Below are 57,671 nucleotides of genomic sequence, written 5' to 3' on the forward strand. Positions count from 1 at the left end.
CTGTATCCGCGGCGAGACACGAGGTTGGGCACACCTCGCTTTGCCCACCCTGCGAACCACGACGCGAGGCCTAAAGCATGATCCGGAAAAGTGTGAAGCGGTTTTCCGGGAAGATCATGCTCAAACAACAACCTAAAGCGCGATGATGATTCATTCTGATCTCATCGCGCTTTAGAGCCTAGTTTGGCACCGCTGCCTTCGGCGTCGGTCGCGCTGCCGTGGCAGCGTTCGCGGTCACGCCGTGCAGGAAGTCGAAAGCTGCGTGCAGCGCCTTGTCGTCCTTCTCTTCCGGCGGCACGTAGGATTGCGATCCGGTCTGCTCGCTGCCGTCGGCTGCGGAGAGATGGCCGCGCATCTGGGATTCGGCCATCGTGTCGACACGGCCCTTCAGCTCCGGCGGGACGTCCTGGAGGATCTCGATGTCGGGCGCGATGCCTTGCGCCTGGATCGAGCGGCCCGACGGCGTGTAGTAGCGCGCGGTGGTCAGCGCGAGCGCGCCGCTGCCGGTGCCGAGCGGGATGATCGTCTGCACCGAGCCCTTGCCGAACGAGCGCGTGCCGATCAGAGTGGCGCGCTTGTGGTCATGCAGCGCGCCGGCCACGATCTCGGACGCGGAAGCCGAGCCGCCGTTGATCAGCACCACCAGCGGCTTGCCCTTGGTGAGGTCGCCGCCATGCGCTGAGAAGCGCTGAGTCTCTTCCGGGTTCCGTCCGCGGGTCGACACCACCTCGCCGCGGGCGAGGAAGGTGCTCGACACCGAAACCGCCTGGTCGAGCAGCCCGCCCGGATTGTTGCGGAGATCGACGACGTAGCCTGCGAGCTTTTCCTGCGGGATCTCCTTGGAGATCGACGCAATCGCCTTGCGCAGGCCGTCGGTGGTCTGCTCATTGAACGAGGTGACGCGGATATAGCCGATATCGCCGCTCTCGGTGTGGAACCTGACCGGGCGCACATGGATGATCTCGCGCGTGATCGCGACGTCGAGCGGCGCGTCGGCGCCCTTGCGCACGATGGTGAGCTTGGTCTTGGTGTCGACCGGGCCCTTCATCTTGTTGACGGCCTGCTCGAGCGTCATGCCCATCACGGCCTCGCCATCGATCTTGCTGATGAGGTCGCCGGACAGGAGGCCGGCCTTGGAGGCCGGCGTGTCGTCGATGGGCGCCACGACCTTGACGAGGCCCTCCTCCATCGTGACCTCGATGCCGAGCCCGCCGAACTCGCCGGAGGTGGTCTCCTGCATCTCGGTCCAGGCCTTGTCGTTCATGTAGCGCGAATGCGGATCGAGCGAGGTGACCATGCCGTTGATGGCACCCTCGATCAGCTTGGCGTTGTCGGGCTTCTCGACGTAGCTCGCCTTGACCCGCTCGAAGACCTCACCGAACAGGTTCAGTTGCGAATAGGCATCGTCCGCGCCCGCCGCCGCTCTCGCCACCCAATGTCCGCCTTGCGGAGAGGTCGCCAGCAGAGTCAAACACGCGCCGGTGAGCGCGCCGAGGGGGAACAGCAGGGTTTTCCGCATGGATTGATTGGCCTTTTCGCTGGCGGTTGGGAGCCGCCATGCAAATGGCGATCCAACCCGTGTCTCACAATACCATTCTGGTTTCTTCAAGGCCGGTCCGCGACGTCGGCTTGCATCCGGCAAGAATCCCTTCGTCCCAGCCTAAACTTTTGGCAACGTTCATCGGCCGGTTCGCGCCGGGGGCGGGGAATCGACCCGCCCGGCTCTGCGTTCAAGCTATGCGATTTTGGGATGGTTTTGGCGCGCCGAACCGGTTAGGCGATGGAATAAGGCTTCAAATTCTCGGGAGGATAACAATGAACGAAGCGCCCCGCGTCCGGTCCCAACGAAACATCGAACTGGGCGCCAGCGACGAGCCGTTCCAGAACCTGCACGAATTCATCCGCAAGGCGCGTTCCAACCTCAACCAGAACGCCTGGGACTATATCGTCGGCGCCGCCGAGACCGAGACCACGATGCGCCGCAACCGCATGGCCCTGGACGAGATCGCCTTCCGCCCGCGCGTGCTGCGCGACATGCGCAACGTCGATGGTTCCGTCGCGCAGTTCGGCCGCAAGATGCGCCTGCCGGTGGTGCTGGCGCCGGTCGGCGCGCTCGAAATCTTCGATCCGCATGGCGCAGCGTCCGTTGCGCGTGGCGCCGGCGCATTCGGCGCGGCGCACATGCTGAGTTCGGTGTCGGACCCGGGCCTCGAGAAGACCGCGGAAGCGGCTCCCGATGCGCTACGCTTCTACCAGCTCTATGTCCGCGGCGATGACGCCTTCGTCGAGGATGTCGTCGCCCGCGCGGTGAAAAGCACCTATGCCGCGTTCTGCCTGACGGTCGACACAGCCCATTACAGCCGTCGCGAACGCGACATCGCCAAGCGCTATGTTCGCGAGAGCCGGCTGCGCGCCACCGGCGGCGATTACCAGAAGGGCCTGGAGTGGCGGACCGTGAAGCTGATCAAGGACAAGTTCGAGATCCCGCTCATCATCAAGGGCATCGCGACGGCCGAGGACGCGCAAATCGCCGTCGATCACGGCGTCGAGTGGATCTACGTCTCCAACCATGGCGGCCGCCAGCTCGATCATGGCCGCGGCGCCATGCATGTGCTGCCGGAGATCGTCGATGCCGTGAAGGGGCGCGCGAAGATCATGGTCGACGGCGGCTTCTGCCGCGGCACCGATATCGTCAAGGCGATCGCCATGGGCGCCGACCTCGTCGGCATCGGGCGCCTGCAGTGCTGGGCGCTGGCTGCAGCCGGCGAAGCCGGCATCACGCGGATGCTGGAGCTGCTGGAAGACGAAGTACTGCGCTGTCTCGGGCTGCTGGGCGCCACTTCGTTTGCCGAAGTGAACGCATCCTGCCTGCATCCGGCGACCGCCACCAACGCACCAAGCGTGTTCAGCGCGTTTCCGCTTCTGGATATCGAGCCTTATCGTTACTGAAAGGATGCAATGACCTCCCTCCTCTGTCCCGGCAGCGCTGATGCGCTTCTGTTCGATCTCGGTCGCGTCGTGCTCGACATCGATTTCTCCAAGGCGATCGCCTGCTGGGCGGGACATGCCGGCTGCGAGCCACAAGCCATCGTCGCGCGCTATGTGCGGGACAGCGAATCCTATCGGCTGCACGAGATGGGCAAGATCAGCGACGAGGTCTATTTCGACTCGCTGCGGCGCTCGCTCGGGATCGAGATTTCCGACGCGCAGTTCCTGGAGGGGTGGAATGCGATCTTCGCGGGCGAGATGCCCGACATCTCAAACCTGTTGCCGCGCGCCGCACAGCACGTGCCGCTCTACGCCTTCTCCAACACCAACCGGCCGCATGTGGAATATTTCTCGAAGGAGTATGCTGACGTGCTCGGCCATTTCCGCGAGATGTACCTGTCCTCCAGCATCGGCCTGCGCAAACCCGATGCGGAAGCCTTCGACCATGTCGTCGCCGCGATCGGCGTGCCGGCGCAGCGAATCGTGTTCTTCGACGATCTCGCGGAAAACGTCGAAGGCGCGCGGGCACGCGGTCTGACGGCGGTTCACGTGACGTCGCCTCGCGATGTCGGCGAGACGCTGAAGGCCCTCGGTATCTGAGAGCGCGGCCGCATTGTTGCGGTAGCTCAGTCTTTGGTTCCAGCTTCTTCCGGGAACTTTTTTGGCAAAATGTGGAACCAACTTATTCTGTGTATTTTTGCACAGAGTTCCCGGAACGGATCACCGCGTCGGGAGTCATATGCCCGTTGGGATTTTCTACAACGGACGCGTGATCGTGTTGGGCAAGGCATATTTCAACAAGCAAGCCTCGATTCTTCTCAAGTTCGCCAAATCAACGTCGAATTCGCAGCTGTCCGCAAAGCTGGTCAGCAAGGCGGCGGATCTGAAATCGCAGGGCGACCCCCTGCCCGAAATGGATCACAGCCTGAAGGCGCCCGACGTCGATCCGGACAATGAAACGGGAGCCACCTGATGCTAGCCGTGAGCCTGGTCGTCGCCGTGGTATGTTTGGCCACCATTATCCCGGTCTTCCTCGTCATTGAGACGATCGCGCGGCGGCCAAGGTAAGCGCACTCAGCTGCGCTTGGACTTGGGCCGATCGAGACGCTGCCGTTGCGCGCGCATGCGGCTGGTCTTCTCCTTGAGCGCTTCGATCTCCTCATCGAGCTTTGCGCTCCGCGACTTCGGCGGCTCATCGCCGCGCAGCTTCTCGAGCGCTTTCTCAACCGACAGCTTTGAAGTCTCTGCCATCAGGGTTCTCCCGGACGTCTCCCGACGCGCCTTGCGTGCGGGCGCGCAGCAATTCTGAGCCGGAAGCGGAACGAGGCGATATTGTCCCAAAGGGCATCCTGCCGTCCTGCTGCTGGAAAGACAATTTCATCTCCACCTTCGCGTTCGCGCCTTTTGCCTCGACGCCCGCACTCGGCTAGAACGCAACGCGACCTGTCCTTACGATTTGCCCAGCAGGAGTTCAGCCCGTGGCCCTGATGCCGGTTTCCGACGCGCTCGATGCGGTGCTCGCGGGCGTCGAGCCTGTCGCGGACGAGATGGTTGCGCTCGATGCGGCCTACCATCGCGTGCTGGCGCGCGACGTCGCGGCGCGGCGCACGCAGCCGCCGCAGGCGATGTCGGCGATGGATGGCTATGCGGTGCGCGCTGCCGATGCGGCAGAGGTGGGCACAGAGCTCACCGTGATCGGCGAGGTCGCAGCAGGACGACCGTTTGCGGGAACGGTCGGTGCGGGTCAGGCAGTACGGATCTTCACGGGCGGCGTAGTGCCCGATGGCGCGGACGCGGTGGTAATCCAGGAGGACACAGTCGCTGACGGCAGGCGCGTCACGGTCAAGGAGGCCGCGATCGTTGGAAGGCACATCCGTCCCGCCGGCGTCGATTTCCGCGAAGGCGACGTGCTCCTGCGAGAAGGAGCAAGGCTCACCGAACGCGACCTATCACTCGCCGCCGGCATGAACCATCCGCAGCTAGCCGTCCGTCGCCGGCCCAGGATCGCGATTCTCGCGACCGGCGACGAACTCGTGATGCCGGGCTCAACGCCGGGCGCGGGCCAGATCGTCTTTTCCAACGGCTATGCCCTGCACGCGCTGGCGCGGGCCGAGGGCGCCGAAACGGTCGATCTCGGCATTGCCGCCGATACCGTTGCGGCGACCAGCGCCGGCATCCGCCGCGCCCGCGAGAGCGGCGCCGACATCCTGATCACGACCGGCGGGGCCTCGGTCGGCGACCACGACCTGGTGAGGCCGGCGCTTCAGGCCGAAGGTTTCGAGATGGCGTTCTGGAAGATCGCGATGCGGCCGGGCAAGCCGATGATGCACGGCCGTCTCGGCGCGATGCGGGTGATCGGCCTGCCCGGCAATCCGGTCTCGTCCTATGTCTGCGGCTTCCTGTTCATGGTGCCGTTGATTCGCGCGCTTGCTGGCCGCTCTCGCGTTCATCACCGCCGCGAGCGCGCCGTGCTCGGGCGCGACGTCGGGCCCAACGACGTCCGTGAGGATTATCTGCGCGCCCGGCTCGAGGAGCGCGAGGACGGCACGCTCGTGGCCGTTCCCGTCAACCACCAGGACTCCTCACTGCTTGCGAATCTCGCTATGGCACAGGCACTTCTCGTGCGCGCGCCGTTCGCACCGAAGGCTGAAGCAGGCACGCCTTGCGAGGTGTTGCGGCTGCCCTTGTGAGGGCGATCTGATTCACGTGTAGCGCGAACTTCGCTGCGTTCACCCAAAATTAAGTGGTTGCGGAACACATATCGAACATATAGTGTCCGTTCATGATTTGTTTCGAGCATCTAGCGGCTTCTGCTGAATCTGGCGTCTCGGAATCGAACGACATCAACCGGGGGATTTGGTCGAGATGTTAACGCGCAAACAATACGAGCTTCTGCGGTTCATCAGTGAGCGCCTCAAGGAAAGCGGCGTGCCGCCCTCCTTCGATGAGATGAAGGACGCGCTCGATCTTCGCTCGAAGTCGGGCATCCACCGGCTGATCACTGCGCTGGAAGAGCGCGGCTTCATCCGTCGCCTGCCCAACCGCGCGCGCGCCATTGAGGTCATCAAGCTGCCCGAGCTTCAGGCCGCGGGCGCCGGCCGCCGCGGCTTCACGCCGAGCGTCATCGAAGGCAATCTCGGCAAGGTGCGGGGCGTAAGCGCTCCCGTCGACGACGGCGATCGCCCCGTCGCCGTGCCCGTGATGGGACGGATCGCAGCCGGCACGCCGATCGAGGCATTGCAGACCCGCAGCCACACCATCAGCGTGCCTCCGGACATGCTCGGCTCGGGCGAGCACTACGCGCTCGAAGTGCGCGGCGATTCGATGGTCGACGCCGGCATCCTGGATGGCGACATGGCGCTGATCCAGCGCAACGAGACCGCCGACACCGGCGACATCGTGGTGGCGCTGATCGACGATGAGGAAGCGACGCTCAAGCGCTTCCGCCGTCGCGGCGCGTCAATCGCGTTGGAGCCCGCCAACACCGCCTATGAGGTGCGCATCCTGCCGCCGAACCGGGTGAAGATTCAGGGCAAGCTGATCGGGCTGTACCGGAAGTACTGATTGCCCGCCAGATTGCCGGTTATTGCGCAACGATGCGGGCGGACGGATTGTCCGCTCCGGCAAAATGGTGTTTTCGCTTCCATTGTGATTATCCCCACACCTGCGCGAAGCTAATCCTCGAGCATGGCAGGCGCGAATGCGCTGTGCACGATGCAGAGGACAAAACCCATGCGGCAGATGATTTTGAGCGCGATCTCGGCAGCCTTGATCGCGGAATCGGCATCCGCGAGCGATGCAGCGCAACACCAGCATGGCGCCCGCAAGGCAGAGCACGCGGCAACCAGCGCGCCATTCCGCAAGTCCAACAATGCGATCGCACCTGCGGCGCAGGTGAGATGGCCCTATTCGGGGTACTCCGCTCCTGCCGGCCGCTGATGGAAGCTCGCGTAAGTGAATGGCGTGAACCAAGATAGACTGGCGGCGCGAGGCTTTGTTCCTGGTGTGCCGGGAAAGATAATGTGATCGGGCGACGCGCAGACGGGCCGCAGATTTGCCCACAAAAGCGATACACTCCAAGGCTTCCAACTCTGATAGAGGCCTGCGCCTCCGGGGGGGCGCGGACCTGCTATCTCGCATGAGGAGCACTCCGATGTGTGACTACAGCCTACATGCCGTTGCGACCCGCCCCGCTCAAGTCGGCGAGACGATCGTCACGACAACCTTCCGCGGCACCTCGACGCGTGGATTTGCGTCGGAGCGTGATCTCTCGGTTGCCGTCTGCCTCCTGCCCGGCACCGAGCTCGCCTTCGCCGACAACGTCCGCTACGACAATCGCTGGATCTGGACGCGCACCGTCAATTCCCGCGTCGGCAAGTTCGGTAAGGTCGATCCGCACATTCCCGATCGTCATCATGATGCGATCGAATTCCCCGACGGCAACTACGTACTGGTGACGCAACTCGTCGAGGGACAGCGTGCCACGGTTCTGCAATTGCCGGTAACGCAGCCGCTCGGCGAGAAGACTGAGCAGCCCGCCGTCGAGCAGCACACCACCACGACGCCTACGACACGCCTGCCGATCGGCTGACGCGTCTTTCAATCCTCGGCCTGCAGGTCGGCCTCCGACGGCGTAGCATCCTTGCTGCGTGGAGTAGCCGGCCGCGGTGCGAGGCTGAGCTCGAAATCACTATCGCCGGCCCCGGCCGGCGACCAGGGGCGGTTTGCGCCCCTTATTTTTACCGTTCGCAGCGTGAAACCGTCGCCCTCGCGCGATAGCGCGAGCGCTCCTTGCGTCTTCAGACGCTCGCGATCCACGACCATCGCCGTGCAATCGGTTGCTGCCGGCTTCGCCGTCACCACCAGCGCGGCGCGGCTGCAATCATCCGCCAGCGCATCGACACGCAGCGAGAGCGCGACCAGGCGACCATCGGCGAGCGGTGTCACGCAGCCGGCCTCGTCGCATGAGACTCCGTCGGCGAGCGACGCATCCGTCGCACTGCGCGGATCGGCATCGGCCGCAAGCCACTCCTTGAGGAGAAAATTGTCCTTGCCGGTTCGGATCAGGTGCAGTTGGCCGTCCCTGCCGCGCACCGCGACGCTGTGGCCGTCGCCTGCGATCAGGATGTCGGGCTGGCGCATATGCAGCGCCCAGCCGATCGCGAGCGCCAACACGACGACACCCGTCCAGCGCAGCGGCGTCCGCAACAGGCCCATCACGACGAGGCCGATGCTGGCGGCAATCAGCGGACCGGCGCCGAAGGCGGTGATGCGTCCGACCGCGCCCGGCAACGCCGCGACCCAGCGCGTCACGACGACCATCCAGTCGATGCCGATCCCCATCAACCACCAGAACACGCCGTCGAGCCCGAACGGCGCTGCGATCAGCCCCAAAAGTCCGGCGGGCATCACCAGCGCCGAGACCACCGGCATCGCCGCGAGATTGGCGAGCACGCCGTAGGGCGTGACGCGGTGGAAATGGAAGGCGGCATAGGGCGTCGTTGCGAGCCCCGCGATCAGCGAGGCCATCAGCAGCATGACGAGTTCGCGGCCCCCCCAGAGCGCGATGCGCGCGGTGGCGGAGTCGTCGGGCGAGGCCAACAGCTTCGGCATGCCGATCTGCACCAGCGCGACAAGACCAAGCGTTGCCGCGAACGACATCTGGAAGCTCGGGTGCACCAGGGCCTCCGGCGCAACAGCGAGCACGATCATCGCGGCAACCGCCAGCGTGCGGAAGGTGATGGCGCGGCGATCGACCATCACCGCGATCAGCACTACCGCTGTCATGAAGAAAGAGCGCTGTGTTGCGACCTCGGCGCCGGACAGCAGCAGGTAAAACGCAGCGGCCACAAGTGCTGCCGCCGCGGACCATTTCTTGATCGGATGGCCCGCCGCAAATCCCGGGATCAACGCCAGCAGCGCGCGTACCGCAAAAAACACCACGCCGGCGACGACCGCCATGTGGTAGCCGGAGATCGACAGCACGTGCCCGAGGCCGGAGATGAACATCGCGTCGTTGACGGGCTCGGTGATCGCATCGCGCCGCCCGGTAAGGAGCGCGGTGGCGATCGCACGATTGTCGCCGTCGAGCGTGGCGCGGATACGCGCGTCGATTGCATCGCGCAGGCCCTGCATGATCGCGGCATAGCGCAGTCGCAAGCCTCCGGTCTCCGGTGCCGCGGCAACCGTGATCGCCCCCATCGCAAAGCCGGACGCGCCGATGCCCTGAAAAAACATGTCGCGAGCGAAATCATAGCTGCCGGGACGCAGCGGCGCGAGCGGCGGCATCAGCCGCGCCTTGAGTTGCACGAAGCTGCCGACCTCCGGCGCTGTGCCCTTGCGCACAGACAGCCGCACGCGCTCGAGCTGGATGTCGCCGCGCGGCGCCTCCATCGTAGTCACCCGCAGCACGAAGCGGTCGGTCCGCTCGCGAATATCGCGCGTCTCGACGAAGCCGGACAGCGCCACCGAATAGAGCGGCTTGGCCAGCACTGTGTGCGCGATGCGCGCCGTCTTCCAGGTCGCCGTCGCAAAGCCTGCGGCGATCGCGGCGATCATGATGGCGGGCGCGAACAACCGGCTCCGCCGCAACAGCAGGCTACCTGCCATGAGCACCAGCGCCGTGATCGCGGCGACCAAGAGCACAGGTTCGTGGTCGGCAGCAAAATAGAGTGCAATCCCGCTCCCGAAGGCCACGGGCACCCACGGCAGCAGCCGACCGGCGCCAGCTTCCGCGCTCGCCCATCCGCGTAACGTCTCGGCCAGTGACGACCACGCGCCAAAGCCTGCTGGCACAAGTCCGCCGGCCGGAAAGGCACGGCCCGTTGGCCATGTCCCGGCGATCCCTTGCGAGCGGTGTGGCCGGGGAGGCTCCGCCATTCCTGCACCTTACAATACGCGACGGGTGCGGAGGCTACCGGAAGGTGTGGGGATGCGAATAGCGGAACAGAAAGGGAACCGGCCGAGGGGCCGCTACTTTTCCTCTTCCATCGTCACCGCCACCGCCGCCTTGGCCGAGAGCCGGACCTTGTTGCCCTCGATATCGGCAACGAGGCCCTTGTCGATGAAATGATGATGGCCCTTGTGGCTGCCCTCTCCGCTGTCCTTCCTGGTCAGCTTGATGCGGTTGCCCTCGACGCGGTCGACGGTACCGATATGAACGCCGTCGGCGCCGATCACTTCCATGTGCTCTGCGATCTCTTGCATGGTGGGATCCTCGTTGGACCCACACAACGCCGGAAGAGGCAGGTTCGTTTCTCTCGTCGAAATGACGATGCCGTGCACGGCACGCTTGTCAGATCAGCGGCGCGCGCGACGAGGCGTGGTGATTGACGATTTTCCAGTCACCGTCCTCACGAATGATGACCCAGCTCATCTTGACCGAAAGCTCCGGGCGTTCCCCGGCAAGGTCAAAGGAGACAATCGCGGCCATGTTGATCAGGTCCGGCCCGACCTGCGCCGCCCGCACTTCGGAAAAGGTCGCATTTGGCGAATGCCAGCGCGGCAAGCCGTTGAAATAATCGGCAACACCATCCCTGCCCCGATAGAACTTTGGGTTGGAGCCAAAGAAGAACGCGTTCCTCGAATACAGCGACGACAGTGCCGGCGCATCCAGCCTTGCGAAGCCGGCGGACCATTTCGCGATGATGGCGGAAACGATGGCGTCGGCGTCATCTGGCATGCGGCAGCTCAGCCCTTTTCAGCCTTTGGCGACTTCCTTCGCAAACGTGTCGCGCAATCCGATCGTCCGCGAAAACACCGGCTTGCCCGGCGTCGAATCCTTGTCGCGCACGAAGTAGCCCTGCCGCTCGAACTGCATCGGCTCGGTCGCATTGCTCTCGGCAACCGACACCTCGATCCGCGCGTCGGGAAGGATCTCCAGCGACTGCGGGTTTAGATCGGCGGCAAAATTGGCCGCGTTCGGGCTCGGGTTCGAGAACAGCTGGTTATAGACGCGGATCTCGGCGGGTACGGACTGCGCCGCTGGCAGCCAGTGCATGGTCGCCTTGACCTTGCGGCCATCGGGCGCGTTGCCGCCCTTGGTCAGGGGATCATAGGTGCAGCGGAGCTCGACCACTTCGCCGGCGTCGTTCTTGATCACGTCAGTGCACTTGATGAAATAGGCGTAGCGCAGCCGCACCTCGTTGCCCGGCGACAGGCGGAAAAACTTCTTCGGCGGATTTTCCATGAAGTCGTCGCGCTCGATATAGATCTCGCGGGAGAACGCGATCTTGCGCGTGCCGGCCGACTGATCGTCCGGATGGTTGATCGCCTCGAGCTCCTCGACCTGCCCTTCCGGGTAGTTCTCGATCACGACCTTGAGCGGCCGCAGCACCGCCATGCGCCGCTGCGACGTGCGGTTCAATTCCTCGCGGATGCAGAATTCGAGCATGCCGACGTCGACCACGCTGTTGGCTTTCGCCACACCGATGCGCTTGACGAATTCGCGAAGTGCGGCCGGCGGCACGCCGCGGCGGCGCAGGCCCGCCATGGTCGGCATGCGCGGATCGTCCCAGCCCGCGACGTGGCCGTCGCGCACGAGCTGGGTGAGCACGCGCTTCGATAACACCGTGTAGGTCAGGTTCAGCCGCGCGAATTCGTACTGATGCGGCTCCGAGGGCACCGGCAGCTTTTCGATGAACCAGTCGTAAAGCGGACGGTGGTCCTCGAATTCCAGCGTGCAGATCGAGTGGGTGATGCTTTCGATCGCATCCGACTGGCCGTGCGCGTAGTCGTAGCTCGGATAGATGCACCACTTGTCGCCGGTCCGCGGGTGATGCGCATGCAGGATGCGGTACATCACGGGATCGCGCAGGTTGATGTTCGGCGAAGCCATGTCGATCTTCGCCCGCAGCACGCGCGCGCCATTCGGGAATTCGCCGGCCTTCATGCGGCGGAACAGGTCGAGGTTCTCCTCGACCGTGCGGTCGCGGAATGGCGAGTTCTTTCCCGGATCGGTTAGCGTGCCGCGCGTAAGCCGGATCTCGTCCTGGGTCTGGTCGTCGACATAAGCGAGCCCGTCGCGGATCAGCTTCTCCGCCCATTCGTAGAGGCGGTCAAAGTAATCCGAGGCGTAGAACAGGTTCTTGCCCCAGTCGAAGCCGAGCCAGTGCACGTCGGCCTGGATGGAATCGATATACTCCTGCTCCTCCTTGACCGGATTGGTGTCGTCGAAGCGTAAGTGGCAGCGGCCGCGAAATTCCTCGGCGATGCCGAAATTGAGCGCAATCGACTTGGCATGGCCGATGTGCAGGTACCCATTCGGCTCCGGCGGGAACCGGGTCACGACCTCCTTGTACCTGCCCGCATCGAGATCGGCCTGGACGATGTCACGAATGAAATCGCGCCCCGCCTCAGTTGCCACCGGTTCTGTCGTCATTCCGAAAATCCTGTAGGGAAATCAGCGGTCCTTCTGCCAGTTTCGGGAGGCTGAGCCAAGCCCTCAGCCCGGTCCGAAGCGGTCCGCCGGCAGGCTTTAGTTATGCACCGTTCCTGCTATACACCACCGCCTCCAATGCATAGGCCGTTCCACTCATGACCGATACCGTCGTCACGCGCTTCGCCCCCTCGCCGACCGGCTTCCTCCATATCGGGGGCGCCCGCACGGCGCTGTTCAACTGGCTCTACGCAAAGAAGCACGGCGGCAAGATGCTGCTCCGGATCGAGGATACCGACCGCGAGCGCTCCACCGAGGCGGCGATCGGCGCCATCCTCGACGGACTGAAGTGGCTTGAGCTCGGCTGGGACGGCGAGGTGATCTACCAGTTCAGCCGCGCCGCTCGCCACCGCGAGGTGGCCGAGCAGCTGCTCGCCGACGGCAAGGCCTATCACTGCTACGCAACGGCCGAGGAGCTCGCCGCAATGCGCGAGAAGGCGCGCGCCGAGGGCCGCACCCGCCTCTATGACGGCATGTGGCGCGACCGCGATCCGGCAACCGCGCCAACCAACGTCAAGCCGACGATCCGGCTGCGCGCGCCGCAGACCGGCGAGACCGTGATCGAGGACCAGGTGCAGGGCCGCGTGGTCTGGCAGAACGAGAACCTCGACGACCTCGTTCTGCTCCGCGGCGATGGTACGCCGACCTACATGCTCGCGGTGGTAGTCGACGACCACGACATGGGCGTCACCCATGTGATCCGCGGCGACGATCATCTCATCAATGCCGCGCGCCAGAAGCAGATCTACGATGCGATGGGCTGGACGCTGCCGAGCATGTCGCACATCCCGCTGATCCACGGCCCGGACGGCTCGAAGCTGTCCAAGCGGCACGGCGCGCTCGGCGTCGACGCCTACCGCGCCATGGGCTATCTGCCTGCCGCGCTACGCAATTACCTCGTCCGGCTCGGCTGGAGTCATGGCGACCAGGAGATCTTCTCGACCGAGGAGATGATCGCGGCGTTCGACCTCGCCAGCGTCGGCCGCGCCGCCGCACGTTTCGACTTTGCCAAGCTCGAGAACCTCAACGGCCACTACATCCGTAACGCGGACGATCAATCACTCGTGAAGATGTTCGAGGACGTGCTCGACCACATTCCGGGACGAGCCGAGCTCAAGGCCAAGCTGAACGATGCCACGCGCGCGCAGCTTCTGAAGGCCATGCCGAGCCTGAAAGAGCGCGCCAAGACGCTGATCGAGCTGATCGACGGCGCCTATTTCATCTTCGCCGACCGGCCGCTGGAGCTCGATCCCAAGGCAGCAGCGCTGCTGACGGCAGAGAACCGGGCGCTGATCGGCCAGCTTCATTCCGCGCTGGAGAATGTCGAGAGCTGGAGCGCGGCCACCGCGGAGGCCGCGCTGCGCGCCTTTGCCGAGGAAAACAATCTCAAGCTCGGTGCGGTCGCCCAGCCATTGCGAGCGGCGCTGACGGGACGGTCCACCTCGCCCGGTATTTTCGAGGTTTTGGACGTCCTGGGACGCCAGGAAAGCCTGGGCCGGCTGAAGGATCAATCTACGACGTAAGTCCTGTGCGGTGCCCATCTTGCAGCGCACACAGCAATAATATACCCATCTCACCCGTAGCTTCTGGAATATCCGGCTTGCCCCGCCATCTGATGGGGGACGATCAGGTCCGGCCCGTTTCACAATTCATCGGGGACTTACGATGGACGCAAAATCCACAAAAACAGCAACGCTGACGGTCGGAAACAAGAATTACGATCTCCCGATCCTGAGCGGCAGCGTCGGGCCTGACGTCGTCGACATCGGCAAGCTCTACGGCCAATCCGGCCTCTTCACCTACGATCCGGGCTTCACCTCGACCGCGAGCTGCCAGTCCAAGATCACCTATATCGACGGCGACGCCGGCGTGCTCGAATACCGCGGCTATCCGATCGAGCAGCTCGCCGAGCACGGCGACTTCCTGGAGACCTGCTACCTTCTGCTTTACGGGGAGCTGCCGACGGCGGCCCAGAAGAAGGATTTCGACTACCGCGTCACGCACCACACGATGGTGCACGAGCAGATGGCCCGCTTCTTCCAGGGCTTCCGCCGCGACGCTCATCCGATGGCGGTGATGGTGGCCTCCGTCGGCGCGCTCGCCGCGTTCTATCACGACTCCACGGACATCACCGATCCGAAGCAGCGCATGATCGCCTCCATGCGCATGATCGCGAAGATCCCGACGCTCGCCGCCATGGCCTACAAATATTCGGTCGGCCAGCCGTTCGTGTATCCGAAGAACTCGCTGAAGTTCGCCGAGAACTTCCTGAACATGTGCTTCGCCGTGCCGTGCGAGGAGTACAAGGTCAATCCGGTGCTCGCGGATGCACTGGAGAAGATCTTCATCCTGCACGCGGACCATGAGCAGAACGCGTCGACCTCGACGGTGCGCATCGCCGGCTCCTCCGGCGCCAATCCGTTCGCCTGCATCGCAGCGGGCATCGCCTGTCTCTGGGGTCCGGCCCATGGCGGCGCCAACGAAGCCGCGCTTGCGATGCTCGCCGAGATCGGCACGGTCGACAAGATTCCCGAGTTCATCGCCAAGGTGAAGGACAAGAACAGCGAAGTCCGCCTGATGGGCTTCGGCCACCGCGTCTACAAGAACTACGATCCGCGCGCCAAGATCATGCAGAAGATGTGTCACGCCGTGCTCAAGGAGACCGGCCATGGCGACGATCCGATGCTGAAGGTGGCGCTGGAGCTGGAGAAGATCGCCCTCAGCGACCAGTACTTCATCGACCGCAAGCTCTACCCGAACGTCGACTTCTATTCGGGCATCACGCTGAAGGCGATGGGTTTCCCGGTCTCGATGTTCACCGTGCTGTTCGCGGTCGCGCGCACCGTCGGCTGGATCAGCCAGTGGAGCGAGATGATCGAGGATCCGCAGCAGAAGATCGGCCGCCCGCGCCAGCTCTACACCGGGCTCACCAGACGCGACTACCAGCCGATCGACCAGCGGAAGTAAGGTCGGCTTCAAGGCCAAACGAAACGGCGCCATCATGGATGGCGCCGTTTTTGTTTGTGATTGCCGCTAGACTAGTTTCCCCGAACGCCCTTCCGCATCGTCGCGAGCACGATGTCGGCGGCAAGCACGCTCGGCGACTTGTTGCCGGTCGACATGATCGTGTCGAGCCGGGCAAAGGCCTCGACCTGTTGCTGCCGCGATGGCGTATCCGTCAGCACCTCGGTCAAGGCGTCTGCGAGCTTTTCCGGCGTGCAGTCCTCCTGCAAGAACTCGGGGATCACCTCCCTGCCGATCACGAGATTGGCGAGGATCACGGAAGGGACGCGGATGGCGCGGCGCAGGATAAAGGCCTCGATCGCGCCGACGCGATAGGCCGTCACCATGGGAATGCCCGACAGCGCAAGCTCCAGCGTCACCGTGCCGGATTTCGCCAGCGCGGCCCGCCCGATCCGGAATGCGGCACGCCGCTCGGCTTCGCCGACCACGATCTGCGGCTTGACCGGCCAGCTTGCGATGCCCTCACGCACCGTTGGTTCGAGATGCGACATGGTCGGCAGCACCAATTCGAAACGCTGGCCCAAAGCCTGCAACCGGCCGAGCGTGGCGCCGAACACCTCGAGATGGTGCCTGATCTCGCTGCGGCGGCTGCCGGGCAAGACCAGCAGCACCGGCGGCTCGCCATCGCGGCGCTCCTGCTCCTCCGCATTCGGCCGCAGCGACGACAATTGCTCGATCAGGGGATGGCCGACATAGCTGCACGGCGGCCCGCGCAGCTTGCGATATTCCTCGGGCTCGAACGGCAGCAGGCCCAGCACGTGATCGACATACGACAGCATGGCCCGCGCCCTGCCCGGTCGCCAGGCCCAGACCGAGGGCGAGACGTAGTCGACGATCGGAATCGCCGGATTGCGCGCCCGGACACGGCGGGCAACACGGTGGGTGAAGTCGGGACTGTCGATGATGACGAGCGCGTCGGGCGCGGCATCCGTCACGGCATCCGTGGTCTTGCGGATCAGCCGCAGGATTTTTGGCAGTTGCTGCACGACGGCGGCAAAGCCGACGATCGAGAGCTCCTCGATCGGAAAGAGTGAGACCAGCCCCTCGCGCGCCATCGTGCGGCCGCCAACGCCTTCGAACTGAACGCCATCGCCGAGCCGCTGGCGCAGCACCTTCATCAGCGCAGCTCCCAAACGGTCGCCGGATTCCTCCGTGGCGATCAGAAAGATTTTCCGCTTTGGATCGCGCCCCGGCATCACGCTTGCAAGCCGATGACGAAGAGATAGTTGGCGTCGGCGCGCTCGATCATCGCCTGCGGCTCGGCCGCGATGGTGTTGCCCGCGATTACGGCGATGCCCGAAAGGCCAGCGCTGGCGACACCTTCAACGGTACGCGGGCCGATGGTCGGCAGGTCGAAGCGCAAATCCTGTCCGCTCTTCGGTGCCTTGACCAGTACGCCGCGCCCGCGCGCCGCGCGGATGCGGCCCTCGCTGCGCAGCCGCGCCACGCGCTGGAGCAGCCCGTCAGTGCCCTCGATGTCCTCGACCGCGACCACATGCCCGTCGATCACGACGACGGCCTGGCCGATATCGAACGGGCTCAGCGCGGCCAGCACCGCGCGGCCGCGCTCGATGTCGCCCCTGGCGTTGTCGGCCGGCCAAGCGCGGGTGATGCAGCCCTCGGGCATCAACAGATCTGGTGCGACGTCCTTGATCCCGACCATGCGAAAGCCGTCCTGCTCGAGCATGCGGCCGACGCCGGAGAGCAGATGGTCGTCGCCGCCGCGAAACGCGCGGACGACGTGGCCGAGAAGCCGGAGCGTCTTGAGATCGAAGCGCACTTCCGACAGCGAGGGCCGCATCAAGGTGCCGATGAAGATCAGGTCGCGGCAGCCCTCTTCGCGAAACAGCCGCATGGCGCGGCCGAGCTGGCCGACCGAGATCCAGCGATGGCGGAATTTTTCCACTTGGACCGGATCGCAGGCGCCGCGCAGCGGAAACAGCACCGGCGCGAGACCACGCGCGGCGAGCGACTCTGCAACTGCAAACGGCATGGCGCCGCCGCCAGCGATGACGCCGACCGGTGACGAAATCTCTGGAGCCGCCGATGTCATGCTCGCGGCCATCCCCGTGCTTACTGCCCGATCGCGGGAAGGCAGAGCGGGCGATGCTTGCCCTTGCCGATGAAGTCGAGGATTTCGGCGATGGCGGGATCCTCGGCCGCAAGCGGCTGCACCGAAGCGAGCCGTTCGGCGAAAATGCCAGGGCCGTGGAACAGCTTTTGGTAGAATGCGCGCACGCTCGCGAGCCGCTGCTTGGTAAACTTGCGCCGCTTCATGCCGATGATGTTGAGGCCTTCGAGCACCGCATACTGGCCGTTGACGAGCCCGAACGGGATGATGTCGTCGCGCACGCCACAAACGCCACCGACCATCACCTGCGACCCGATGCGCGTGAATTGGTGCACCGCGGATAACCCGCCGATGAAGACGAAGTCGCCGATCTCACAGTGCCCCCCGAGCGTCGCCGAGGTCGCGAAGATCACGTCGTTGCCGACATGGCAGTCGTGCCCGACATGGCTGCAGTTCATGAAATAGCCGCGGTCGCCGACCTCTGTGACGCCGCCGCCGGCGACAGTGCCGGCATTCATGGTCACGGATTCGCGGATGGTGCAGCCCGAGCCGATCTGTAGCTTCGTCAGCTCACCGCGATAGCTGAGTGATTGCGGCGGTGTGCCGAGCGATGCGAACGGGTAGATCGTGCAATCGTCGCCGATGGTGGTCCGCGCCGTGATGTGCACATGCCCGATCAGCTTGCAATTTCTGCCGATCGCGACGTTCGGACCGATGATGCAGTAGGGTCCGATCTCTGTGCCCTCGCCGATCACGGCGCCGTCTTCCACGCGCGCGGTGGGATCAATCTTGCTCATTAAGAAGGTCTGACTATCCGTTGAAGTCGCTCGGTTTTCCGGTGGTTAGCGCGACTTTGCGTGATCTGTCCAGTGACGTATCATCTCGGCGTATTTCCACCTGATCGCCATTCCGGGATGCGTGCAAAGCACGCAGGCCCGGAATCCATCTCACCGCTCGCACCGCGACCCAATGGATTCCGGGCTCGCGACGGAGCCTGTCATCGGGCCGCGCTTCGCGCGGACCCGTTGGTTGCGCCCCGGAATGACGAAAAAAACAGGATAGTTCGAACGTAATCCGGCAAAGCGCAGCTTTGCTCAGTCCGTCAGCATCGCACCGACGTCGGCTTCGGCAACGACCTGGCCGTTGACCTTGGCGTCGCCGTGAAACCACCACATCGCCTTGCGGCGGCCAATCGAGCGCATGTGGTATTCGATCGTGTCGCCGGGCAGCACGGGCTTGCGGAATTTGCACTTGTCGATGGTGAGGAAATACACCGCCCGCGGCTTCTCGGTGCCATCGACCGACGTGATGCCGATCACGCCCGCGGTCTGCGCCATCGCCTCGATCATCATCACGCCGGGATAGACCGGCCGCTCGGGGAAATGGCCCTGGAACGCCGGCTCGTTGAAGGTGACGTTCTTGATGCCGATGCCGCTATAGTCCGTGCGGATGTTGATCACCCGATCGATCAACAGCATCGGGAAGCGGTGCGGAAGCGTGCGGAGAATCGCGTTGATGTCCACGAGCTCGAACCTGACCGGTGCTTCCTCCATTACTCCTGTCCCTCGTCCTTCGCATCGGCCTTGCTGTCGCGTACCAGACGCTCCACCGCGATGATTTCCTTGAACCACTGCTTGGTCGGCTTGGCAAAGAAGCCGCCCCAACGTCCGCCTGCCGGGATGTCGTCCTTGACGCCGCTCATCGCGGTGACCTGAGCCCCATCGCCGATCTTGAGGTGATTGTTGATGCCAACCTTCGCTCCCAGCGCAACGTTGTCGCCGATCGTCAGGCTACCGGCGAGGCCGATCTGAGCGGCCAGCAGGCAGTTCCGGCCGATGGTCACATTGTGGCCGATCTGGACCTGGTTGTCGATTTTGGTGCCCTCCCCGATCACGGTGTCACGCAACGACCCACGATCGATGGTGGTGCCGGCGCCGACCTCGACGTCGTTCTGGATCAGCACCCGTCCGGTCTGCGGGACCTTGAGGTGCCCCTCGGGACCGAAAAAGACGAAGCCGTAGCCGTCCTGACCGATCGAGCAGCCGGGGTGGATCAGCACGTTGTTGCCGATCAGGGCGCACTGGATGGCCGTACGGGCACCGACGTCGCAGTCCCGGCCGATCTTGACGCCGGGGCCGATCACCGCGCCGACGCCAATCACCGTGCCACTGCCGATTTCGACCTCCGGGCCGATGACGGCCAGCGGATCGACCACGACGCCGTCCTCCAGACGCGCCGTCGGATCGATGATCGCCGACGGCGCGATGCCGTTATTGCCGACCGAGGATTGCGGCCTCAGCGCGTCGCCATGCCATTCCCGGGCGATCCTGACGAAGGCGCGAAACGGCTGCGCCACGCGCAGCGCGGCGACGTGGGCCGGCACCTGCGCCTCGAAGCGCGGGCTGACGAGGCACGCGCCGGCCTTGGTCGCCTTGAGCTGGTCGACATATTTGAGGTTGTCGAAGAACGTCAGGTGCATCGGACCGGCTTCGTCGAGCGAAGCCAGGCCCGTGATGATGTGGCCGGCCCGGGCCGGGTCGACCAGCTGAGCCTTCGTCAGCGTGGCGATATCAGCCAGCGCCGACGCAGGCGGCTTCTTGAAGAAGGACGGCTGTGCCATTCCACCCCGTCGAGGTCCGGCCGGAGATCGGCTTAGAACGACGTACCGCCGCCGAACCGGAACTGCTGCACGCGGTCATACGCGCCCTTGGTGAGCGGCACTGCGTAGTCGAAGCGCAGCGGTCCGAACGGAGACTGCCAGATCAGACCGACACCCACCGACGAGCGGACGACGTTACCATTGTCATACACCAATCCGGTACAAGTTCCAGCCGTGGCCGGGTTGACGGTCGACGGAGTACAGTTCGAGTTCTTCGTCGTCGTCGTTTCGCCGGTGAGCGCCCAGGTCGTCGGGCCCTGGTAGTCGTAGAGACCGCCGGCGTCGGCATAGACCGCACCCTTCAGGCCCACTTCCTTGGGCAGGAACCAGAACGGCATCTGCAATTCGAGCGAAGCGCCCCAATACTTCGTGCCGCCAAGCGCGTCCTGCGTGCCAAAGGGATTGAGGTCGCGGGGACCGATGCCGTTCGGCGCAAAGCCGCGGACGAGGTTCGGACCCATCTGGAAGTGATCGAGCATGCGCAGCTCGGTGCTGCCCCACTTGTTCAGGATACCGCCCTGCAAGTGGACCAGGCCGACGAGATCGGACACCAGCGACTGGTAGTACTTCGCATCGACCGCCGTCTTCAGGTAGGAGACGTCGCCGCCGACGCCGGCGAAGTCCTGCCGGAAGTCGACCAGGAGGCCGTCAGTCGGGTTCTTGTTGTTGTCGAGCGTGTTGTAGGTCAGCGTGTAGCCAAGCGCCGAAGTCAGCGTCGCGCCGTTCGCCAGCTCTTTGCGCACCGGCAGCGAGGCTTCGCCGTTCTGGTAGCACCCGAGGCCGTTCGTGGAGCTGAGATCCGGGACACCGCCGTTTGCGGCGGAGAAAGCCGGGCTTGTATTGGCCGCAGTGCCCAACGTGTTGTTACAGTCCTGCAAATAGGACGGCAGCGTGATTTCCTGACGGTAGACCGAGTAGCGCAGCTGCAAGGCCAGATCTTCGCGCAGGCTGAAGCCGAGCCGCGGGCTGAAACCCAGCGTCTTGGTGCCGTAGGAGATGTAGCTGTTGGACAGCTGCGTGCGCTGATAGAGGTCGAGGCCGAGCGCGACGCGGTAGTCGAGCAGGTACGGCTCGACGAACGACAGCGAATAGCCGCGTGCATACTGGCCGTAGGTGACCGCGGCCTTAGCGAACAAGCCGCGGCCGAGAAGGTTGCGCTCGGAGATCGAGACTTCGGCCAGCGCACCGTCGGTCGTGGAGTAGCCGCCCGACACCGAGAAGTCGCCGGTGGACTTTTCCTCGAGATCGACGATCAGGACCACGCGGTCGCTGGACGAGCCCGGCTCTGTAGTGATCTTGACGCTCTTGAAGAAGTCGAGGTTCTTCAGGCGGCGCTCGGCACGATCGACCAGCGCACGGTTGTAGGCATCGCCCTCGGAGAGGTCGAATTCGCGCCGGATCACGTAGTCGCGCGTGCGGACGTTGCCGCGAATGTTGATGCGCTCGATATAGGTGCGCGGACCTTCGTCGATGTTGAACACGACAGAGACTGTGTGCGCATCGAAATTACGGTCGCCGCCGGGCCGAACCACGGCGAAGGCATAGCCGCGACGCGAGGCCTCGATCTGCATCTCCTCGACCGACTTCTCGACCGCTTCGACGTTGTAGAGCGAGCCGACGTTGACGCGCGAAAAGCTGCGCAGCACGTTGGGATCGAAGTTCGGGATGCTCGTGCGGAAGTCAACCGATCCGACGCGGTACTGCTGGCCTTCCTCGATCTTGAAGGTGACGAGGAAGCCCTTTCTCTCCGGATCGTATTCGGTGATCGCGGCGACCACCTGCACGTCGGCGAAGCCGTGCTTGAGGTAGAAGCGGCGAATCAGGTCGCGGTCGGCCTCGACCCGGTCCGGATCGTAGACGTCGGCACTGCCGAGGAAGCTCAGGAGATTCGTCTCACGGGTCTTGATGACGTCCCTCAGGCGATAGCTCGAATAGGCAACGTTGCCGACGAAGTCGATCGACTTGATGCCGGTCTTGGCGCCCTCATCGATCGTGAAGACCAGATCGACGCGGTTGTTCGGCTGCTCGATGATCTCGGGCGTCACGTGCACGTCGTAGCGGCCGGAGCGACGATAGATTTCGGCGATGCGCAGCGTGTCCGACTGCACCACGGCACGCGAGAACGTGCCGCGCGGTTTGGACTGGACTTCGGCGGTGAGCTGCTCGTCCTTGATCTTCTTGTTGCCCTCGAAGGCGACGCGGCCGATGACGGCGTTTTCGACCACCGAAACCACGATCCGGCCACCGACGCGGTTGATCTTCACGTCCTGGAACAGGCCGGTCTCGATCAGCGCCTTGAGGCCGTCGTCGATGGCCGCCTGGTCAAGGCGTCCGCCAGGACCCGGCTTGAAATAGGAACGGATGGTCTCGACCTCGACACGGCGGTTCCCCTCCACCGAGATCGAATCCACGGTCTGGGCCGCAGCCGGCGACGACACGAAAGCGGCCCCGACCGGGGCCAGCACCGGCACGCCGAACATGATCAGGGTGGCGAGCAGGCCCCCCCGGACCTTCATACCAAAAATCATGCGCAACGACGCCCTTATCATTCCAGTGCCAGACCCAACCCCAACGCCGGTCTGGGAGATTCCCCAAGTTTCATGCCGCTTGTAGCTAATTTCACCGACGCCGCAAACGGCCGAGCGCGCCGTAATTTCATTTCAGTCCAAGACGTTGCCTAAGAGCAACGTCACAAAAAAGCCCGCTTCACGATGCCGCCAGATGGAGAATGTCGTTGTAGGTCGCAAACACCATCAACATCAGTACCAAGCCGAGCCCGATTCGAAACCCCATCTCCTGCGCGCGTTCCGACAAAGGCCGGCCCCGGACCGCCTCCACCGCGTAGAACAAAAGGTGCCCACCATCGAGCAGCGGAACCGGAAACAGGTTCAACAGCCCGATCGAGATCGACAGCACCGCAGCCAGGTGCACCAGCGCCGCAAGACCGATGGTCGCGACCTGCCCGGAGATCTGGGCGATTCGCAAGGGACCGCCGACCTGATCGGCCGCCTCGCGGCCCGTAAAGACCCCACCGATATAAGCGAGCGTGCGGTCGATCACGAACCAGGTTTCCTTCACGCCCAGCCACAGCGCCGTAGCCGGATCGACCCGTTCGGTGACCGTGTCACCGGCCGCTGTCTGCCGGGTGATTCCGAGCACGCCGAGCCGATGCACGTTGCCGAATGGGTCCTTCACCTCGCGCAGTTCCGGGGTCCCGGTCAGATCGACCTGCGAATCGCCTCGCTTCACGCTGAAGGTCAGCTTCTCGCCGGCATGCGTGCCGACGATCCGCTGCATGTCGGAGAAGCTTCCGATCTTGGTTCCGTCGATCGTGGTCACGACGTCGCCGACCTGGAAGCCGGCCGCAGCCGCGGCGCTGCCGGCCTCGACCTTGTCGACTCGCGCCGTCGTCGATGGCTTGCCGAAAAAGGTGAAAAGACAGGTGAAGATCACGATCGCGAGCAGGAAGTTCGCGATCGGTCCGGCCGCGACGATCGCAGCCCTCGGGCCCACCTTCTTGTGATGGAAGCTGCCGGCGCGTTCCTCTGCCGACATCGCAGCCAGCGTCTCGGCCGACGGCGTCGAGGCCTCGGTGTCGTCGCCGAAGAATTTGACGTAGCCGCCGAGCGGGATCGCCGAAATCTTCCAGCGCGTGCCATGGCGGTCGTTGAAGCCGACGAGCTCAGGGCCAAAGCCGAGCGAAAAGGTCAACACCTTCACACCGGCCCAGCGCGCAACCAGAAAATGGCCGAGCTCATGGAAGAAAACAACGATAGTCAGGACGAATAAAAAGGGGATCGCGTAGCCGATCAGCCCATGGCTCAACGTATTGAAGCTATGGAGGAAAAACTCAGTCATCGATTCCTCTTAACCCGGCGCCTCGCGGCCCCGGTTCCGAACCTACTAGGATGCCTTTGAGGCAATTTGAGGCAATAGGGTGGCCGCCCTATTTCGCGCAACATGGTCAACGGTGATCGCATCATCCGCGGAGGACAAGGGCGCCAGATTGCCACCCCTGATCCAGTCTTCGAGCGTCGCTTCGACCAGCCGCGCTATGGCGCCGAATCTGATCTTGCCGGCGATGAAGGCCGCCACCGCGACCTCGTTCGCCGCATTATATACCGTAGTGGCGCCGCGTCCCGTCCTTAAAGAATCGTAAGCGAGGCGCAGGCCCGGGAAGCGCTCAAAGTCAGGCGCCTCGAAGGTCAATTGCCCGATCTTGGCGAGGTCGAGCTTGGCGGCGGGTCCCTTGATGCGGTCGGGCCAGCCGAGGCAGTGCGCGATCGGCGTGCGCATGTCGGGGGCGCCGAGCTGCGCAACGACCGAGCAGTCGGAGAATTCGACCATGCCGTGGATGATCGACTGCGGATGGACCAGCACGTCGATCTCGTCCGGCTTCAAGGCGAACAGATAGGACGCCTCGATCACCTCGAGGCCCTTGTTCATCATCGAGGCGGAATCGATGGTGATCTTCTGGCCCATGCTCCAATTCGGATGCTTCAGCGCCTGGGCCAGCGTTGCCTGCTCGATGTCGGTGCTCCTCCAGGTGCGGAACGGGCCGCCCGAGGCGGTGATGATGACGCGCACGAGCTCGTCGCGATTGCCCGAGCTCAGCGCCTGGAACAGCGCGTTGTGCTCGGAATCCGCGGGCAGAATGCAGGCACCCGCCTTGGTGGCGCGCTGCATGAAGAAATCGCCGGCGCAGACGAGACATTCCTTGTTGGCGAGCGCGACATGGGCGCCGCGATCGACCGCGGCGAGCGCGGGCTTCAGTCCCGCCGCACCGCTCACCGCCGCCATGACCCAGTCGGCCGGCCGCGCACCAGCCTCGATGACGGCGCTTTCGCCGGCACCGCATTCGGTCTTGGTACCGGCGAGCGCATCCTTGAGCTCGGCAAGTTTGGAGGTGTCGGCGATGGCGACGAAGCGCGCGGAAAACTCCTTCGCAAGCTTTGCCAGCGCCTCGACGTTGCCGTTGGCGGTCAGCGCCTCGACGCGATAGCGCTCGGGCGAAGCGCGCAACAGATCCATCGTGCTGTCGCCGATCGAGCCGGTGGCACCGAGGACGCTGACGCTGCGCACCGCAGATGCCGCGGGCTTGTTGTTACGCAAAGGGACTGGGCTCATTGTTTCACCAAACCATAAGACCGCTTCCCGCGCTATGCACACCATGGCGCAGGTAGCCGAAAATCCAGGCCACCAGAATGGCGGCGATGAAGCCGTCCAGGCGGTCCATCAGCCCGCCATGTCCGGGGATTAAGTGACTGGAATCCTTGACGCCGAACCGGCGCTTGACGGCGGATTCGAAGAGGTCGCCGGCTTGCGAGACCACCGACAAGATGGCGCTGAGGGCTAGCAATGGAACCGCCTTGCCGAACCCGGAGGCGGCAAAACCGCCTGCGACCGCCAGACTCGCGACGAAGCCGCCAATCGCGCCGGCCCAAGTCTTCTTGGGGCTCACGCTAGGCCACAATTTTGGACCGCCGATGCCCCGGCCCGCAAAATAACCACCGATGTCGGTCGCCCACACCACGAGCAGCACGAACATCAGTGCAACGAATCCGTTCACCGGATCCTGCCGCACCAGGATCGAGGCGAGCAGCGCAGCCACCGCATAGGCGAAGCCGGCCCCCGCCCAGGTAAACCTGTCTTTCGCCAGCAGCATGATCACGACGCCGCCGATGGCGCCAATCGCGACCGCAGCCTTGAGCGCCCCGAAGGCGACACAGAATCCCATGATGGCGAGGACGATCGTCCCACACGCTGTCAGGACAACCCGCCCTGCCCCGACCACCGTCAGCCATTCCACAAACAACCCGATCGAGGCGAGCGTAACCAGGAACGCCCAGAGCCAACCGCCGGCATAGGCGAGCGCGATCGCCAGCGGCGCCAGCACGAGGGCCGCGAGGACACGCATCATCAGGTTGCTTGAAGCCGGCTTTGAGCCCGCCGGCGCGGCATCGTTTTCGGTCACGAGGCGGTTTTCGCGACCAGGCCGCCGAAACGGCGTTCGCGTCTGGCAAATTCGGCGATCGCGCCTTCGAGCGCAGCCTTGTCGAAATCAGGCCAATGGATCGGCACGAACACGAGCTCGCTATAGGCGGCCTGCCACATCAGGAAATTGGATAGGCGCTGCTCGCCGGAGGTGCGGATGATGAGATCGGGATCGGGAATCTCGGGTGCGTCGAGATAATGCCCGAGCGCTTCGGCATCGATCGAGGCCGGATCACGCTTGCCCTCGGCGACTTCGCGCGCGAGCTTTTGCGCGGCTTTCGCGATCTCCTGCCGCGAGCCGTAGTTGAACGCGACGATGAGGGTGAGACGCGTGTTGTTGCGCGTCAGCTCCTCGGCCTCGTTCAAGAGGGCGCAGATGTCACCTTCGAGTCCCTCGCGCTCGCCGATGATGCGCACCTTGACGCCATCACGGTGCAGGCTCGCGAGGTCGTTGCGGATGAAGCGTCGCAACAGGCCGAAGAGATCGCCGATCTCGCTCGCCGGACGCGACCAGTTCTCGGAGCTGAAGGAGAAGATAGTGAGATAGCGGATGCCGAGTTCATGCGAGGCACGGACGACGCGGCGCAACGCTTCCACGCCGCGGCGGTGGCCCTCGGCGCGCGGCAGGCCACGTGCAGCCGCCCAGCGCCCATTGCCATCCATGATGATGGCGACATGCGCAGGCGCCTCGGACCTTTCCGGTCCTTCCGTGACGGGCGCGGCGGCGTTGGACATGAAGGCGATGCCTTAGACGGTGAGAATTTCTTTTTCCTTGGCCGCCAGCAACTGGTCGATCTCGGTGATCGTGCCATCGGTCGCTTTCTGCACCTCGTCGGCGTGACGCTTCTGGTCGTCCTCCGACATCTCGTGATTCTTCTCGAGCTTCTTGAGCACGTCGAGACCGTCGCGACGGACATGGCGCGCGGCGACTTTGGCAGCTTCAGCGTATTTGTGCGCGACCTTGACCAGTTCCTTGCGCCGCTCCTCGTTGAGCTCGGGGATGCGCAGGCGCAGCACCTGGCCTTCGGTGGCGGGGGACAGGCCGAGATTGGAATCGACGATTGCCTTCTCCACCGGCTTGACCATCGACTTGTCCCAGACCTGCACCGAGATCAGCCGCGGTTCCGGCACGCTGACGGTGGCGAGCTGGTTGAGGGGCATGTGGCTGCCGTAGGCTTCGACCTGAACCGGATCGAGCATCGAGGCGGAGGCGCGCCCGGTGCGCAGGCCCCCGAGCTCGTGCTTGAGGGACTGGACGGCGCCCTGCATGCGGCGCTTCAATTCGTTGAGGTCGAAATTACCCGTGGCCATCACGCTCTCCCTTCAGATACTCGGCCGAACCGCGCGAGCTGCGCCCGGCGGCCGTCAGCCGGCGACGATCGTCCCGTGGCCGATGCCGCGCAAAATCGCCCCGATCGAGCCCGGCTCGGCGATCGAGAATACGATGATAGGCAGTGACGTCTCGCGGGCAAGCGCGAAGGCGGTCGCATCCATCACCTTGTAGCCGCCCTCGATCGCCTGCGAATGCGTCAGCCGGTCGAAGCGCTTGGCGGCAGGATCCTTCTTGGGATCGGCCGAGTAGACGCCGTCGACATTGGTTGCCTTGAGGACGGCCTCGGCGCCGATCTCGGCGGCGCGCAGCACCGCGGTCGTGTCGGTCGTGAAGAACGGATTGCCGGTTCCACCGCCGAGCAGCACGATTCGGCCCTCGGCCAGGTATTTGTGCGCCGCAGCGCGGGTGAACAGCTCGGAAATCTCGGGCATGACGAAGGCCGACAGGGTACGCGCCGGCGTGCCCTTACGCTCGATCGCCGCTTCCACCGCGAGGCAGTTCATCACGGTGGCGAGCATGCCCATGGTGTCACCGGTCGGGCGCGACACGCCACGGGAGGACACCTCCACGCCACGAACGATATTGCCGCCGCCGATCACCACTGCGACCTCGGCACCGAGATTGCGTGCGGCGATCAGATCGTCGGCAACCCGGTCAACCGTCGGCTGGTCGATCCCAAAACCCTGCTGTCCCGCGAGATATTCGCCGGACAGCTTGATCACCACGCGACGGTAAACCGGATCAGTCATGAGCACTTTCCCTCTCCGGGCGCCGCTTCCGGCGGCAGGCCGGAAGGAACCGTCCCGGCGCTTACTTCTTGCCGCTGGCGGCCGCGACTTCTGCCGCGAAGTCGCTTTCCTGCTTCTCGATTCCCTCACCGAGAGCATAGCGCACAAAGCCGGCGATCTTCACGGGCCCCCCGACCTTGCCCTCAGCTTCCTTCACCGCCTGCGCCACCGACTTGCCGGTGTCGTGAATGAAGGCCTGCTCGAGCAGGCAGACTTCCTTGTAGTAGGTCTTCAGGCCGGACTCGACGATCTTCTCGATCACATTCTCCGGCTTGCCCTGCTGGCGGTACTTGTCGGCGAGCACGTCCTTCTCGCGCTTGACGATCGCCGGATCGAGACCGGCAGGCTCGAGCGCGAGCGGGTTGGCGGCCGCGACATGCATGGCGAGTTGGCGGCCGAGCGCTGCGAGCTCATCGGCCTTGCCGGACGATTCGAGCGCGACGAGGACGCCCATCTTGCCGGCACCATCGATGACGGCACCGTGGACGTAGCTCGACACCACGCCCTGGCTCACTTCGAGCGAAGCCGCGCGGCGCAGCGTCATGTTCTCGCCGATGGTGGCGATCGCGTCATTGATCGCAGCTTCGACCGTGACGTCGCCGACCTTGCTGGCCTTGATCTTCTCGACATCGGCGCCGGCATCGAATGCGACCTGGGCAATCATCTTGACGAGGCCCTGGAACTGGCCGTTGCGCGCGACGAAATCGGTCTCGGAGTTGACCTCGACAACGACGCCCTTGGTGCCCTTGGTGAGCGCACCGATCAAACCCTCGGCCGCGACGCGGCCGGACTTCTTGGCAGCCTTCGACAGACCCTTCTTGCGGAGCCAATCCTGAGCCGCTTCCATGTTGCCGTCGTTCTCGGTGAGTGCGGCCTTGCAGTCCATCATGCCCGCGCCGGTCGACTCGCGCAGGTCCTTGACCATTGCAGCTGTGATCGTAGCCATCGTTGAAAATCCTTCTTGCCTGCCGGTTAACCCGCGGCGCGGCGCTGTCTCGCCCCACCGCGGTCCATCACAGGACGTCGCGTCAACTGAAATGGTGGCCGGAATGATCCGACCACCCCTCGACTGTTATTCCGCTTCCGCGGTGAGCGCCTTGGCCTTGGCCACCCAGGCATCCGCACGGCTGGGCAGACCAACCTCTTCGCCGATCTTGTGCGCGGTGGCGTGATCGAGCTCGGCGAGCTGCCAGTAGTGGAAGATGCCGAGGTCGTTGAACTTCTTCTCGATCGCACCCGACACGCCCGGGAGCTTCTTGAGGTCGTCGGCGGTGCCGCGCGGACCTGCAAGGCCCTGGAAACCGCTGGTCGACGGAAGCTCTTCAGCAGCCGGCTTGACCGAAGCGCCGATATCGATGCCCGCATCGCCCTGGGCGCGCGAGATGCCGTCGATCGCCGCACGCGCGATCAGATCGCAGTAGAGCGAGATCGCGCGGCCCGCGTCGTCATTGCCCGGGACCACATAGGTGATGCCCTTGGGGTCGGAATTGGTGTCGACGATCGCCGCGACCGGGATGTTGAGCCGCTGGGCTTCCTGGATCGCGATGTCTTCCTTGTTGGTGTCGATCACGAAGATCATGTCGGGCAGACCGCCCATGTCCTTGATGCCACCGAGCGAGCGGTCGAGCTTGTCGCGCTCGCGCTGGAGCGTCAGGCGCTCCTTCTTGGTGTAGGAGTTGGCTTCGCCACCAGACAGCACCTCGTCGAGATGACGCAGGCGCTTGATCGACGCCGAAATCGTCTTCCAGTTGGTCAGCGTGCCGCCGAGCCAGCGCGAATTGACGAAGTACTGCGCGCAGCGCTTGGCCGCATCGGCAACGCCGTCCTGCGCCTGGCGCTTGGTGCCCACGAACAGGATGCGGCCACCCTTCGCGACGGTGTCGCTGACGGCCTGGAGGGCATGGTGCAGCATCGGCACGGTCTGCGCGAGGTCGACGATGTGGATGTTGTTGCGGGTCCCGAAAATGAACGGTGCCATTTTCGGATTCCAGCGGTGGGATTGGTGACCAAAGTGCACGCCAGCTTCGAGCAGCTGACGCATGGTGAAGTCGGGTAGCGCCATAGTGATAATTCTCCGGTTGGTTCCTCCGGAAACGTGTGAGCAAGACGGAGCGTTCTCGCCCCGGCTGCCACCGGACGGCCTTTTGAGCCATGTTTCCGTGTGAGATGGCGCGCTATATAGCGCGATTTCGGCCAGAAGCAAGGAAATAAGGGCTTTTGGAGGGCGTTTTGGCGCCCTGCCTCGAGCCCTTTTTCCCGCAGTTCCACGCCTTCCCTAGCACTTTGGGTGGTTCGGGGGACATTTCTTCGGGGCTGCCGCCGCAGGATGCGGCGGAGCAGCCGGACGGGGCGGCGGAGCCGCGGCCACCCGCGGTGGGGGTGGCGGCGCCGGGCGGGCTGCTGGCGGCGGAGCCGGCCGCGCCGCAGCGACAGGCGGAGCCGCGGCGTGGGAGGGCGGCGGTGAGGCCGCTCGCGGCGACGGTGCCGAGGGCACGGGTTTCGCGACGGCTTGGGGATGGGCCGGCTTGGCCGCCTGCGGCGGCGGGGTGATCGCACGCTGATTCTGCGGCTTGACCTGCTCGCGCGCCGTGGGCTGCACCGCGCCGACCACGGGCTTGCCGGCTGCTGCGCCTGCGGGCGGCGGCGTGGTCCCCTGCTCGCGGATTGCCGACTTCGTACGGCTGTTCGGAGCGGTCCCCGCCGCCGTCCCGGCGACCGGCGGCTTGGGCGCCTGACCCGGCGCCGTGGCGGCGTTTGCGGTGGGCGCCGTCGTGGACGGCGCCGTTGCGGTGGCCGCGTTCGGATGCGTGCCGTTGACGGGCGCGGTCGCAGTCGGCGCAAGCCTGCCATTCGGCGTCTGGGCCGCGGTCGGCGCCGCCCCTGTCCCGGTGGGCGCGGGCGGCGTCCCACGGGTGCCGGGGACCGGCAGCGTGTTGGCCTCGGGCAGCCTGCTCGGCGGCGCGGCTGCGGTCGGCGCGACATTCGCTGGTGTCACAGCCGGTGTCCCCGGCCTCGCCGTCGGCGTGATCGTGGCGCTCTGCGGCATCGGCAGCTTGCCCTGCTGGATCAGGGCGGCGCGCTGTGCGACGGCCTGCGGCACAGCCGGTCCCGCCGCCGTGGCACGGCCGGCGACGGCCGGCGCGAGGCTGCCGGGCGCGAGACCCGCCGCGGTCGCCGGCGGCCGGTTGATGACGTTGTTGATCACCGTGGTGTTGTGAATGTTCTGGTAGATGATGTTGTTCGGCGGCGGCGCGACATAGATCGGCGGCCTGACGAACACCGGGATCGGCACGAAAACCGGCTGGGGCAGCACGAACAGTCCAACCACGGGCAGCGGCGGCGGCAGCACGATGAAGTCCGGCGGCGGCGGCGGGCAGAAATAGATCGGGGGCGGCGGCGGCGGCACGAAGCCGAACACGGGATCGCTGAACAGGAGCACCGGACGATCGACATAAACGATCTCTTCCGGCGGCGGCGGCGGCACGTCGTAATCCATCATGGCGAAGCTCGGCGGCGGCTCGAGCGGCGCGGTCAGGATCGCAAGCCTGCGCCGTGCATCGCCAGCATGCGGCCCGCGCGGATAGCGGCGCAGATAGGACCAGTAAGCGTCCGGCGTGTCGGCGCGATAGCTCCGCCGCCATGTGATCGCCTCGCGGCGCGCCGCGACGATCGCCATCACGCGCTTGGCCATCGGATCGCCGGGATAGGCGGCGAGGAAATCCTCATAGGCCGGCAGCGTGTCGCGCTCGAGCGCGGCCGCATAAGCGTCCTGCACGCCGAGATCGCGGATCGGCTTGTTGCGGATCGCGGCGACCTGATCGGGCGCGGCCTGCGGCGGCGGTGCGTCAGGTCCGCGCTCGAAGAACGAGAACTGCGCACTGATCTTCTGATCGTCCCAAGGCACCTGCGCGCCCTTGCTGGTGTCGTTGACGCGCAGGCGCACGCGGTCGAAGACCTCGGGCAGCGACAGGCCCCCGGTGCGGATCATCTCGGCGAGCGACTGGGCGTAGATGCCATAGGGCCCCGGCTCTTCCGGCGCCACGGTGCCGGGCGCGGCGTTATAGGCGATCAGCATGTTCGCGTCGGGCTCGACCAGCGCGAGCCCGCTTGCGATCGCCTGGCCGCCCTCGATGAAGGGCTGCGCCCGGGCCGCATCGAGCACGACGATGTTTGCCTTCAGCGGCAGCGCGGCGAGCTGGCGGACGTAGTCGCTGATACGAAGCGCCTCGGTCGGAACATCGGTATCGCGCATGATGTTGGAATCGACCGGGATGAAGTAGTTCTCGCCGGCGAGTTGCACGCCATAACCGGCGAGATAGATCATCGCGACCGTGCCGGGTCCCGATGTCTGTGCCTTCTGAAGAAAATCGCGAAAGCTCTTGCGCAGCGTGTCGCCGTCGAGGTCGCGGGCGCCGACCACGTCGAAGCCGGCGGCCTGGAGCGTCTGTGCGATCAGGCCGGCATCATTGGCGGTCGTTGCCAGCGGCGACTTCGCGTAGGCGCCGTTGCCGACCACCAGCGCGATGCGCTTCTCCTGCTGCTGGGCGTAGGCCGGCTCGAACAGTCCACCTGCAGCGAGCAGCAGGCTCGGAAGAAGCAGACCGAAGAAATATCCAAGGAAAGATTGTCGTGTCCCACGCATGGCTTTCGCGCCCGCTAGTGTTGTTGAGCTTCCCACCGCACATGAGGCGCACGGCCGGCTGAACGGCGTTTGAACGAAAAGCGCTTGGAATGAGGCGACCGCATGACCGCTGGCCGCAGTCCGTCAGCTCCATGTCAGGTTCGCGATTGCGAGTTCCTGGCCGCATGATCCTGATCCAGGCCCCCTACCCCTGGGAGATCAGGTCGACGGTGCCCGTGGCCAGCCGGTAGATGCCGCCGACGACCTTGAGCTTGGCCTGCTCGGCCGCGGCATTGAGGATCGGCGCCGCAGACTTCAGCTTGGCAACATTGTCGATCACGTTTTGCCGGATCGCCTTGTCGAGCACGTCCCCGCCCTGCTGCATGGCCGCCTTGGCGGCGGGCGCGATCGCTTCGACCAGCTCGGGAATGTGTCCCGGCGGCGGCTTGTTGTCCTTGATCGCCTTCAGCGTCGCATCGACGGCGCCGCAACTGTCGTGGCCCAGCACCATGATCAGCGGCGTGTTCAGCACGGCCACCGCATATTCCAGGCTGGCGATGGTCTCGTCGCCGGCGAAATTGCCGGCCACGCGACACACGAAGAGATCACCGCGGCCGCTGTCGAAGGCGTATTCCGGCGCGATGCGCGAGTCGGCGCAGCTCAACACGGCCGCGAACGGATTCTGGCCGCCGACCAGCGCTTCACGCTCATGCTTGAAGTCGTGGCGCCGCGTCACGCCGTCGACATAGCGCGCATTGCCGTCCATCAGCCGCTTCAGCGCCGCATCCGGCGACAGCACGTTCTGCGGCTTGGGCGGCGTCTTCGTCTCCTTGGCGAAGGCCGTCGAACCGAACATCAATGCCGAAGCGGCGAACAGCATCATCGAGCGTCGCGAAGGCACGAGCGGATGATGCAAATAGTCAGAGCATTTGTCGCACATATCTTTCCCCTACCATCTCAGTACATATCTGCATGAATAGTACAGGACGCAAATGACAGCGACACTTCGCCGCCGACAAAACCATGTACCGGCACCGCCGGACTCGATCGGCGGATGCTACAATTGCTGCACGTCGACCACGCCGGCGACTGCCTTGATCGCGCCTGCGATCTGCGGCGAGACCTTGAAGCGGCCGGGCAACTTCATCTCCACCTCGGTTTCGAGATCGAGCATCATCACCAGCGAGACCTCGCCGTCGCCGTTGGAACGCGGCGCGATGCCGGGGCTGCCGACCTTCGGCGCTCCGCCGTTTGATGGCGCAGCGTCCGGACCTGAAAGCCGCCGCGCGATTGATTCCAGCGGCTTGGTGTCGCGCAGGAAGATGCGCAGGCCTTTTTGCGTCTTGGCGGCGGCGTCATCGAGCGGCTCGGCGTGCAGCACGCGCGCACGCACGTCCTCGCCCTGCAATTCGGCTCCGAGCTGCAACAGCACCGCCGCGCCCGGCTCCAGCACGTCGCGATATTGCGCGAGCCCTTCGGAGAACAGCACCGCCTCGAAATGGCCGGTCGGATCGGACAACCCCATGATGCCCATCTTGTTGCCGGTCTTGGTGCGCCGCTCCATGCGCGACACCACCGTCGCGGCGACCTTGCCGGCGGTCGCGCCGGTCTTCACCGCGCGCGAAAATTCCGCCCAGCTCTGCACCCGCAGGCGCTTGAGGATCGTCGCGTAGTCGTCGAGCGGATGGCCGGACAGGAAGAAGCCGATCGCATCATATTCGCGCCGCAGCCGTTCGGCCGGCAGCCATGGCTCGATCTGCGGCAGCATGATGGTCGGTGCATCCGCCGCGCCTCCGAACATGTCGTTCTGACCGATGGTCGCGGCCTCATTCGCGCGCTGGCAGGCGGCGAGGATCGCATCCGCACCGGCAAAGACACGGGCGCGGTTCGGCTCCAGCGTGTCGAAGGCGCCTGCGGCGGCGAGACTTTCGATGATGCGCTTGTTGATCGCGCGCGGCGACACGCGCGCGGCGAAATCGGCGAGCGAGGTGAACAGCCCGTTCCTGGTTCGCTCTTCGATGATCTGCTCGACGGCCTGAAGGCCGACGCCCTTGAGCGCTGCGAGGGCGTAATAGATGGTCTTCTCGCCGACTTCGAAGGTCGCCCCTGAACGGTTGACGTTCGGCGGCTCGACCTTGATGCCGAGACGCTGCGCCTCGGAGCGGAATTCGGAGAGCTTGTCGGTGTTGTTGAGATCGAGAGTCATCGACGCCGCGATGAACTCCACCGGATAATGCGCCTTCATGTAGGCGGTGTGGTAGGACACCAGCGCATAGGCCGCCGCGTGGCTCTTGTTGAAGCCGTAATCGGCGAATTTGGCGAGCAGTTCGAAGATCGTCTCGGCCTGCGCCTTCGGCACGCCGTTCTTCACCGCGCCGACGACGAAGATGTCGCGCTGCTTGTCCATCTCGGCGCGGATCTTCTTGCCCATCGCGCGGCGCAGGAGGTCGGCGTCGCCGAGCGAATAGCCCGACATCACCTGCGCGATCTGCATCACCTGTTCCTGGTAGATGATGACGCCGAACGTCTCCTTCAGGATCGGCTCCAGGACGGGGTGCAGATATTCCGGCTCCTCGTCGCCGTGCTTGCGCGAACAATAGGTCGGGATGTTCGCCATCGGGCCTGGGCGATAGAGCGCGACCAGCGCGATGATGTCCTCGAAACGGTCGGGGCGCATGTCGATCAGCGCGCGCCGCATGCCCTGGCTTTCAACCTGGAACACGCCGACCACGTCGCCGCGCGCGAGCATCTGGTAGCTCTCGGCATCGTCGATCGGCAGCGTCGCGAGATCGACATGGATGTCGCGCGGCTTGAGGAGCTTCACCGCGACGTCGAGCACGGTCAGCGTCTTCAGGCCGAGAAAGTCGAACTTGACGAGGCCCGCGGGCTCGACCCATTTCATGTTGAACTGGGTCACCGGCATGTCGGACTTGGGATCGCGGTAGAGCGGCACGAGCTCGCTCAAGGGGCGATCGCCGATCACGATACCTGCCGCGTGCGTCGAGGCATGGCGCGTCAGGCCTTCGAGGCGCTGGGCGATGTCGAAGGCGCGCGCCACGACCGGGTCTTCATCGCGAAACGCCTGGAGCTTTGGCTCGCTCTCGATCGCGGCGGCCAGCGTTACCGGTGCGGCAGGATTCTGCGGCACGAGCTTCGTGAGCTTGTCGACCTGCCCATAGGGCATTTGCAGCACGCGCCCGACGTCGCGCAGCACGCCGCGCGCCTGCAGCGTACCGAAGGTGATGATCTGCGCGACCTGGTCGCGGCCGTAGCGCTGCTGCACGTATTGGATCACCTCGCCGCGGCGGTCCTGGCAGAAGTCGATGTCGAAGTCCGGCATCGAGACACGCTCGGGATTGAGGAAGCGCTCGAACAGCAGCCCGAACTTGATCGGATCGAGATCGGTGATGGTCAGCGCCCAGGCGACCAGCGAGCCCGCGCCGGAGCCGCGGCCCGGCCCGACCGGAATGCCCTGCGACTTCGCCCATTTGATGAAGTCGGACACGATCAGGAAGTAGCCCGCGTATTTCATGCGGGTGATGACGTCGAGCTCGAAGGCGAGCCGCTTGTTGTAGTCCTCCTCGGTCGTGCCCTGCGACAGGCCGTGCACGCGCAAGCGGTTCGCAAGCCCCTCCTCCGCCTGCCGCTTCAATTCCCCCGCCTCGACCGCGGCCGCATCGGAGCTGCCCGCGGCGCCGACGGTGAAGAACGGCAGGATCGGCTTGCGCGTCATCGGTCGGAACGAGCAGCGCTCGGCGATCTCGATCGTCGAGGCCAGCGCCTCCGGAATGTCGGCGAACAGCACGGCCATCTCGGCGCGCGTCTTGAAGCGGTGGTCGGGCGTGAGCTGCTCGCGATCGCTCTCGGCGATCAGCCGCCCGCCGGCGATGCAGAGCAGCGCATCGTGCGCCTCGTAGTCGTCGGTCGAGGCGAAGTACGGCTCGTTGGTCGCAACCAGCGGCAGGCCTTTCGTGTAGGCGATGTCGATCAGCCCGCTCTCGATGCGGCGCTCCTTGTCGATGCCATGGCGCTGCAATTCGATGTAGAGCCGGTCGCCGAACAGGGCCGCGAGTCGCTCGCAGCGCGTGGCTGCGAGCTCGGCATGGCCGGCCCCGAGCGCAAGCGAGATAGGCCCGTCCGGCCCACCCGTCAGCGCGATCAGGCCTTCAGTCTCGCCGTCAAGCCAATCGAACTTGATGAACGGCGCGTGGCTGTCGGGAGTCTCGAGGAACGCGCGCGAGTTCAGCCGCATCAGGCTGCGATAGCCGCGCTCCTGCGCGGCCAGCAGTACGACCCGCGAGGGCAGAATCGCATTGCGCGCATTCGGATCCTGGTCGCCGAAATCGATCGCGAGCTCGCAGCCGACGATCGGCTGGATGCCGGAACCCGCCATCTTGTCGGAGAACTCCAACGCACCGAACATGTTGTCGGTGTCGGTCAGCGCCAACGCCGGCTGATGGTCCTTTTTCGCCAGCTCCGCGAGCTTGGCGATCTTGATCGAGCCCTTGAGCAGCGAATACGCCGAGTGAACATGAAGATGGACAAATCCGGCGCTCGGCATGGTCGCTTACGGCCTTTTGCATATGAGATGGAGCGGTCGCGGCGCCGGAGGCATCCTGCACTCGCTTGCCCGACTCGCCTCACAATGGTGAGGCGTCGCCGCGCCAGAGTCCACGCCGGAGCGGCCGATCGGCCGCGTCGTCCCGCTTTTCCCCAAAGGCCACCCGCGAGGAACTCTCACCGGGGCGCCGAGCAGCGGTTTACAGAACCGCTGGCTAAAGCTGCGGAATCACCTGCGCCCAGATCGCGATCATCCCGACGAACAGCGTAATCGACGCCAGTGCAGCGGCTTCTTCCACGAAGATCTTCAACATGGCCTTGCTCCCTCACCAGAACATAGAGAGAACAATGTTCTATTTTTGTTCTGAGAGTCAAGCGCCGCAAAGGCCGTCGCGGCCCGGCTTCGCACCCAATGGTTAACTCGGTGAATTCCTGAAAGAAAAAAGCCCCGGCACAAGGCCGGGGCTTTCGCGACCGCTCCGAAGGAGCGACCTTATCGGTAGTTGATATCAGTACTTGGCGATGATCGGGCCGCCGAACTTGTAGTTCAGGCGGACGAGGCCCATGTCGACGTCCTGACGGATGCGGTCGGTACCCACGAGACCCGTGAAGGTGATGTCCTTGTCCTGCAGGAAGATGTGGTTGTACTCGACGCCAACCGACCAGTTCGGAGCGAAGCCGACTTCGAGGCCGGCACCGACCGTGCCACCCCAACGGGTCTGGCTGGTCGAGGCGAGCAGCGCGCCGGTCGTGGTGCTGTAGACGTCGAACTTGTCGCCGACCACAGCGGCACCGCCCTTGACGTAGACGAGCACGTTGTTCCAGGCGTAGCCGACCTGACCCGTGATCAGACCGAAGGAATCGATGCGGCTGCGGTTGCGATCAGCGAACAGCAGGCTGACGTTGTCGCCGGAGAAGTCGGCCCAGTTGCCCTGACCTTCCACGCCGAACACCCACTGGCCGGTCTGCCAGCGATAGCCGACCTGACCACCGACGGTGCCGCCGGTCGCGTTGTGCGAACCTTCAGTGCCCGTGCCGACGAAATCCCAGGTCGTGTGAGCCGAACCGCCACCGCCGTTGATACCGATGTAGAAACCGCTCCAGTCGTAGATCGCGGCGACCATCGCGGGCGGCGCCTTCGTGTAAGGACGCGCAGCGAGGTCAGCAGCCACCGCCGGCGCAGCCGCGCTGATCGCGACAAGGCTCGCAGCAGCAAGCAACACAGTCTTCTTCATTTGAATTCCCGTTCCAGTTTCTTCGTAAGGGCCCCCGGGCCATGGGCACCTCATAACAGCGATCGAAGGAATTGCTGTAACCGCAACGCAACAGTCCTATCGAAAGGACCTGCTAGGTAAATGAATGTTTCCCACGCCCGCCTGAAAGTCGTTTGGGTGCTATTTTTACAGTCGTTCCAGTGTTAATCGCGTCTCTCTGTTCACAGAAAAAGCGTTCACATCTTGGTGTGAACGCGAGTGTGGCGCGCCAACTTTTTGTCACCGCATTGATGCCACAATTGCGCCAGCGCTGTTCCACAATGCGGCTCGTTCACACCGCTCGCTCACACCGGAAGTGATTCTGGTCGCATGACGTCATTATGTCATTGGCGAGCGCGCCAAACAGTCTTGGCGAAACATCGAATCCAGGACCTTCTGGGATCTTGAGGTTGATGGATCCCCTCGTTCGATTTCTGCACCGGGGGCGTGGTCAGTGCCCCATGCCTGGCATCACCTTGCCGTTGAAGATTTCGGGGTTGGGGGGACCTTCGACGCTCAGGATGCCCGACAGCCCGCGCTCCACCCGCGCGAGCGCATGATCCACCAGCGTGTAGTTGCCCGGCACCTGTGCCCTAAATTCAGTGATAGCCGCTCCGCCCGGCGCCACGGTGACCGTCTGAATTCCCTCAAGCGGCGGGCTTTGAAGTCCGCCAGCCGTGTAGACTCTGTCGAAGATCGTCCCGATGACGTGGAATGACGATGTATAGTTCGGCCCGCCGACACCGAAAAAAACGCGCACGGTTTCGCCGACCTTTCCCTGCAAGGGGTGGAGACGAGACAGCGCTCCGACTGAGCCATTGAAGACGAAGTATTCCGGACGTTCGTTCAGAAGCTTCTCCACGCTGAACTCTGCGCTTCCACGCTGGCCATAGGGCATGTCGGAATAGATTTCCCCCTGCATGATGTAGAACTCGCGATCCACTCGCGTCATGCCGCTCTCGGGCTCCACAAGGATCATGCCGTACATGCCGTTTGCAATATGCTCGGCGACCATTGGAGTGGCGCAGTGGTAGACATAGAGGCCTGGCACCAGCGCCTTCCACGTCATTGATTTCTCCTGGCCGGGATCGACCTGAAGTACCGCTGCGCCGCCACCCGGGCCCGTCGCGGCGTGGAAATCAACTGAATGGATCATCGAGCTGTCGGCGGAATTCTTCAGATGAATGTCGATGGTGTCGCCGACACGCACCCGGATCATCGGGCCCGGCACCTTGCCGTTGAAGGTCCAGTAGCCGAACGTCGTTCCTTCCGCGAGCCGGCCTTCGAGCTCGACGCTCAAGAGGTCGACACGCACGGTTTGCGGATCGCGTTTGCCGACCGGCGGCGGCACGTCAGTGGGCTCGCGCGAGATATCGGCTTCCACCACCGTCTGAGGCGGCGGGCGCGGGGTGACCAGGAACTGACCTTCCATACCGGCTTGCCGATGGCCGGGCACGCTGCAAAAATAAACGAAGTCCCCGGACTTATCGGCGCGGAATGCGATCGTCGTGCTTGCGCCCTTTCCGGTAACGCGTGGCGAGGTGGTGTTCTGGTCGGGAAAGGCGATATCGTGCTGCGCCCCTTCGCCATTGATCAGAGTGAGTTGAACCACCTGTCCCTCAACGGCGGTCAGGACCGGATTGACCTTGCCGTCGATCGCGCCACCCTCGCCGATAAAGACCATACGCCCATCCGCAATCCCCGAATGCAGCGTGTATCGCGCGTCGGGAATGTAAGTGATGTCGGTGCCGGGTGCGCCTTGCGCCGCCTGCGTCTGGGCCGGCTGTGGCGTGGGCGACGCCGCAGCCTGCGAAGGCTGCTGCGCGGCGGTGGCTGCGGGCTGCGCGCCGCCTGCGAGATACGCGATCACGTCGGCCCGGTCATGATCGGTCTTGAGGCCGGGAAACGGCATCTTGTTGCCCGGCACGACCTTCGCCGGGTCGGTCAGGTACTGGTCGAGCGTCTGCGCACTCCACACGATGTCAGCCGATTTCATCGCGGGCGAATAGTTGTAACCAGCTTCCGTGCCGGCCTTGCGGCCGATGACGCCGGCGAGCGACGGGCCGAGCATGTTCTTGCCGGGTTCGGTGGAATGGCAGGCCTGGCACTTCCGGAAGACCAGACGACCTGCCGTGGCATCGCCGATGCCCGGCACGGCATTCGATCCGGCTGTTGCAGCATTGGACGCGGACGGCGGAGCGTTGGGGCCGGGCGCCGCAGGTGACTGTCCGGTCGTAGCGCTCACCTGCGGCCTGTTACCCTGTGCCATATGGTCATGAGCGGATGGTGATGGGGTGACTGGCTGTGATGGCGCTGCGCCTGGCGACGGGGGGTTCGCCGCCATTTGGTTATCGGCGGAAGGCGAGGCAGCGGCGGCCGGAGATGGCGCGGCTGCGTTCGCGGATGGCTTTGGGGGCGGCGCGGGATTGTTCTGATCGGCCGGCGGCTGAGCAGGCGCCTTGCCCGATTGAGCGAGCTGCTGCGCAGGCTGCTTCGCGCTGGCGCCTTGTGGCGACGGCGTCTCGGTCGAGGCCACGGCAGGCTGGCCCCGATTGCGACCTTGATCCGACGAGGCGGCTTGATCCGAAGTGGGGGCTGCGGCAGGCGGCGGGTTCGTCGATGAAGACAGGCGTCCGACCAGATAGATCCCGCCCAAAATCACGGCCAGCCCGACAATGAAAACGGACGATGCCCGCCAGACGGCGCGAATTTGTTCCCACATCCTGAAACCTGCTGCTTTGTCCGGCGCTCGTCGCAAGTATCGCTGCAACGCATCGGTCTCGTTTGATCTAAATCAACGGCGCAGGGTCGCTCCGACCGATTGCAACGGTGTCCGCTCGGCCTTCACACTTGGCCGTTGCCCATACGCCCTAGACCGGCGTGTAGATGACGAGCTTCAACGCGGGATCGTCATTGGCCTGAAAGCTCGTGTGCTCGAAATGGAGCACGCCCTTTGTAGGGTGAGACATCGTCTTGCGGCCCGAGGCAGTGCTGCGGATCTCGTGCGCTTCCCACCATTTGACGAATTCCGGACTGCCCTGCCGCAGCCGCGCAAGCAATTCGGCGAATGCGGGATCGCCTGCCCAGACGTCGTGGGTGGCGCGAAACATCGCCACCATGCCCTTGGCCACGTCCGCCCAGCTCGTACCGTAAGACTTTCGCGTCTGCTTGCTGGTCATCATGAGGAGCAGCGTGTTGCGATCCTCCTCATGAAGCCGCCCGAACGCAAAAACCTCCTCGGCGGCATCGTTCCAGGCGAGCACGTCCCAGCGCCGCCCGGTGATGTAGGCCGGCTGCTTCAAGCTCTCGATCAGCCGCAGGATCGGCGGCGGCACGACCTCACGCACGAACGGACGCTTGTCGCCGTCGCGCGCCAGTGCCTTCAGATGCGCGTGCTCGGTCTTGCTGAGGCGCAGCGCGCGGGCCAGCGCATCGATCGTGGTGACCGACGGGCTCACGGTGCGGCCCTGCTCGAGGCGGATGTACCAGTCGACACCGATGCCTGCGAGCTGCGCCACCTCCTCGCGCCGCAGCCCCGCTGTGCGCCGCCTTTGGCCCAACGGAAGGCCGACGGATTTCGGCGTCAGCTTCTCGCGGCGCGAGCGCAGGAAATCGCCGAATTCGACACGTCGGGGATCGGCCATGATCTCGCTCCGCCTGTTACGCAGGGCCTTCGCAATACTAGGATAATACCAGGCCTTCATGCGCCTTCCAAGGCAGGCATATTCTGTTCAGCTCGAATGCGAGGTGAACAATCATGAAAGCCGCCATCCTCAAATCCCTGGGAACACCGCTCGTCATCGAGGAGGTTCCCGCTCCCGTGCTCGGCACCGGCGAGGTCATCGTCGACGTCGTCGCCACCCGCGTGCTGCCATATCTGAACGAGGTCTTCAGCGGCGCGCGCAACTACGCGCTCGATCTGCCCGTGATCCCTGGCCCCGGCGGCATCGGCCGTGTCCGCGCCATCGGACCGGACGCGACCAAACTTGCCGTCGGGGACTGCGTGTTTTGCGATCCGACCGTTCGCTCGCGCGACGACGCAGTGTCGCCTGACATCACCTTGCAGGCGCTGAGCGCCCGCGACGAAGGCGGCATGAAGCTGCAAAGGCATTTTCGTGACGGCTCGTTCGCCGCGCAGATGCGCGTGCCGACGGAGAACGTGAAGCGGCTCGGCGAGATCACCTCCGTCGAGGCCACGCAATGGTGCGCGCTCGGCACCATGCTCGTGCCGTATGGCGGCTTCCTCGCGGCCGACCTCAAGCCCGGCGAGACCGTACTAGTCAGCGGCGCCACCGGGAATTTCGGCAGCGCCGCCGTGGCCGTGGCACTCGCCATGGGCGCGGCTTGTGTCGTGGCGCCAGGGCGCAACGAAAACATCCTCGCCGATCTCGTGCGGCGCTATGGCCCGCGCGTCAGACCCGTAAAGCTCAGCGGCGACGAGAGCGACGACCGCGAGCAGATGAAGCGCGCAGCGCCCGGGCCGATCGATTGCGTGTTCGACATCATGCCGCCCTCGGTCAGTCCCACGGTAGTGCGCGCGGCGCTCATGACTGTGCGTGCCTACGGCCGCGTCGTGTTGATGGGCGGCGTCGGCATGGCCGGTGGACCCGGGCTGGAGCTGCCCTACCCCTGGATCATGCGCAATTGCGTCACCATCCACGGCGTCTGGATGTATCCGCCGGATGCGGCGGTCCGCCTGATCGCGCTCGTGCGCGCCGGGCTCTTGCGCCTCGATCACTACGAGACGACGTCGTTCGATCTCGACCGCGCCAACGAGGCGGTCGCGCACGCCGCGGCCCATGCCGGTCCGTTCAAGATGACGGTCATCCGGCCGTAGCCTATCGCCGCTCCGCGGTATGAAACTAGGGCGCGGACTCAGTAAAGGCTGCTCACACCACAGCGTGCATCATTGTCGAAGGTCGCTACGCGCTCGGACGGCCGGCACTAAGTCCGCACCGCCCTGCCTCGTCACCCGTGCGACGAAATCAATGATGGCCGTTCGATCCATGTGCTGACCATCAAGTACCCCGTCAGTCTGGTTGCACCTCGCTCCAGCGTCAGTTGCTTAGCGCGCGCCGTATAGGACGACCAGCCGCGGGAGTTCCACGGCCGGTCGCAGTCCTAGCGGTTGCTGGTAGAGAGCAGCCTGTTGAGGCTGTCACGCAGGCGGTCCACGTCGATGTTCTGCTTGAGCTCATCCCGACGCTTGATGCCGTCCATCATGCTTTCGAGGATGTTCGCCGGATTGAAGCTTGGCGGGAACGAACGCGGTGGGAAGTCTTTGAATGAGGCGGCGAACTGAAAGACGTCATCCATCGTCCCGTACACCGCGCCGACCTGATTCAAATTCCAATCCCACCATGTGTTGGACGTGATGTCGGCGCGCTCGAAAGGATCCTGCATCAGATTGAATATCTTTTGCAGACGAAGCGTCGTGAACGGTTCGGCCCACAGGCCCATCGTCCCCTCCTTGCGTTGCTCCGAATAGACGTATTTCCAGTCGCCTTTCCGGTAGGCAACCAGCAAGCCATCGTCGTCGGAGTAGAAGAAGCCGGATCGTGCGCTCTTCGTGCCGTTGTTATTGGCCGCCGAACCGCGGACGTTGCTCAGGAATTGCGATTGGTCGTAACCGTCGAGATGGACCGTGTAGTTGATGCCATTCGCTGTGTACCCGGACTTTAACTTGTTGACTATGTCCGGCTCGCCGGCGAGCGAGCAAAGCGTTGGCGCCCAATCGTTGTGACTCATCAATTCGTTGCTGATTGTCCCGGGCTCGATTACGCCGGGCCACCGCACAAGGCACGGCACACGAAACGCGCCCTCCCAGTTGGTGTTCTTTTCCGAGCGGAACCAGGTCATGGCGCCGTCGGGCCAGGTGTTCATGTGCGGGCCGTTGTCGGAGGTATAGACAACGATGGTGTTGTCGGCGACGCCGAGATCGTCGAGCGCTTTAAGCAAGTTGCCGATAATCCCATCGTGCTCGATCATGCCATCGATATATTCGCTGTCTCCGTGCGTATATTTGCCTCGATTAGCTTCGCGCACATGTGTGCGCAGGTGCATGCGCGTCGTGTTCATCCAGCAGAAGAACGGCTTGTTGGCGTGCACTTGCCGCGTCATGTAGTCGATCGCCGCGGCAGACGTCTCGTCGTCGATCGTCTCCATGCGCTTCTTGGTGAGCGCGCCAGTATCTTCTATCGTCTGCTTGCCGATCTTGCCGAAGCGCGGATCGACAGTTGGATCGTCGCGATCGGTCGCTTTACAGCGCAGCACGCCGCGAGGACCAAACTTCGCGCGATAGCCAGGGTCCTTCGGATAGTTCGGCAATTCGGGCTCCTCCTCGGCGTTGAGGTGGTAGAGGTTGCCGAAGAACTCATCGAAGCCGTTCACGGTCGGCAATGACTCGTTGCGATCGCCCACGTGATTTTTGCCAAATTGTCCGGTGCCATAGCCGAGATTTTTGAGAAGACCGCCGATAGACGGGTCGAGTTGGCTCATGCCCATCGGTGCGCCCGGGAATCCGACCTTGCTCAGACCGCTGCGCATGATGTGCTGACCGGTCAGAAACGCGGATCGTCCAGCGGTGCAGGATTGCTCCCCATAATAGTGCTGGAGCTTCAGTCCCTCGCGCGCGATGCGGTCGATGTTCGGAGTCTCGTAACCCATCAGGCCGCCGGAGTAGGCGCTGATATTGGCGATGCCGATATCGTCGCCGAAAATGACGAGTATGTTCGGCTTGCGCCCCGAGGGCGCCCCGGCTGCGGGAGCGGCGGCGGGCGCAGCTTTTTGCGCCTGCGCCAGCGCCTCGGATGTGAGCGTTGCCGCCGCGACCAGGCTCGACGTGCCGAGCAAAAGATTGCGGCGGTCGATGGATTTGTCACCCGTTGGGGCAGTCTTCTTGTGTTCGGCTTCGGCGCTCATATGGCACTCCCTACATGCGATGAAAGTTCCTCAGGTCGGCTGGAGATCGGTCTGGGCGGGCTTCCGCACCACACAGCGGAAACCGACATGGCTGGTTGAGGTGTCGACTGGCTCAGGCGTGCGGCCGGGCGGTAGCGGCGACAGTAATTCGGCGCGCACAGATGCGAGCCGCCTTTCAGAACTTTGCAGGGAATGCGGATGTTGGGTTGACATGGATCAATGCTGGCCGTCTCCGGTCCGCCCCGCGGATTGGTGGGAATGCAGCAAGCCTTAACCGCATCGGCTTCGTGCTTCGCGGACCACCAGTCCGATGTCCACTCCCAGACACTACCGATCATGTCATACAGGCCGTAGCCGTTTGGCGGAAACGCAGCTACTGGCGAAGTGCGCTCTTAACCATCTTCGCACGTGTTCTGGACCGGAAAATTTCCCTGCCAGGTATTCGCCATGTGCTTGCTGCCGGGTAAGAGGGAACTGCCCCAAGCGAACTCCTCGCCGTCGAGTCCTCCGCGAGCGGCGAACTCCCATTCGGCTTCAGTCGCAAGTTCCTTGCCGGCCCATGTCGCGTAAGCGAGCGCGTCCGAGAATGAGACGTGCACGACAGGGTGATCGTCGAGCCCCTTGATATTTGTTTTGGGACCATAAGGGTTCCGCCAGTTGGCGCCGTTCATGAAGCTCCACCACTGGCTCCAATCGCGGAGATCGGTCACGCATCGGGGCGGCGAAAATACAAGCGATCCCGCATAGATCATTTTCGGCAGCGCGCCCGGATAGTCCTTGGGGTTCGGCGCGATCTGCGCTGTCGTGACGTGGCCGGTCGCGTTGACGAACCGTCGGTTCGTGACCGGCGTGCGGTCGATCCAGAAGGCGTCCAGGCTCACGCGATGGGCGGGCGCTTCTTCCGGGTAGTGGTGATCGGACCCCATGCGGAAGGTGCCACCGGGAATCCAGGCCATGTCCCTGGACAGTTCATTATGCGGTGGCCGTTTGGTCGCACCCGACATCGAGCTGTTCCATTTGGGACCGAATTTGCCCCTCCTTCCGCGCGCACCGTTTCGCGCCAAACTTGGTGTGAAACCAGACGCGAGTAGCCTTTCAAGAGGTTGCGCGGCAAACGAATGGCGCGTTGACATGGATCAAAGCCTTCGCCTCGACGCATTTGCGGATCACGAACCATCGTGGCCGGCGCATGTCAGCTTTCTGCGGCCCTCTAGCTCGAGCTGCTTGATGAGGACTTCGATCTCGCGATTGCCTGGCATCAGGCGCGACAGCTGTACAACATAGCCCAACGCAGATGCGGTATCCCCTTTTCGCGGCTGAGCGCGAGCGCCGCAGAAAAGATATCGCGATCGTTTGCAGGCTGTTCCCGAGGACGGCAAGGGCGTCAGCGCGACGGCCGGACGACGACGCAGCCCCACGGGCGCGATGATGGATTTATCGCGCTGATTTGCCCGACGCGTCAAATGGTTTCGTAAAATCCGTAAGACGCACCGACGGTCAGCGGCTACTTTGCACGGGGTTGTTTTCGAGATTCTAGTCGAGCTCGACCACCTGGCCGTTGGAAAGCGACACCCGCCGGTCCATGCGGCCGGCGAGCTCCATGTTGTGGGTCGCGATCAGCATCGAGACCTGGGTCGCCTTCACGAGCTGCATCAGGGCCTGGAACACGTGCTCGGCGGTGCCTGGATCGAGGTTGCCGGTCGGCTCGTCCGCGAAAAGCACCCGCGGCGCGTTGGCGACCGCGCGGGCGATCGCGACGCGCTGCTGCTCGCCGCCAGACAGCTCAGCCGGGCGATGGGTGATGCGGTCGCCGAGCCCGAGATAGGACAGGATGTCCTTGGCGCGCTTGACGCTCTCGGATCGCTTTAGGCCGCGGATCATCTGCGGCAGCATGACGTTCTCCAGTGCCGAGAACTCCGGCAGCAGCCGGTGCGACTGGTAGACGAAGCCGATCTCGGTGCGGCGAAGCTGTGTGCGCTCGATGTCGGGCAGTTGCGAGGTCGGAGAGCCCCCGACATAGACCTCGCCGGAGTCGGGCGCCTCGAGCAGGCCCGCGATGTGCAGCAGCGTCGACTTGCCCGAGCCCGACGGCGCCACCAGCGCCACCGACTGTCCAGGCCACAGCGCGAGCTTGGCGCCGTCCAGGATGGTCAGCACGTTCTCGCCCTGCACGTACTGCCGCTTTATCTCGTGGAGATAAATGACTGGCACATCTTCCGCCCCCTGCTCCATCAGCCCCTCACTCGTACCGGAGCGCTTCGACGGGATCGAGACGCGCGGCGCGCCAGGACGGGTAGAGCGTCGCAAGGAACGACAGCGTCAGGGCCATGATCACGACCGCCGTGGTCTCGCCGACGTCGATCTCGGCAGGCAGGCGGGACAGGAAATAGAGCTCCGGCGAGAACAGTTCCGTGCTGGTGAGCCATGACAGGAACTGCCGGATCGATTCGATATTGAGGCAGATGACGAGCCCGACGAAGAAGCCGACGAGCGTGCCAACCACGCCGATCGATGCGCCCGTGATCAGGAAGATCCGCATGATCGACCCTTGCGAGGCGCCCATCGTGCGCAGGATCGCGATGTCGCTGCCCTTGTCCTTTACCAGCATGATCAGGCCGGAGACGATGTTGAGCGCAGCCACCAGCACGATCATGGTGAGGATCAGGAACATCACGTTGCGCTCGACCTGGAGCGCGTTGAAGAAGGTCGAGTTGCGCTGTCGCCAGTCGACCAGGAACACCGGCCGACCAGCTGCCTCCGTTACCGACTTGCGAAACGCGTCTATGCGATCGGGATTGGTGGTGAACACCTCGATCGCGGTGACGTCGTTGTTGCGGTTGAAATAGGCCTGCGCCTCGGGGAGCGGCATGAAGACGAAGCCGGCGTCATATTCGGACATGCCGATCTCGAACACCGCGACGATCTTGTACGGCTTGATCCGCGGCGTCGTGCCCATCGGCGTGACCGCTCCCTTCGGCGCGACCAGAGTGACGCTGTCCCCGGCGTGCAGCGACAATTGATCGGCAAGCCGCCGGCCTATCGCAACGCCCTGCCCTTCGTCGAAATTCTCGATCGAGCCCTGCTTGATGTTCTTGGCGATCGAGGTGAGGTTGTTCAGGTCATCGGCGCGAATGCCGCGCACCAGCACGCCGGAGGCATTGAACGGCGAGGAGGCTAGCGCCTGGCCGTCGACCACGGGCGCGGCGAGCCGCACGCCGTCGACCATGCTGATGCGCTCGGCGACGTCCTTCCAGTCGGTCAGCGGCGATTCCAGCGGCTGCACCAGGATATGGCCGTTGAGGCCGAGGATCTTGTCGAGCAGCTCTTTCCGGAAGCCGTTCATGACGGCCATGACGATGATCAGCGTGGCGACGCCAAGCATGATGCCGAGGAAGGAGAACCCGGCGATGACCGAGATGAATCCTTCCTTGCGGCGCGCCCGCAGGTAACGCGCCGATAACATCCATTCGAATGGCGCGAAGGGCGCGGTTTGCACAGACTCGGTCATGGTCTCATCCATCGCTCGATAATCCCATGATTCGGGGTCAATTGTGGCCGGATTGCCTGCCCCGCAATCGTGCGGTGGATAATATTCAGCCGATCAGGCGAGCGACCGCGTCGGCCGGCGACATGGTCTCGCGCGAGCCGTCGGCGCGCCGCTTGATCTCGACCTTGCCGTCGGCGAGCCCCTTCGGCCCGATCATGATCTGCCAGGGGATGCCGATCAGGTCGGCGGCAGCGAATTTGGCGCCGGCGCGCTGGTCGGTGTCGTCATAGAGCACGTCGACGCCCTTGGCCTGGAGTTCGGCATAGAGCTTTTCGCAGGCCGCATCCACGGCGGTATCGCCCTGCTTGAGGTTGAGCACGACGGCGCGGAACGGCGCCACCGCTTCCGGCCATTTGATGCCGGCCTCGTCATGGCAGGCCTCGATGATGGCACCGACGAGGCGCGAGACGCCGACGCCGTAGGAGCCGCCGTGGATCGGCACGTCGACGCCGTCGGGCCCCGCCACCATCGCCTTCATCGGCTCGGAATATTTGGTGCCGAAATAGAAGATCTGGCCGACCTCGATGCCGCGGGTATTAAGCCGCTTGGCTTCGGGCACCTCCTGCTCGAAGCGCGCGGTGTCGTGCACGTCTTCGGTCGCGGCATAGACCGAGGTCCACTGCTTGATGATCGGCGTAAGATCACTCTCGTAGTCGACGTCCTCACCAGGCACCGGCAGATCGAGCACGTCGCGATTGATGAAGACACCGGACTCGCCGGTCTCGGCGAGCACGATGAATTCGTGACTGAGATCGCCGCCGATCGGGCCGGTCTCGGCACGCATCGGGATCGCCTTCAGCCCCATCCGTGCGAAGGTGCGCAAATACGCGACGAACATCTTGTTGTAGGCGACGCGCGCGGCCGCCTCGTTGAGATCGAAGGAATAGGCATCCTTCATCAGGAATTCACGGCCGCGCATCACGCCGAAGCGAGGACGTTGCTCGTCGCGGAACTTCCATTGAATATGATAGAGATTGAGCGGCAGGTTCTTGTAGGACTTCACATAGGCGCGGAAGATCTCGGTGATCATTTCCTCGTTGGTCGGCCCGTACAGGAGCTCGCGTTTGTGGCGGTCGGCGATGCGCAGCATCTCCGGACCATAGGCATCATAGCGGCCGCTCTCGCGCCAGAGATCGGCAAGCTGCAAGGTCGGCATCAACACCTCGATCGCGCCGGAGCGATCCTGCTCCTCGCGCACGATCTGCTCGATCTTCTTCAGCACGCGGAAGCCGAGCGGCAGCCAGGCATAGATGCCGGCGGCCTCCTGCCTGATCATGCCTGCGCGCAGCATCAGGCGATGCGAGACGATCTCCGCCTCTTTCGGATTTTCTTTCAGGATGGGCAGAAAGAACCGCGACAACCGCATGGATACACTCGAAGAATCAGTGAGGGGTTGCAGTGAAACCGGATTGGGAGCGAAAACACAAGGCCGGGAATGAGGAAAACGCGCTAACGCGACGAAATTCCTGTCATTTTTCTGTTTCCTTGAGGTCCCGCATGAAGATGACCTTGCGCCGTTTCGGAACCCGGAGGCGAGGCCTTCAGCGCGGCGGGACCTCGAGCTCGTCCTCGAGCGTGATCTTCTCGAAATCGGTCACCAGCGCGTCGATGCGCACATGCCAGCGGCCGGCGAATGGCAGCTCGACCTTGCGCACGTGCCAGTAGCCGTCGGTGCCGAGCTCGGCGGCGTATTCGATCGGCTCGATGCCGCGCTCCGGCAGGCTCAGCGTCAGCGTCGCCTCCTTCGCCTGGAGAGGCGTCGCCTCCCCGGTCATGAGCTGGAGGACAAAGTCGTCGGTGCCGGTTTTGCCGGGCGACACGAGGACCTGGAACATCGCCTTCTCGCCGTGGATATGGATCGCCAGCGGCGTCTCCGGGACAATCGTGCGCGGCGGCGGCGTAAAGCGCCAACCGGCGACGAGGGCGAAGATGGCAAGCGCAAGCACGCCTTCGGCTATGATCGAGCGCCTCAGAGCAGGGGCTGCCTTGAGGCTCTTGGCCAGTGCCGGCGTCAAGCGAAAGCGATTCAGTGCGGCGAGCGCCAGCAGCGCGGCGACCAGCGCGAGCTTGATCGAAAGGATGACGCCGTACCTGGTCTCGACCAGGGCAGTAAAGCTCTCAAGCTGAATGCTCGCCAGCGTCAGGCCCGTCAGCGCCAGGATGGCGAGAACAGGCACGGCAATGCGGGAGAACCGGTTCAGGATCGGCAATGTGGCGGTGGTCGGGCTCGACACAAGGACGACCAGTGGCGCCAGGGCGCCGGTCCAGATCGCGATGCCGAGGCCGTGAAGGAAGACCGCCGGCCGGGTCAGCGCCTCCAGCGGTGCAGTCGCGGCGTGGCCGGTGCTGGCGAGCGACAGGCCGACGCCGGCGAGCGCGATGGCCGAGAGAACCCGCGCGCCCTGCCCTCCGCGCAGCGCGAGGCCAGCAACCAGCATCGCGGCCATCGCGATCAGAAGCGCGGGGCCGGCACTCGTCGTGAATGCAACCGCCCAGGACGCCGGCGTCGGAAATGCAGTGAGCGACAGACCGAGGAGATCGAGCCCCAACAGCGGAATCGAGGCGATCGCGCTCAGCACGCCTACGACAAGCGCCACACGCGGCAGAAGCATTCCATTCGCCGACCGCGCGATCCAGACCGCAAAGAACACGCCGCCGACGCCCGCGAAGAGCCCGAGATAGAGCCCTAGCCGCGTCAACCAGATCAGTGCGTTCACGCCGCCATCGGCAGCCGCGGGGACTTGCGTCGCGGATGGCGCGCCGATCGAGAAGATGACCGATCCCGCGACGGGATGGCCGTCCTGCGAGATCACGCGATAGCTGACGACCGAAGTGCCTTGCGGCAGATCCTGCGGCACCGCGATCGAAATGGTCTCACCGGATGCGCTGACGCGCGCCTCCTCGCGCGCCTTTCCGGTCCCGTCGATCAGCCGAATCGCGCCAGGTCTCACCGCCTCGTTGAAGCGCAGCTCGACACTCTTCGGCGCGCTCGCAACGATGCTGCCATTGGCCGGCTCGACGGAGACCAGCGCCGCATGCGCCCACGCACCGGTCGCAAACCCGATGCAGAGCAGCAGCGTCGCGAGCGCGGCGAGGACGCGCATCAGGGCTTTGGCAGCAGCTTCAGGCCGGGCGCGGGCGATTTGCCCTCATGCGAATTGGCCGCCCCCTCCGCAGGGATCTCGATCCAGCGGCTGACGCCCTTCTCGCACTCCTGCACGACTGGAAAATACAGCGTCGTGTTCGGCTTCAGGCTTTCGGTGAGAAATGTGCTGATCACGAACTCATCATAGTTGTGATCCGGTAACTTGCCGCCCGACCACACCACTTCCTTAGGCCCGGAAGAGACCTTGTTGCCGTGATAGTCGTATTCGCCCGCGTACTTGCCCTCGACGACGTCGACGCTCCAGCCAGCCTTTGGCATCGGCTTCACGGCGATGACGCCTTCAGGGATCTGCACGCGGATCTTCACCGTCGGCGAGCCGGCACAGCCATGCGGCACGGCAAACACGGCCTTGTAGGACGCGCCGACAGTCGCCTGCTTGGTCTCCAGCGAGATATGCGCGCTTGCGGACGAGCCCGCCAGCGCGCATGCCGCCATCGTGGTGGCGTAAATCAAACCTTTTCGCATTGGAGCCTCACTTGCTCACAGATTCATTGCAGCGCCAGCCGCCTTTGCCGCGGCTTCCGCTTCACGAATGAGGTCCTGCCGCCGCTTCAAGACGTCGCTCACCAGCGCAGGACCGGCATGCTCAGGCGATCCGGAATCGAAGGGCGGCTTAGGATCGTACTCGATCACCAGCTGGATTCGCCGCGCAGCCTCCTCGCCAGCAAGCTGCGCCGCGATCGCGAGCGCAAAGTCGATGCCAGCCGTCACGCCGGCACCTGTCACCCGGTTGCGATCCTCGACCACGCGATCCCTGCGTACGACCGCGCCCATATGCGCCAGCAGATCGCGAACGTACCAGTGCGAAGTGGCCTGATAACTCCTGAGCAGACCCGCAGCGCCAAGCAGGAGCGAGCCAGTACACACGCTTGTGACGAGGCGCGCGGCTTCACCCTGCTGCTTGAGGAATTCGACGGTCTCACGGTCCTGCATCGCAGCGACCGTTCCCTTCAGGCCTCCGGGCACGAACAACACGTCGAACATCTTCGGCGCGTTCTGGAAGCTTACCGTCGGCGCAACGGGCAAGCGGACATCGGTCGTGACCGGCTGCTCGGTTTTGCCAATCAGGTGGACCTCCGCCTGCATGATGCTGAACACGGTGAGCGGGCCGGCCAGATCAAGCAGGATCATGTCGGAATAGATCAACAGGCCCACGCGCGGGCGAGCGGGCGACGCCGGCTGCGCAAGCGCGGCCGGCGCGACGAGGTTGAGCAAGGACGCGGCCGCCAACGTCGTGTTGAATTCCCTTCGATCCATGCACTTGCTCCACAAAACGTCAGCGAACGAGGACGGGCGAGACGAGATCGACTGGATCCGCGTGCCGCAGAAGCGGAAAGGCTCAATGGTTTGATAAACACCACACCCTTACATCTTCATCCCTGAGTGATCCGGCGATTTCTGCATATCCATGCGTCCGCCATGCCCGCCACCCGGTGCTGGCGCGCCGACGGCCTGGACATCGAGGGTGACGGCTATCTTGCCGGCCTTCTCGAACTGAAGCGTGACCGGGACCTTGTCGCCCTGCTTGAGCGGCCCCTTCAGCTCCTGCATCATCAGATGATAGCCGCCCGGCGCCAGCTTCACGGTCTTTCCCGGCTCGATCGCGAGACCCTTGTCGAGCGGGCGCATTTTCATCACGCCGTTGTCCATCGCCATCTCGTGGACCTCGATTTTGCCGGCGATCTCGGCCGAGACGCTGATCAGCCTATCCGGCGCAATCCCCTTGTTCTCGATCGTCAGATAGCCGCCGGCGACCTTTGCTCCGCCTGGCGTGGCCCTGCTCCAGGCCTGCGTGATGACGAGGTCGCCGGCCTTGACGTCGTCGGCGCGGCCGGGTGTGCCGAACGCCAATGCCGAGAGCGCTGCAAGCGCGAGGATGCGTGAGAGCTTGTTCATGTGGCTAGCCTTTCTTTTCATCGTTGCGCCCATCCCACCCGTCAGAACGTGTACTTGCCGGCAAGAACGAAGGTTCGTCCCGGAAACGGATGGAACAGGAAGTACTGGTAGTTGAAGAGATTATCGATGCCGAAATCGAACGAGAAACTCTTCGTCGCATTGTAGTGGATTTTCATGTCGACGACGAAGTACGGATCGAACGCCTGGTACACGTGGGGAACGACGTCGGTATTGTCGAGGGTCGCATACTGCTTGCCGGTGTAGCGCGCGGCAACGGTGTAGACCCAGCTCTCGTTCTGACGATAGCTGACGCCGACTTTCGCGCGCCAGTCCGGAACATAGGGCACGCGTTTGCCGATGACAGTGGTCGCTCCTGCCCAGGTTGGATCCGAAATGATCCTGGAATCGACGTAAGTGACGCTGCCAAAGAGCTGCAGGCCGCTGATCAGGACGTTGTCCTTGTCGGCCGACAATTCGACGCCTCGCATGCGGATAGCGGCGACGTTGCTGACCGCCGTCTGAAACGACTGGTTTCCGGACACGTCAGTTACGGTGGTCGTCTGCGAGATCAGCGCGTTGTTCGTGCGTTCGCCGAAGACCGTGAACCTGATCCGGCCGTCCTGCCAACGTCGTTCGAGATTGAGTTCGCCGGTGAAATCCTGCTCGGGCGCGAGCAGCGGATTGGCAAGGTAAGTGATGTTGCTGACGGAAATGTTCTGATAAAGCTCCGTCACCGTCGGGTAGCGATACGCCTCGCCGAAATTCGCAGTGATGTTCCAATCCTTGTTGGGGTCATACGAGAGCGAGACCTTCGGCGAGAAGTTGGTCGACGATAGCGACGGCTGTTGCGTGGTCGTCACCGACGTGATGGCACCGGCGCCAGTCGCCGTCGTGTTGACGTTGAGGCCATCGAGGGCCTGCCAACTCTCCAATCGTCCGCCGAGAGTCAGCTTGACGTTCGGTGCGATCTTCCAGGCGTCATGAACCCAGAGCGCCTCGGTTCGCGTCTCGCCGACACCCGTTGAGTAGAGCAGCCCGTTCCCCGTCGAGGGAGCCGCATACCAAACCGTGGAGGCAAAGACAGGATTCTCGAGCCTGTAGCGGTCCCCGTGAACGCCGAAGCTCACCTCATGCGAACCGTCGATCCCGTCGGGACGCCAAATGCCCTTGGCATCGGCGTTCTGCCAGTTGGTGCCGTCCATGCGCGTTACCTTGCCGTTCAGCGAGTAGCCGAGCCCGGGCGACGCGACGACGGTGTACGGGTTGAGAAGAGTATCCTGAAGGTAATTGTAGCTCGATGCCGAAAGCTCAAAATCGAAGACGCCCTTGGTATCGCTCCGGAGCGAGATGGCGTTGCTCACATGAAGCTCGTCCCAGGTGTATTTGTTGGGAGCAAATCCCGAGAGGCCCGCAAATGTCGGCTGGCCCGTCACGGTCGATCGCAGATAGGCCTGCGGCTCCGAGGTCTGGTGATTGTTCCAGACCGCGAACGAATAGGTCGCCTGCACCAGCGGGGTCAGGTCGTAGGCGAGCCTGACATTCCCCGACGTCTGCTGCGAGTGCGCCACGGCGCCGGCGCCGACGACATCGGCCACACCGCCGGTCCGGCTCGGTGCGATGAAGGTGCCTGTCGTCCTGGCCGGGACCGAGCCATTCGTCACATAGCTCAGCGGCTGCTGATAGCTGTCACGATAGTTCGCGCTGATGAGCCATGAAAGCGCACCGTCGCGATTGCCTGCAGCCGCACTGGTCTGGCTGGTGAGGTAGGTGCTCATGGTACCGTACTGGCTCCAAGGCATCACCGAGACCGTTTCCTTGGCTGTCGCAAACGGCTTGTCCGGCATCTTCGACGTGATCAGCAGCACGCCGCCGATCGAGTTGCCGGGATAGGCCGCGGCGAACGGACCGTTGAGATAGTCGACCCGGCCGATCGCCTCCGGCACGATCAGATTCCACTTCGGCGAGGCGCCCGAGTTGTTGTTTCCGATCAGCGCCGAAATCAGGAGATCGTCGTAATAGATCAGCGTGCGCGCGCTGGAATTGAGCCCCCAGCTTCGCGTCGCCAGCACCGCCTGGTTGTCGCCGTCGTGCCGTTTCCGCACGAACAGGCTCGGCATGTATTTGACGGCATCCTCGGGGTCTTTGAGGTTGATCGTCTCATCGATCTCCTTGGCAGTGATGCTGAACGAGGTTTGCGGAAGCTGATAGCGCGCCACGGCCGGCGGGGTCTCCAGCGAGGCGCGAGCGGTGCCCTGCCCGCTGGTGGCGACGGCCGCAGGCGGCCCTTCCACAGGGCTTGCAGGATTCGCGCTCCGGTTTCGCGCTGCCGCGGATTGGACGGCCGGCTTGGGCGGCTTATGTGGTGCCGCAATTGGCGCATCGACCGTCACCGGCGGCAATGCGTTTTCGCTGCTCTGGGCAGCGGCTCCGCCTATCGACGTAAGCAGCGCGGCCTGGACGGCAACGACACTCACGCCACAGCGGGCATGGCGAAGTAACATGGAAATGTCCTGACGCCGGCTTTCTCTCCGGCCAATCGACAGCATCAGCCACCGGCGGACGCGCCGCGGCGATCACAGGAGTGTCGTCAGGAAAATCGAGGTGGTGCGCGCGCCTGCGCGTTGGAGCCGCCGCGAGGCACGGCGACACGATCTGCCCCGTCGTGCCACACCACACATTCGGCAGATCGTAAAGATGTCGCAAAGACGGTCTGCGGCGCATCGAGAGATGCGCTCGCCTGTGCCAGGCAGCAGAGCGAGCAAGCGCCTGAATGTGAGCCGAGTGCACCGGTCCGGTCGTCAATGCCTGCACCTGAACCGCCGTTGGCATGGCAGATCACGGCGCTCTGAAGCGGATCGGCGACCGCAACGCCGGCTGCCCAGCAGGCGGCAATCGGCGCCAGCACCTGCATCGCCAATGCGATCAGGACCAGGGGTAAATATTTGTGCAGCCGCGCCCGCATCCGCCGAACCATTCGTTCGCTTACTAACTAGACGCCATTCGCCATGGAGTCGAGATCGCTCTTTCACGCGATTGACGCAGAACAACCATTCAATTCACCAAGTGTATCGCGGGATGCATTGTGCCAAGCCTCCCGACAATGCCGAGAATGGCAAGGCCAAGAGCAAGCTCGACGATGCTGGTTCGTGTAAGCCAGCGCAACGCGCCGCGCCCGGCTGGAGCAAGCCGCGGAGTCAGCACCAGCCGGTTGACCAGGGCGAGCACCAGCATAAACGTGAACAGGACAAGCTTGAGCAGCAGCAGCCGTCCATACTCGGTGACGACCAGCGCGTGAACCGAGCCCACTAGGATGGCGGCGTTGATGAATCCCGTGAGCAGCAGCATTGCCACGCTGACCATGCCCATGATCGAGAAACGGCCCACGACGTCACGGGCGAGCGAAATCGCCTTCTT

Annotated in this window: 47 protein-coding genes and 1 pseudogene (1 of these 48 running past the window's edge); 10 read left to right on the forward strand and 38 right to left on the reverse strand. The window is 64.1% G+C overall.

Annotation, left to right across the window (positions count from 1 at the left end):
• Nucleotides 1–178 precede the first annotated feature (178 nt).
• A complete protein-coding gene (locus Q3C01_RS21120; RefSeq protein ID WP_458147236.1) occupies nt 179–1,519 on the reverse strand; it encodes a S41 family peptidase in 1,341 nt (446 codons plus the stop codon).
• Between the two features lie 296 nt (nt 1,520–1,815).
• On the opposite strand from Q3C01_RS21120, the gene Q3C01_RS21125 reads away from it, so the two are divergent.
• From Q3C01_RS21125 to Q3C01_RS21135, 3 genes are all read left to right on the forward strand, one after another.
• A complete protein-coding gene (locus Q3C01_RS21125; protein WP_458147237.1) occupies nt 1,816–2,949 on the forward strand; it encodes an alpha-hydroxy acid oxidase in 1,134 nt (377 codons plus the stop codon).
• A 9-nt stretch (nt 2,950–2,958) separates the two neighbouring features.
• The gene (locus Q3C01_RS21130; RefSeq protein ID WP_458147238.1) at nt 2,959–3,588 is read left to right on the forward strand and encodes an HAD-IA family hydrolase; all 630 of its coding nucleotides are present in this window, start codon (nt 2,959–2,961) and stop codon (nt 3,586–3,588) included.
• Nucleotides 3,589–3,757: 169 nt separating this feature from the next.
• Nucleotides 3,758–3,961, forward strand: a complete 204-nt coding sequence (locus Q3C01_RS21135) for a hypothetical protein (RefSeq protein WP_458147239.1) — start codon at nt 3,758–3,760, stop codon at nt 3,959–3,961.
• 101 nt (nt 3,962–4,062) lie between these two features.
• Here the strand turns inward: Q3C01_RS21135 and Q3C01_RS21140 are convergent, their stop codons facing one another.
• A complete protein-coding gene (locus Q3C01_RS21140; RefSeq protein WP_458147240.1) occupies nt 4,063–4,239 on the reverse strand; it encodes a hypothetical protein in 177 nt (58 codons plus the stop codon).
• Nucleotides 4,240–4,466: 227 nt separating this feature from the next.
• Between Q3C01_RS21140 and Q3C01_RS21145 the strand changes: the two genes are divergently transcribed.
• The 4 genes from Q3C01_RS21145 to Q3C01_RS21160 all read left to right on the forward strand — a co-directional run bounded on the left by Q3C01_RS21145 (nt 4,467) and on the right by Q3C01_RS21160 (nt 7,579).
• Nucleotides 4,467–5,678, forward strand: a complete 1,212-nt coding sequence (locus Q3C01_RS21145) for a molybdopterin molybdotransferase MoeA (RefSeq protein ID WP_458147241.1) — start codon at nt 4,467–4,469, stop codon at nt 5,676–5,678.
• Between the two features lie 175 nt (nt 5,679–5,853).
• Complete coding sequence (gene lexA / locus Q3C01_RS21150; RefSeq protein WP_458147242.1) at nt 5,854–6,552, forward strand: transcriptional repressor LexA; 699 nt, start codon at nt 5,854–5,856, stop codon at nt 6,550–6,552.
• A 168-nt stretch (nt 6,553–6,720) separates the two neighbouring features.
• Complete coding sequence (locus Q3C01_RS21155) at nt 6,721–6,927, forward strand: hypothetical protein (protein WP_458147243.1); 207 nt, start codon at nt 6,721–6,723, stop codon at nt 6,925–6,927.
• Nucleotides 6,928–7,141: 214 nt separating this feature from the next.
• Nucleotides 7,142–7,579, forward strand: coding sequence for a hypothetical protein (locus Q3C01_RS21160; protein WP_027522621.1), 438 nt, complete (start codon nt 7,142–7,144; stop codon nt 7,577–7,579).
• 8 nt (nt 7,580–7,587) lie between these two features.
• On the opposite strand, the gene Q3C01_RS21165 is transcribed toward Q3C01_RS21160, so the two are convergent.
• From Q3C01_RS21165 to Q3C01_RS21180, 4 genes are all read right to left on the reverse strand, one after another.
• On the reverse strand, nt 7,588–9,867 hold the full coding sequence (locus Q3C01_RS21165) for a ComEC/Rec2 family competence protein (RefSeq protein WP_458147244.1): 2,280 nt from the start codon (nt 9,865–9,867) through the stop codon (nt 7,588–7,590).
• A 93-nt stretch (nt 9,868–9,960) separates the two neighbouring features.
• A complete protein-coding gene (locus Q3C01_RS21170; RefSeq protein ID WP_458147245.1) occupies nt 9,961–10,194 on the reverse strand; it encodes a DUF2171 domain-containing protein in 234 nt (77 codons plus the stop codon).
• An 88-nt stretch (nt 10,195–10,282) separates the two neighbouring features.
• Nucleotides 10,283–10,669: a YybH family protein gene (locus tag Q3C01_RS21175; RefSeq protein ID WP_458147246.1), complete on the reverse strand. Its 387-nt coding sequence runs from the start codon at nt 10,667–10,669 to the stop codon at nt 10,283–10,285.
• An 18-nt stretch (nt 10,670–10,687) separates the two neighbouring features.
• Entirely contained in the window at nt 10,688–12,367 is a 1,680-nt protein-coding gene (locus Q3C01_RS21180; RefSeq protein ID WP_458147247.1) for a glutamine--tRNA ligase/YqeY domain fusion protein, read from the reverse strand.
• A gap of 155 nt (nt 12,368–12,522) precedes the next feature.
• Between Q3C01_RS21180 and gltX the strand changes: the two genes are divergently transcribed.
• Both gltX and gltA read left to right on the forward strand, forming a co-directional pair.
• On the forward strand, nt 12,523–13,947 hold the full coding sequence (gltX, locus tag Q3C01_RS21185) for a glutamate--tRNA ligase (RefSeq protein WP_458147248.1): 1,425 nt from the start codon (nt 12,523–12,525) through the stop codon (nt 13,945–13,947).
• A 142-nt stretch (nt 13,948–14,089) separates the two neighbouring features.
• Nucleotides 14,090–15,391, forward strand: coding sequence for a citrate synthase (gene gltA / locus Q3C01_RS21190; RefSeq protein ID WP_458147249.1), 1,302 nt, complete (start codon nt 14,090–14,092; stop codon nt 15,389–15,391).
• Between the two features lie 71 nt (nt 15,392–15,462).
• Here the strand turns inward: gltA and lpxB are convergent, their stop codons facing one another.
• From lpxB to Q3C01_RS21290, 20 genes are all read right to left on the reverse strand, one after another.
• Nucleotides 15,463–16,647, reverse strand: coding sequence for a lipid-A-disaccharide synthase (gene lpxB, locus Q3C01_RS21195; protein WP_458147250.1), 1,185 nt, complete (start codon nt 16,645–16,647; stop codon nt 15,463–15,465).
• On the reverse strand, nt 16,644–17,501 hold the full coding sequence (locus Q3C01_RS21200) for an LpxI family protein (protein WP_458147251.1): 858 nt from the start codon (nt 17,499–17,501) through the stop codon (nt 16,644–16,646). Before Q3C01_RS21200 ends, lpxB begins: the two co-directional genes overlap by 4 nt.
• A gap of 20 nt (nt 17,502–17,521) precedes the next feature.
• Nucleotides 17,522–18,316: an acyl-ACP--UDP-N-acetylglucosamine O-acyltransferase gene (gene lpxA / locus Q3C01_RS21205; RefSeq protein ID WP_458147252.1), complete on the reverse strand. Its 795-nt coding sequence runs from the start codon at nt 18,314–18,316 to the stop codon at nt 17,522–17,524.
• A gap of 297 nt (nt 18,317–18,613) precedes the next feature.
• Nucleotides 18,614–19,072: a 3-hydroxyacyl-ACP dehydratase FabZ gene (gene fabZ / locus Q3C01_RS21210; protein ID WP_027523862.1), complete on the reverse strand. Its 459-nt coding sequence runs from the start codon at nt 19,070–19,072 to the stop codon at nt 18,614–18,616.
• The gene (gene lpxD, locus Q3C01_RS21215) at nt 19,072–20,139 is read right to left on the reverse strand and encodes a UDP-3-O-(3-hydroxymyristoyl)glucosamine N-acyltransferase (RefSeq protein ID WP_458147253.1); all 1,068 of its coding nucleotides are present in this window, start codon (nt 20,137–20,139) and stop codon (nt 19,072–19,074) included. Before lpxD ends, fabZ begins: the two co-directional genes overlap by 1 nt.
• 32 nt (nt 20,140–20,171) lie before the next feature.
• Nucleotides 20,172–22,706: an outer membrane protein assembly factor BamA gene (bamA, locus tag Q3C01_RS21220; protein ID WP_458147254.1), complete on the reverse strand. Its 2,535-nt coding sequence runs from the start codon at nt 22,704–22,706 to the stop codon at nt 20,172–20,174.
• A 178-nt stretch (nt 22,707–22,884) separates the two neighbouring features.
• Nucleotides 22,885–24,036 carry a M50 family metallopeptidase gene (locus tag Q3C01_RS21225; protein WP_458147255.1) on the reverse strand — a complete coding sequence of 384 codons (1,152 nt, stop codon included), beginning with the start codon at nt 24,034–24,036 and terminating at the stop codon, nt 22,885–22,887.
• Nucleotides 24,037–24,081: 45 nt separating this feature from the next.
• Nucleotides 24,082–25,305, reverse strand: a complete 1,224-nt coding sequence (dxr, locus tag Q3C01_RS21230) for a 1-deoxy-D-xylulose-5-phosphate reductoisomerase (protein ID WP_458147256.1) — start codon at nt 25,303–25,305, stop codon at nt 24,082–24,084.
• Between the two features lie 4 nt (nt 25,306–25,309).
• Nucleotides 25,310–26,152 (reverse strand): phosphatidate cytidylyltransferase, encoded by an 843-nt coding sequence (locus Q3C01_RS21235; RefSeq protein ID WP_458147257.1) that lies wholly within the window; start codon nt 26,150–26,152, stop codon nt 25,310–25,312.
• Nucleotides 26,149–26,907, reverse strand: coding sequence for an isoprenyl transferase (locus Q3C01_RS21240; protein WP_458147258.1), 759 nt, complete (start codon nt 26,905–26,907; stop codon nt 26,149–26,151). The genes Q3C01_RS21235 and Q3C01_RS21240 overlap by 4 nt, the downstream gene beginning before the upstream one ends.
• Nucleotides 26,908–26,919: 12 nt before the next feature.
• Nucleotides 26,920–27,483, reverse strand: coding sequence for a ribosome recycling factor (gene frr / locus Q3C01_RS21245; RefSeq protein WP_254095528.1), 564 nt, complete (start codon nt 27,481–27,483; stop codon nt 26,920–26,922).
• 54 nt (nt 27,484–27,537) lie between these two features.
• Nucleotides 27,538–28,254, reverse strand: a complete 717-nt coding sequence (gene pyrH, locus Q3C01_RS21250; RefSeq protein WP_458147259.1) for a UMP kinase — start codon at nt 28,252–28,254, stop codon at nt 27,538–27,540.
• A 61-nt stretch (nt 28,255–28,315) separates the two neighbouring features.
• Entirely contained in the window at nt 28,316–29,239 is a 924-nt protein-coding gene (gene tsf / locus Q3C01_RS21255) for a translation elongation factor Ts (RefSeq protein ID WP_458147260.1), read from the reverse strand.
• 126 nt (nt 29,240–29,365) lie between these two features.
• Nucleotides 29,366–30,355, reverse strand: coding sequence for a 30S ribosomal protein S2 (locus Q3C01_RS21260; RefSeq protein WP_458147261.1), 990 nt, complete (start codon nt 30,353–30,355; stop codon nt 29,366–29,368).
• Between the two features lie 213 nt (nt 30,356–30,568).
• On the reverse strand, nt 30,569–32,935 hold the full coding sequence (locus tag Q3C01_RS21265) for a caspase family protein (protein ID WP_458147262.1): 2,367 nt from the start codon (nt 32,933–32,935) through the stop codon (nt 30,569–30,571).
• Nucleotides 32,936–33,119: 184 nt separating this feature from the next.
• Nucleotides 33,120–33,854 carry a carbonic anhydrase gene (locus Q3C01_RS21270; RefSeq protein WP_458147263.1) on the reverse strand — a complete coding sequence of 245 codons (735 nt, stop codon included), beginning with the start codon at nt 33,852–33,854 and terminating at the stop codon, nt 33,120–33,122.
• A 117-nt stretch (nt 33,855–33,971) separates the two neighbouring features.
• On the reverse strand, nt 33,972–37,475 hold the full coding sequence (gene dnaE / locus Q3C01_RS21275) for a DNA polymerase III subunit alpha (RefSeq protein ID WP_458147264.1): 3,504 nt from the start codon (nt 37,473–37,475) through the stop codon (nt 33,972–33,974).
• A 508-nt stretch (nt 37,476–37,983) separates the two neighbouring features.
• A complete protein-coding gene (locus Q3C01_RS21280) occupies nt 37,984–38,709 on the reverse strand; it encodes an outer membrane protein (RefSeq protein ID WP_458147265.1) in 726 nt (241 codons plus the stop codon).
• A gap of 469 nt (nt 38,710–39,178) precedes the next feature.
• Nucleotides 39,179–40,972: a copper-containing nitrite reductase gene (gene nirK, locus Q3C01_RS21285; RefSeq protein WP_458147266.1), complete on the reverse strand. Its 1,794-nt coding sequence runs from the start codon at nt 40,970–40,972 to the stop codon at nt 39,179–39,181.
• Between the two features lie 625 nt (nt 40,973–41,597).
• Nucleotides 41,598–42,371 carry a helix-turn-helix transcriptional regulator gene (locus Q3C01_RS21290; RefSeq protein WP_458147267.1) on the reverse strand — a complete coding sequence of 258 codons (774 nt, stop codon included), beginning with the start codon at nt 42,369–42,371 and terminating at the stop codon, nt 41,598–41,600.
• A 113-nt stretch (nt 42,372–42,484) separates the two neighbouring features.
• Here Q3C01_RS21290 and Q3C01_RS21295 point away from each other — a divergent pair, with 113 nt between their 5' ends.
• Complete coding sequence (locus tag Q3C01_RS21295; RefSeq protein WP_458147268.1) at nt 42,485–43,564, forward strand: zinc-binding dehydrogenase; 1,080 nt, start codon at nt 42,485–42,487, stop codon at nt 43,562–43,564.
• 284 nt (nt 43,565–43,848) lie between these two features.
• Here the strand turns inward: Q3C01_RS21295 and Q3C01_RS21300 are convergent, their stop codons facing one another.
• The 12 genes and pseudogenes from Q3C01_RS21300 to copD all read right to left on the reverse strand — a co-directional run.
• Complete coding sequence (locus Q3C01_RS21300) at nt 43,849–45,648, reverse strand: arylsulfatase (protein WP_458147269.1); 1,800 nt, start codon at nt 45,646–45,648, stop codon at nt 43,849–43,851.
• A gap of 30 nt (nt 45,649–45,678) precedes the next feature.
• Nucleotides 45,679–46,604 (reverse strand): annotated as a pseudogene (locus Q3C01_RS21305) (formylglycine-generating enzyme family protein).
• Between the two features lie 577 nt (nt 46,605–47,181).
• Nucleotides 47,182–47,883, reverse strand: coding sequence for an ABC transporter ATP-binding protein (locus Q3C01_RS21310; RefSeq protein WP_458147325.1), 702 nt, complete (start codon nt 47,881–47,883; stop codon nt 47,182–47,184).
• A gap of 4 nt (nt 47,884–47,887) precedes the next feature.
• Nucleotides 47,888–49,168 (reverse strand): lipoprotein-releasing ABC transporter permease subunit, encoded by a 1,281-nt coding sequence (locus Q3C01_RS21315; protein WP_458147270.1) that lies wholly within the window; start codon nt 49,166–49,168, stop codon nt 47,888–47,890.
• Between the two features lie 73 nt (nt 49,169–49,241).
• A complete protein-coding gene (gene proS, locus Q3C01_RS21320) occupies nt 49,242–50,561 on the reverse strand; it encodes a proline--tRNA ligase (protein ID WP_458147271.1) in 1,320 nt (439 codons plus the stop codon).
• A gap of 175 nt (nt 50,562–50,736) precedes the next feature.
• Nucleotides 50,737–52,299 (reverse strand): copper resistance CopC/CopD family protein, encoded by a 1,563-nt coding sequence (locus Q3C01_RS21325; protein ID WP_458147272.1) that lies wholly within the window; start codon nt 52,297–52,299, stop codon nt 50,737–50,739.
• Nucleotides 52,299–52,826, reverse strand: coding sequence for a YcnI family copper-binding membrane protein (locus Q3C01_RS21330; protein WP_458147273.1), 528 nt, complete (start codon nt 52,824–52,826; stop codon nt 52,299–52,301). Before Q3C01_RS21330 ends, Q3C01_RS21325 begins: the two co-directional genes overlap by 1 nt.
• A gap of 15 nt (nt 52,827–52,841) precedes the next feature.
• Nucleotides 52,842–53,618 (reverse strand): DJ-1/PfpI family protein, encoded by a 777-nt coding sequence (locus Q3C01_RS21335; RefSeq protein ID WP_458147274.1) that lies wholly within the window; start codon nt 53,616–53,618, stop codon nt 52,842–52,844.
• A gap of 108 nt (nt 53,619–53,726) precedes the next feature.
• A complete protein-coding gene (locus Q3C01_RS21340; RefSeq protein ID WP_458147275.1) occupies nt 53,727–54,257 on the reverse strand; it encodes a copper chaperone PCu(A)C in 531 nt (176 codons plus the stop codon).
• A gap of 41 nt (nt 54,258–54,298) precedes the next feature.
• Nucleotides 54,299–56,758, reverse strand: coding sequence for a TonB-dependent receptor (locus Q3C01_RS21345; RefSeq protein WP_458147276.1), 2,460 nt, complete (start codon nt 56,756–56,758; stop codon nt 54,299–54,301).
• Between the two features lie 86 nt (nt 56,759–56,844).
• The gene (locus Q3C01_RS21350; RefSeq protein ID WP_458147277.1) at nt 56,845–57,231 is read right to left on the reverse strand and encodes a DUF2946 family protein; all 387 of its coding nucleotides are present in this window, start codon (nt 57,229–57,231) and stop codon (nt 56,845–56,847) included.
• A 77-nt stretch (nt 57,232–57,308) separates the two neighbouring features.
• Nucleotides 57,309–57,671 carry the 3' portion of a copper homeostasis membrane protein CopD gene (gene copD, locus Q3C01_RS21355; RefSeq protein WP_458147278.1) on the reverse strand. The gene runs 543 nt beyond the window's last position, so the window shows 363 of its 906 coding nt (coding positions 544–906); the start codon falls outside the window, past its right edge; it ends in the stop codon at nt 57,309–57,311.

Source organism: Bradyrhizobium sp. UFLA05-109 (assembly GCF_054185165.1).

What these genes read in the sequence shown, in the direction of transcription:
- Q3C01_RS21120 (WP_458147236.1), bottom strand. Translation starts at nt 1,519, where the DNA reads ATGCGGAAAACCCTGCTGTTCCCCCTCGGCGCGCTCACCGGCGCGTGT.
- Q3C01_RS21125 (WP_458147237.1), top strand. Translation starts at nt 1,816, where the DNA reads ATGAACGAAGCGCCCCGCGTCCGGTCCCAACGAAACATCGAACTGGGC.
- Q3C01_RS21130 (WP_458147238.1), top strand. Translation starts at nt 2,959, where the DNA reads ATGACCTCCCTCCTCTGTCCCGGCAGCGCTGATGCGCTTCTGTTCGAT.
- Q3C01_RS21140 (WP_458147240.1), bottom strand. Translation starts at nt 4,239, where the DNA reads ATGGCAGAGACTTCAAAGCTGTCGGTTGAGAAAGCGCTCGAGAAGCTG.
- lexA (WP_458147242.1), top strand. Translation starts at nt 5,854, where the DNA reads ATGTTAACGCGCAAACAATACGAGCTTCTGCGGTTCATCAGTGAGCGC.
- Q3C01_RS21155 (WP_458147243.1), top strand. Translation starts at nt 6,721, where the DNA reads ATGCGGCAGATGATTTTGAGCGCGATCTCGGCAGCCTTGATCGCGGAA.
- Q3C01_RS21160 (WP_027522621.1), top strand. Translation starts at nt 7,142, where the DNA reads ATGTGTGACTACAGCCTACATGCCGTTGCGACCCGCCCCGCTCAAGTC.
- Q3C01_RS21165 (WP_458147244.1), bottom strand. Translation starts at nt 9,867, where the DNA reads ATGGCGGAGCCTCCCCGGCCACACCGCTCGCAAGGGATCGCCGGGACA.
- Q3C01_RS21170 (WP_458147245.1), bottom strand. Translation starts at nt 10,194, where the DNA reads ATGCAAGAGATCGCAGAGCACATGGAAGTGATCGGCGCCGACGGCGTT.
- Q3C01_RS21175 (WP_458147246.1), bottom strand. Translation starts at nt 10,669, where the DNA reads ATGCCAGATGACGCCGACGCCATCGTTTCCGCCATCATCGCGAAATGG.
- Q3C01_RS21180 (WP_458147247.1), bottom strand. Translation starts at nt 12,367, where the DNA reads ATGACGACAGAACCGGTGGCAACTGAGGCGGGGCGCGATTTCATTCGT.
- gltX (WP_458147248.1), top strand. Translation starts at nt 12,523, where the DNA reads ATGACCGATACCGTCGTCACGCGCTTCGCCCCCTCGCCGACCGGCTTC.
- gltA (WP_458147249.1), top strand. Translation starts at nt 14,090, where the DNA reads ATGGACGCAAAATCCACAAAAACAGCAACGCTGACGGTCGGAAACAAG.
- Q3C01_RS21200 (WP_458147251.1), bottom strand. Translation starts at nt 17,501, where the DNA reads ATGACATCGGCGGCTCCAGAGATTTCGTCACCGGTCGGCGTCATCGCT.
- lpxA (WP_458147252.1), bottom strand. Translation starts at nt 18,316, where the DNA reads ATGAGCAAGATTGATCCCACCGCGCGCGTGGAAGACGGCGCCGTGATC.
- fabZ (WP_027523862.1), bottom strand. Translation starts at nt 19,072, where the DNA reads ATGGAGGAAGCACCGGTCAGGTTCGAGCTCGTGGACATCAACGCGATT.
- lpxD (WP_458147253.1), bottom strand. Translation starts at nt 20,139, where the DNA reads ATGGCACAGCCGTCCTTCTTCAAGAAGCCGCCTGCGTCGGCGCTGGCT.
- bamA (WP_458147254.1), bottom strand. Translation starts at nt 22,706, where the DNA reads ATGATTTTTGGTATGAAGGTCCGGGGGGGCCTGCTCGCCACCCTGATC.
- Q3C01_RS21225 (WP_458147255.1), bottom strand. Translation starts at nt 24,036, where the DNA reads ATGACTGAGTTTTTCCTCCATAGCTTCAATACGTTGAGCCATGGGCTG.
- dxr (WP_458147256.1), bottom strand. Translation starts at nt 25,305, where the DNA reads ATGAGCCCAGTCCCTTTGCGTAACAACAAGCCCGCGGCATCTGCGGTG.
- Q3C01_RS21240 (WP_458147258.1), bottom strand. Translation starts at nt 26,907, where the DNA reads ATGTCCAACGCCGCCGCGCCCGTCACGGAAGGACCGGAAAGGTCCGAG.
- frr (WP_254095528.1), bottom strand. Translation starts at nt 27,483, where the DNA reads ATGGCCACGGGTAATTTCGACCTCAACGAATTGAAGCGCCGCATGCAG.
- pyrH (WP_458147259.1), bottom strand. Translation starts at nt 28,254, where the DNA reads ATGACTGATCCGGTTTACCGTCGCGTGGTGATCAAGCTGTCCGGCGAA.
- tsf (WP_458147260.1), bottom strand. Translation starts at nt 29,239, where the DNA reads ATGGCTACGATCACAGCTGCAATGGTCAAGGACCTGCGCGAGTCGACC.
- Q3C01_RS21260 (WP_458147261.1), bottom strand. Translation starts at nt 30,355, where the DNA reads ATGGCGCTACCCGACTTCACCATGCGTCAGCTGCTCGAAGCTGGCGTG.
- Q3C01_RS21265 (WP_458147262.1), bottom strand. Translation starts at nt 32,935, where the DNA reads ATGCGTGGGACACGACAATCTTTCCTTGGATATTTCTTCGGTCTGCTT.
- Q3C01_RS21270 (WP_458147263.1), bottom strand. Translation starts at nt 33,854, where the DNA reads ATGTGCGACAAATGCTCTGACTATTTGCATCATCCGCTCGTGCCTTCG.
- dnaE (WP_458147264.1), bottom strand. Translation starts at nt 37,475, where the DNA reads ATGCCGAGCGCCGGATTTGTCCATCTTCATGTTCACTCGGCGTATTCG.
- Q3C01_RS21280 (WP_458147265.1), bottom strand. Translation starts at nt 38,709, where the DNA reads ATGAAGAAGACTGTGTTGCTTGCTGCTGCGAGCCTTGTCGCGATCAGC.
- Q3C01_RS21290 (WP_458147267.1), bottom strand. Translation starts at nt 42,371, where the DNA reads ATGGCCGATCCCCGACGTGTCGAATTCGGCGATTTCCTGCGCTCGCGC.
- Q3C01_RS21295 (WP_458147268.1), top strand. Translation starts at nt 42,485, where the DNA reads ATGAAAGCCGCCATCCTCAAATCCCTGGGAACACCGCTCGTCATCGAG.
- Q3C01_RS21300 (WP_458147269.1), bottom strand. Translation starts at nt 45,648, where the DNA reads ATGAGCGCCGAAGCCGAACACAAGAAGACTGCCCCAACGGGTGACAAA.
- Q3C01_RS21315 (WP_458147270.1), bottom strand. Translation starts at nt 49,168, where the DNA reads ATGGATGAGACCATGACCGAGTCTGTGCAAACCGCGCCCTTCGCGCCA.
- proS (WP_458147271.1), bottom strand. Translation starts at nt 50,561, where the DNA reads ATGCGGTTGTCGCGGTTCTTTCTGCCCATCCTGAAAGAAAATCCGAAA.
- Q3C01_RS21325 (WP_458147272.1), bottom strand. Translation starts at nt 52,299, where the DNA reads ATGCGCGTCCTCGCCGCGCTCGCGACGCTGCTGCTCTGCATCGGGTTT.
- Q3C01_RS21330 (WP_458147273.1), bottom strand. Translation starts at nt 52,826, where the DNA reads ATGCGAAAAGGTTTGATTTACGCCACCACGATGGCGGCATGCGCGCTG.
- Q3C01_RS21335 (WP_458147274.1), bottom strand. Translation starts at nt 53,618, where the DNA reads ATGGATCGAAGGGAATTCAACACGACGTTGGCGGCCGCGTCCTTGCTC.
- Q3C01_RS21340 (WP_458147275.1), bottom strand. Translation starts at nt 54,257, where the DNA reads ATGAACAAGCTCTCACGCATCCTCGCGCTTGCAGCGCTCTCGGCATTG.
- Q3C01_RS21345 (WP_458147276.1), bottom strand. Translation starts at nt 56,758, where the DNA reads ATGTTACTTCGCCATGCCCGCTGTGGCGTGAGTGTCGTTGCCGTCCAG.
- Q3C01_RS21350 (WP_458147277.1), bottom strand. Translation starts at nt 57,231, where the DNA reads ATGGTTCGGCGGATGCGGGCGCGGCTGCACAAATATTTACCCCTGGTC.